At 28.7% G+C, this 57,671-nt stretch carries 56 protein-coding genes (2 of these 56 cut by a window edge); 27 read left to right on the top strand and 29 right to left on the bottom strand.

Going from position 1 to position 57,671, the window contains the following annotated elements:
• Both KGF46_RS13165 and KGF46_RS13160 read left to right on the top strand, forming a co-directional pair.
• Positions 1–1,194 carry the 3' end of an ATP-binding protein gene (locus tag KGF46_RS13165; RefSeq protein ID WP_227862031.1) on the top strand. The gene continues 1,308 nt to the left of window position 1, outside the view, so only the last 1,194 of its 2,502 coding nucleotides appear in the window; the start codon falls outside the window, past its left edge; the stop codon is at positions 1,192–1,194.
• Positions 1,195–1,208: 14 nt separating this feature from the next.
• On the top strand, positions 1,209–6,413 hold the full coding sequence (locus KGF46_RS13160) for a GTPase (RefSeq protein ID WP_227862030.1): 5,205 nt from the start codon (positions 1,209–1,211) through the stop codon (positions 6,411–6,413).
• 324 nt (positions 6,414–6,737) lie between these two features.
• Here KGF46_RS13160 and KGF46_RS13155 read toward each other — a convergent pair whose 3' ends face one another.
• Together KGF46_RS13155 and KGF46_RS13150 are read right to left on the bottom strand one after the other, a co-directional pair.
• On the bottom strand, positions 6,738–8,837 hold the full coding sequence (locus tag KGF46_RS13155) for a heavy metal translocating P-type ATPase (protein WP_227828796.1): 2,100 nt from the start codon (positions 8,835–8,837) through the stop codon (positions 6,738–6,740).
• A gap of 86 nt (positions 8,838–8,923) precedes the next feature.
• Complete coding sequence (locus KGF46_RS13150) at positions 8,924–9,322, bottom strand: DUF6110 family protein (RefSeq protein WP_227828795.1); 399 nt, start codon at positions 9,320–9,322, stop codon at positions 8,924–8,926.
• Positions 9,323–10,045: 723 nt separating this feature from the next.
• Here KGF46_RS13150 and KGF46_RS13145 point away from each other — a divergent pair.
• Positions 10,046–10,207 carry a type I toxin-antitoxin system toxin gene (locus tag KGF46_RS13145; protein WP_227433577.1) on the top strand — a complete coding sequence of 54 codons (162 nt, stop codon included), beginning with the start codon at positions 10,046–10,048 and terminating at the stop codon, positions 10,205–10,207.
• 129 nt (positions 10,208–10,336) lie between these two features.
• Here the strand turns inward: KGF46_RS13145 and KGF46_RS13140 are convergent, their stop codons facing one another.
• From KGF46_RS13140 to KGF46_RS13125, 4 genes are all read right to left on the bottom strand, one after another.
• Entirely contained in the window at positions 10,337–10,738 is a 402-nt protein-coding gene (locus KGF46_RS13140; protein WP_227828794.1) for an FMN-binding protein, read from the bottom strand.
• Positions 10,739–10,890: 152 nt separating this feature from the next.
• Positions 10,891–11,520, bottom strand: a complete 630-nt coding sequence (locus KGF46_RS13135) for a TetR/AcrR family transcriptional regulator (RefSeq protein ID WP_227828793.1) — start codon at positions 11,518–11,520, stop codon at positions 10,891–10,893.
• A 155-nt stretch (positions 11,521–11,675) separates the two neighbouring features.
• Positions 11,676–11,885, bottom strand: a complete 210-nt coding sequence (locus KGF46_RS13130) for a Type 1 glutamine amidotransferase-like domain-containing protein (RefSeq protein WP_227828817.1) — start codon at positions 11,883–11,885, stop codon at positions 11,676–11,678.
• 330 nt (positions 11,886–12,215) lie between these two features.
• Positions 12,216–12,935: a CPBP family intramembrane glutamic endopeptidase gene (locus tag KGF46_RS13125; protein WP_227828791.1), complete on the bottom strand. Its 720-nt coding sequence runs from the start codon at positions 12,933–12,935 to the stop codon at positions 12,216–12,218.
• A gap of 621 nt (positions 12,936–13,556) precedes the next feature.
• Here KGF46_RS13125 and KGF46_RS13120 point away from each other — a divergent pair.
• From KGF46_RS13120 to KGF46_RS13085, 8 genes are all read left to right on the top strand, one after another.
• On the top strand, positions 13,557–14,891 hold the full coding sequence (locus KGF46_RS13120) for a DUF3440 domain-containing protein (protein ID WP_227862029.1): 1,335 nt from the start codon (positions 13,557–13,559) through the stop codon (positions 14,889–14,891).
• Complete coding sequence (locus KGF46_RS13115) at positions 14,888–15,415, top strand: IbrB-like domain-containing protein (protein ID WP_227828789.1); 528 nt, start codon at positions 14,888–14,890, stop codon at positions 15,413–15,415. Before KGF46_RS13120 ends, KGF46_RS13115 begins: the two co-directional genes overlap by 4 nt.
• A gap of 270 nt (positions 15,416–15,685) precedes the next feature.
• Positions 15,686–16,288, top strand: coding sequence for a lantibiotic immunity ABC transporter MutE/EpiE family permease subunit (locus KGF46_RS13110; protein WP_227828816.1), 603 nt, complete (start codon positions 15,686–15,688; stop codon positions 16,286–16,288).
• Between the two features lie 127 nt (positions 16,289–16,415).
• On the top strand, positions 16,416–16,760 hold the full coding sequence (locus tag KGF46_RS13105; RefSeq protein ID WP_255640458.1) for an ATP-binding protein: 345 nt from the start codon (positions 16,416–16,418) through the stop codon (positions 16,758–16,760).
• Between the two features lie 466 nt (positions 16,761–17,226).
• On the top strand, positions 17,227–17,565 hold the full coding sequence (locus KGF46_RS13100) for a winged helix-turn-helix transcriptional regulator (RefSeq protein WP_227828788.1): 339 nt from the start codon (positions 17,227–17,229) through the stop codon (positions 17,563–17,565).
• Complete coding sequence (gene fabF / locus KGF46_RS13095; RefSeq protein ID WP_227842730.1) at positions 17,558–18,793, top strand: beta-ketoacyl-ACP synthase II; 1,236 nt, start codon at positions 17,558–17,560, stop codon at positions 18,791–18,793. Before KGF46_RS13100 ends, fabF begins: the two co-directional genes overlap by 8 nt.
• Positions 18,794–18,934: 141 nt before the next feature.
• A complete protein-coding gene (locus KGF46_RS13090; protein WP_227862028.1) occupies positions 18,935–19,663 on the top strand; it encodes a HEAT repeat domain-containing protein in 729 nt (242 codons plus the stop codon).
• Positions 19,664–19,773: 110 nt separating this feature from the next.
• Positions 19,774–20,343 (top strand): GrpB family protein, encoded by a 570-nt coding sequence (locus tag KGF46_RS13085; protein ID WP_227841029.1) that lies wholly within the window; start codon positions 19,774–19,776, stop codon positions 20,341–20,343.
• A gap of 252 nt (positions 20,344–20,595) precedes the next feature.
• On the opposite strand, the gene KGF46_RS13080 is transcribed toward KGF46_RS13085, so the two are convergent.
• The 8 genes from KGF46_RS13080 to KGF46_RS13040 form a co-directional block, all read right to left on the bottom strand.
• Positions 20,596–20,979 (bottom strand): GNAT family N-acetyltransferase, encoded by a 384-nt coding sequence (locus tag KGF46_RS13080; RefSeq protein ID WP_227841030.1) that lies wholly within the window; start codon positions 20,977–20,979, stop codon positions 20,596–20,598.
• Positions 20,980–21,274: 295 nt separating this feature from the next.
• Positions 21,275–22,609, bottom strand: a complete 1,335-nt coding sequence (locus KGF46_RS20395) for a GHKL domain-containing protein (protein ID WP_413894754.1) — start codon at positions 22,607–22,609, stop codon at positions 21,275–21,277.
• Between the two features lie 20 nt (positions 22,610–22,629).
• Entirely contained in the window at positions 22,630–23,340 is a 711-nt protein-coding gene (locus KGF46_RS13065; protein WP_227828781.1) for a LytR/AlgR family response regulator transcription factor, read from the bottom strand.
• 195 nt (positions 23,341–23,535) lie between these two features.
• On the bottom strand, positions 23,536–25,656 hold the full coding sequence (locus KGF46_RS13060; protein WP_227854774.1) for an FtsX-like permease family protein: 2,121 nt from the start codon (positions 25,654–25,656) through the stop codon (positions 23,536–23,538).
• Positions 25,646–26,398, bottom strand: a complete 753-nt coding sequence (locus KGF46_RS13055) for an ABC transporter ATP-binding protein (RefSeq protein ID WP_227828779.1) — start codon at positions 26,396–26,398, stop codon at positions 25,646–25,648. The genes KGF46_RS13060 and KGF46_RS13055 overlap by 11 nt, the downstream gene beginning before the upstream one ends.
• 352 nt (positions 26,399–26,750) lie before the next feature.
• Positions 26,751–26,927: a hypothetical protein gene (locus KGF46_RS13050; protein ID WP_227828778.1), complete on the bottom strand. Its 177-nt coding sequence runs from the start codon at positions 26,925–26,927 to the stop codon at positions 26,751–26,753.
• 224 nt (positions 26,928–27,151) lie between these two features.
• On the bottom strand, positions 27,152–27,733 hold the full coding sequence (locus KGF46_RS13045) for a TetR/AcrR family transcriptional regulator (RefSeq protein WP_227828777.1): 582 nt from the start codon (positions 27,731–27,733) through the stop codon (positions 27,152–27,154).
• Positions 27,734–27,826: 93 nt separating this feature from the next.
• Positions 27,827–28,003 (bottom strand): hypothetical protein, encoded by a 177-nt coding sequence (locus tag KGF46_RS13040; RefSeq protein WP_227828776.1) that lies wholly within the window; start codon positions 28,001–28,003, stop codon positions 27,827–27,829.
• A gap of 401 nt (positions 28,004–28,404) precedes the next feature.
• Between KGF46_RS13040 and KGF46_RS13035 the strand changes: the two genes are divergently transcribed.
• The 3 genes from KGF46_RS13035 to KGF46_RS13025 are packed head-to-tail and all read left to right on the top strand — an operon-like array spanning position 28,405 to position 31,444.
• The gene (locus KGF46_RS13035; protein WP_227842726.1) at positions 28,405–29,034 is read left to right on the top strand and encodes a TetR/AcrR family transcriptional regulator; all 630 of its coding nucleotides are present in this window, start codon (positions 28,405–28,407) and stop codon (positions 29,032–29,034) included.
• Positions 29,031–29,738 (top strand): ABC transporter ATP-binding protein, encoded by a 708-nt coding sequence (locus KGF46_RS13030; protein ID WP_227862027.1) that lies wholly within the window; start codon positions 29,031–29,033, stop codon positions 29,736–29,738. The genes KGF46_RS13035 and KGF46_RS13030 overlap by 4 nt, the downstream gene beginning before the upstream one ends.
• Positions 29,738–31,444: an FtsX-like permease family protein gene (locus KGF46_RS13025; protein ID WP_227828773.1), complete on the top strand. Its 1,707-nt coding sequence runs from the start codon at positions 29,738–29,740 to the stop codon at positions 31,442–31,444. Before KGF46_RS13030 ends, KGF46_RS13025 begins: the two co-directional genes overlap by 1 nt.
• Positions 31,445–31,559: 115 nt before the next feature.
• Here KGF46_RS13025 and KGF46_RS13020 read toward each other — a convergent pair whose 3' ends face one another.
• From KGF46_RS13020 to KGF46_RS12995, 6 genes are all read right to left on the bottom strand, one after another.
• A complete protein-coding gene (locus tag KGF46_RS13020; protein ID WP_227862026.1) occupies positions 31,560–32,387 on the bottom strand; it encodes a MerR family transcriptional regulator in 828 nt (275 codons plus the stop codon).
• A 94-nt stretch (positions 32,388–32,481) separates the two neighbouring features.
• A complete protein-coding gene (locus KGF46_RS13015; protein ID WP_227828771.1) occupies positions 32,482–33,261 on the bottom strand; it encodes a CPBP family intramembrane glutamic endopeptidase in 780 nt (259 codons plus the stop codon).
• A gap of 550 nt (positions 33,262–33,811) precedes the next feature.
• On the bottom strand, positions 33,812–34,249 hold the full coding sequence (locus KGF46_RS13010) for a LytTR family DNA-binding domain-containing protein (protein ID WP_227828770.1): 438 nt from the start codon (positions 34,247–34,249) through the stop codon (positions 33,812–33,814).
• Between the two features lie 256 nt (positions 34,250–34,505).
• Positions 34,506–34,655 carry a YvrJ family protein gene (locus KGF46_RS13005; RefSeq protein WP_227828769.1) on the bottom strand — a complete coding sequence of 50 codons (150 nt, stop codon included), beginning with the start codon at positions 34,653–34,655 and terminating at the stop codon, positions 34,506–34,508.
• A gap of 11 nt (positions 34,656–34,666) precedes the next feature.
• Entirely contained in the window at positions 34,667–34,897 is a 231-nt protein-coding gene (locus KGF46_RS13000) for a DUF2922 domain-containing protein (RefSeq protein ID WP_227828768.1), read from the bottom strand.
• A gap of 290 nt (positions 34,898–35,187) precedes the next feature.
• Positions 35,188–35,409 carry a DUF1659 domain-containing protein gene (locus KGF46_RS12995; protein ID WP_227828767.1) on the bottom strand — a complete coding sequence of 74 codons (222 nt, stop codon included), beginning with the start codon at positions 35,407–35,409 and terminating at the stop codon, positions 35,188–35,190.
• Between the two features lie 414 nt (positions 35,410–35,823).
• On the opposite strand from KGF46_RS12995, the gene KGF46_RS12990 reads away from it, so the two are divergent.
• The 8 genes from KGF46_RS12990 (at position 35,824) to KGF46_RS12955 (ending at position 42,537) form a co-directional block, all read left to right on the top strand.
• Positions 35,824–36,594: a nucleoside phosphorylase gene (locus KGF46_RS12990; RefSeq protein ID WP_227828766.1), complete on the top strand. Its 771-nt coding sequence runs from the start codon at positions 35,824–35,826 to the stop codon at positions 36,592–36,594.
• A gap of 500 nt (positions 36,595–37,094) precedes the next feature.
• Entirely contained in the window at positions 37,095–37,352 is a 258-nt protein-coding gene (locus KGF46_RS12985) for a Mor transcription activator family protein (protein WP_227828765.1), read from the top strand.
• A 452-nt stretch (positions 37,353–37,804) separates the two neighbouring features.
• Positions 37,805–39,205, top strand: coding sequence for a conserved phage C-terminal domain-containing protein (locus tag KGF46_RS12980; RefSeq protein ID WP_227862025.1), 1,401 nt, complete (start codon positions 37,805–37,807; stop codon positions 39,203–39,205).
• A 244-nt stretch (positions 39,206–39,449) separates the two neighbouring features.
• Positions 39,450–40,751, top strand: a complete 1,302-nt coding sequence (locus KGF46_RS12975) for a replicative DNA helicase (RefSeq protein WP_227828763.1) — start codon at positions 39,450–39,452, stop codon at positions 40,749–40,751.
• A gap of 66 nt (positions 40,752–40,817) precedes the next feature.
• A complete protein-coding gene (locus KGF46_RS12970) occupies positions 40,818–41,093 on the top strand; it encodes a Mor transcription activator family protein (RefSeq protein ID WP_227828762.1) in 276 nt (91 codons plus the stop codon).
• Between the two features lie 133 nt (positions 41,094–41,226).
• On the top strand, positions 41,227–41,457 hold the full coding sequence (locus tag KGF46_RS12965; protein WP_227839176.1) for a 4Fe-4S dicluster-binding protein: 231 nt from the start codon (positions 41,227–41,229) through the stop codon (positions 41,455–41,457).
• Positions 41,450–42,031 carry a 4Fe-4S binding protein gene (locus KGF46_RS12960; RefSeq protein ID WP_227828760.1) on the top strand — a complete coding sequence of 194 codons (582 nt, stop codon included), beginning with the start codon at positions 41,450–41,452 and terminating at the stop codon, positions 42,029–42,031. The genes KGF46_RS12965 and KGF46_RS12960 overlap by 8 nt, the downstream gene beginning before the upstream one ends.
• Positions 42,032–42,387: 356 nt before the next feature.
• The gene (locus KGF46_RS12955) at positions 42,388–42,537 is read left to right on the top strand and encodes a type I toxin-antitoxin system toxin (RefSeq protein ID WP_227433538.1); all 150 of its coding nucleotides are present in this window, start codon (positions 42,388–42,390) and stop codon (positions 42,535–42,537) included.
• A gap of 212 nt (positions 42,538–42,749) precedes the next feature.
• On the opposite strand, the gene KGF46_RS12950 is transcribed toward KGF46_RS12955, so the two are convergent.
• The 4 genes from KGF46_RS12950 to KGF46_RS12935 are packed head-to-tail and all read right to left on the bottom strand — an operon-like array spanning position 42,750 to position 45,797.
• A complete protein-coding gene (locus KGF46_RS12950; RefSeq protein WP_227856719.1) occupies positions 42,750–43,346 on the bottom strand; it encodes an ATP-binding cassette domain-containing protein in 597 nt (198 codons plus the stop codon).
• Positions 43,347–44,114 carry an ABC transporter permease gene (locus KGF46_RS12945; protein ID WP_227828758.1) on the bottom strand — a complete coding sequence of 256 codons (768 nt, stop codon included), beginning with the start codon at positions 44,112–44,114 and terminating at the stop codon, positions 43,347–43,349.
• The gene (locus KGF46_RS12940; protein WP_227862024.1) at positions 44,083–45,090 is read right to left on the bottom strand and encodes an ABC transporter substrate-binding protein; all 1,008 of its coding nucleotides are present in this window, start codon (positions 45,088–45,090) and stop codon (positions 44,083–44,085) included. Before KGF46_RS12940 ends, KGF46_RS12945 begins: the two co-directional genes overlap by 32 nt.
• Positions 45,091–45,146: 56 nt before the next feature.
• Entirely contained in the window at positions 45,147–45,797 is a 651-nt protein-coding gene (locus KGF46_RS12935) for a Crp/Fnr family transcriptional regulator (protein ID WP_227828756.1), read from the bottom strand.
• 190 nt (positions 45,798–45,987) lie between these two features.
• On the opposite strand from KGF46_RS12935, the gene KGF46_RS12930 reads away from it, so the two are divergent.
• The 4 genes from KGF46_RS12930 to KGF46_RS12915 all read left to right on the top strand — a co-directional run bounded on the left by KGF46_RS12930 (position 45,988) and on the right by KGF46_RS12915 (position 50,563).
• The gene (locus KGF46_RS12930; protein ID WP_227862023.1) at positions 45,988–46,680 is read left to right on the top strand and encodes a GTP-binding protein; all 693 of its coding nucleotides are present in this window, start codon (positions 45,988–45,990) and stop codon (positions 46,678–46,680) included.
• A complete protein-coding gene (locus tag KGF46_RS12925; RefSeq protein ID WP_227839180.1) occupies positions 46,680–47,435 on the top strand; it encodes an ATP-binding cassette domain-containing protein in 756 nt (251 codons plus the stop codon). Before KGF46_RS12930 ends, KGF46_RS12925 begins: the two co-directional genes overlap by 1 nt.
• Positions 47,422–48,336 (top strand): hypothetical protein, encoded by a 915-nt coding sequence (locus tag KGF46_RS12920; RefSeq protein ID WP_227828753.1) that lies wholly within the window; start codon positions 47,422–47,424, stop codon positions 48,334–48,336. The genes KGF46_RS12925 and KGF46_RS12920 overlap by 14 nt, the downstream gene beginning before the upstream one ends.
• Positions 48,337–48,673: 337 nt before the next feature.
• Positions 48,674–50,563 (top strand): sigma 54-interacting transcriptional regulator, encoded by a 1,890-nt coding sequence (locus tag KGF46_RS12915; protein WP_227828752.1) that lies wholly within the window; start codon positions 48,674–48,676, stop codon positions 50,561–50,563.
• Positions 50,564–50,801: 238 nt separating this feature from the next.
• Here the strand turns inward: KGF46_RS12915 and KGF46_RS12910 are convergent, their stop codons facing one another.
• From KGF46_RS12910 to KGF46_RS12890, 5 genes are all read right to left on the bottom strand, one after another.
• On the bottom strand, positions 50,802–51,500 hold the full coding sequence (locus KGF46_RS12910) for an RraA family protein (protein ID WP_227828751.1): 699 nt from the start codon (positions 51,498–51,500) through the stop codon (positions 50,802–50,804).
• Between the two features lie 33 nt (positions 51,501–51,533).
• Positions 51,534–52,517, bottom strand: coding sequence for a hydroxyacid dehydrogenase (locus KGF46_RS12905; RefSeq protein WP_227828750.1), 984 nt, complete (start codon positions 52,515–52,517; stop codon positions 51,534–51,536).
• Between the two features lie 14 nt (positions 52,518–52,531).
• A complete protein-coding gene (locus KGF46_RS12900) occupies positions 52,532–53,671 on the bottom strand; it encodes an amidohydrolase family protein (protein ID WP_227839185.1) in 1,140 nt (379 codons plus the stop codon).
• Between the two features lie 36 nt (positions 53,672–53,707).
• Positions 53,708–55,120, bottom strand: coding sequence for a DASS family sodium-coupled anion symporter (locus KGF46_RS12895; protein ID WP_227862022.1), 1,413 nt, complete (start codon positions 55,118–55,120; stop codon positions 53,708–53,710).
• A gap of 895 nt (positions 55,121–56,015) precedes the next feature.
• Complete coding sequence (locus tag KGF46_RS12890) at positions 56,016–56,693, bottom strand: Crp/Fnr family transcriptional regulator (protein ID WP_227862021.1); 678 nt, start codon at positions 56,691–56,693, stop codon at positions 56,016–56,018.
• 300 nt (positions 56,694–56,993) lie between these two features.
• Here KGF46_RS12890 and KGF46_RS12885 point away from each other — a divergent pair, with 300 nt between their 5' ends.
• Positions 56,994–57,671, top strand: the 5' portion of a protein-coding gene (locus tag KGF46_RS12885) for a hypothetical protein (protein ID WP_227862020.1). Its footprint extends 24 nt past the window's final position; the window shows 678 of its 702 coding nt (coding positions 1–678); its start codon is at positions 56,994–56,996; its stop codon lies beyond the right edge, outside the window.

Raw genomic sequence — 57,671 nt, 5'->3', positions numbered from 1 at the left:
GCAAATAAAACAGATTACATATATAGTAAACGTGATTTTGAGCCTATTTTAAAGAATCTTACAGATAGAAATAGTGAAGAATTAGAAGAAAATATAACAAGATTAAATACCTATGGAGAAAAAGGTAATGAAATAATTAGAAATCTTGTAAGTAAATATATTTTAACTCCATTTATAATAAAAACATTTGAACTTAAAAACAAGACAGTCATAGAAGTGAAGGCACTAATTCCAAACTTAGTAATAAGTAGTGTTCTAGAGGCTTTTAGAAATAGAAAAGTGGGAGAGGATGTCTCTACAATTATGTTTTCAGCTAAAGATACTATCTATATGGATGATAATCTTGGAATGGATTTTGCATCAGAAAAAAATATCATTATTTCTTGTAAGAATCTTGATGTAAGTAGTAATGCTAAGATTAATGTAAGTGGAAAGAGTGGAAATATTATAGATAATTCTATATATGGAAGAAATGGTGAAGATGGTAGAGATGCAGGAAATATTTATTTATATATTAAAGAAGAAATTAAAAACTATCGCCTTACACTAATAGCAAATGGAGGAAATGGTTCAAGAGGAACAGATGGTAAAGATGGTGAGACTGGAAGCACAGGTAGAAATGGAAGTGATGCAGGATATACAAGTAGTTTCCATGGAAAAATGTTTAAAGGTTATTTTGCATCAGGAACAAGTGGTGCAAAAGGAGATAATGGAGGAAAAGGAGGAAATGCTGGAAGAGGTGGAAATGGAGGAAGTAAAGGAAATATCTACTTCTTGGCAGATTCAGATGAAAAGAGAGCTAAGTTAATCAGCTGTTGTGATATAACAGTAAGAGATGGAGAAAGAGGTCCAGATGGAAGACCAGGTTTTGGTGGAAATGGAGGAAAAGGAGGTCATCATGGTTATAATACACTTTCATTTTCTCCAAGTGCTATAGATTCCACTGTATACTATACAGGATATTTTACAAGTTGGGATTATAAGCTAACTGGTATTGCTAGTTATCGTATAACTTTTGAAGGTGGAAGTTGGAAAGAAGGAAAAGAAGGTCCATCAAGAGAGTATGCTGATTATGGAGATAGAGGAGAATCTGGAGGATATAATAATCCAAATTCTAAAGTATCAACAGCAGTTTTAAAAGTAGAGGAAAGTTTTGTTAAAGAGAAATATCAAAACTATTGTGCTGAAGTATAGAAAGGGATGAACACATGGCAAATGAATTGTACAATGGAATCATAAATCTTTTAGAAGATGGAAGGCATGAACTGGAAAGATACAATTTAGGAGAAAAATCGATTTTGTTATTCCTGGGTGCTTCAGGAGTTGGAAAAAGTACTTGTATCAACTATTTAAAAGGTTGTGAGATGGAAGAAAAGACAGATGCGGAAACTGGACAAGTATACATCACAGCTAAAGATTCAGCAGTTGATATTGGAAATGGTGTATATTCTAAGACTTTATGCCCAGAAGTTGTAGATATTGAAAATAAAGCATTTTCTTTATGCGATTGTCCTGGTTTTTTTGATAATCGTGGAGCTGAATATATGATTGCAGGAGCAATGCTTGTAAGAGAAACTATCTCTGCATCTTCAAATGTAAAAGGGATAGTAGTCATTTTAGACTACCAGTCTTTACTGGACTCTAGACATACACTGTTAATTGATACAGCTAAAAACTTAAAAGATATGTTTAATGAATATACACAGTATAAGGAAAATTTTTTCTTTCTTATCAATAAAATACCTAAGTCACCTAGTAGTAGTGTAACAAAAGAAAAAGTTAGAAATATACTGAAAAAAGTAAAAGAAGACCTAGATAGCCAAGAAAAAGATTATGAAGGTTATAAAGAACTGGTATATCTGTTAAATGTGGTACTATCAGATAATGTGTCTATAGAATTATGTAATCCGATGGACACAAAGCCAGAAAATCTATTGGGAGAACTAGAAAAACTTCCAAATACTTTCCAAAAAACTGATATGGGATTAATGCTTACTGCCTCTTGTAAAATAGAGATACAAAAAGCTGTTGATATAACATATAAAGAACTAGAAAAACTTCTAGCTCCTTATATAGAAAGTGTAAAAAAGGCGTTAGAAGATTCTATTTCTATTTTATCTTCTATAGAAAATCTAAAAGAGAAAAAAACTCAGTTGGAACAAATGAGTCAGAGCTTAGGAAAAACAAATAGTATTGAAGGACTCATGAGATTTGTGCAAGAACTTTTCTATGGTGATGGTGTACAAAAAGTAAACATATTAGAAAAAATACGCCTTGTTTTAGAGCTAAATAGTTATTGTAGAGAAACTAATATTGTCGGTCTAAGTGAATTGTTAAAATCATTATTAAATACAACGCTAGAAGACACTTTAAAATGTATTAAATACTGGATAGCAGAGAAGGAATTGGAAGAGGAAGAAGCTGAGAAACTTCTAGATGAAGAATATAGAAGAGAAAAAATTCAAAACTGTACATATATAAAATCATATGAAAAAGACAAAGTACTTTCTATATATATTCCTGTACCTAAAGTGAATTTATCAGATTTGACTAAAATCATATCTGGCTATAAACTTAATGAATTATCATCTATATATATGTATGGAGAGTGTGAGCTAAAAATAGATTGTGATATGAAGAAGGATGTTTTCTCAGGTAAAAACATAGTTCTATTAGTTGAAAAATTATGTATACCAAAAGGTTCTTATTCAATTAATGTTTCTGGAAATGATGCAAAAAAATTGGATGGAGAAAGTTCTATTTATAACGGAATGAATGGCAGAGCTGGAAATAATGCAGGAACTTCAGGCGATATTTTAATATCTTTTAAACATATACAAAAAGAAGGCGAACTTAAGCTTTATGCTGATGGTGGACAAGGTGGAAACGGCCAAGATGGAAAAGTAGGAGAAACAGGAGCATCCGGAATAGCTGGAGCAAATGCAAAACTAGGTTCTAAGCCAGAGAAAAAAGAGTTTACTAAGGAGAAAGATACAAAATACTATATAGTAGAAGCAGAAAAAGGAAAACAAGGAAATACTGGAGGAACAGGTGGAGATGGTGGAAATGCTGGTCTTGGAAGTAAGGCTGGACAGATTTATCTCCTTGGACAAGCAACAGTACTAAAAAATTCTATAAACCAAAGAGACGGAAGACATGGCTTAGCAGGAAAAGGCGGTTCTGGAGGAAAAGGTGGAGCTGGAGGTCTTGGAGGAATCCGAGGAATTTTTGAAGAAACAATAAGATATATAGGAACTTCTGTTCCAATAGATGATAGTGACAGAAACTATTACTATTTTGATAGATATGTGATAGGTCGTGGTTCAGACAGTAAGGAAACAGCAGATGATGGAAAGGCACTAGATGCTCTTTATGCAAAACACAAGGACTGGACAATTAAAAAACTTGCAGACTCAGGTCTAGATGGAGCAGATGGAAAAGAAGGGCATCCTGGAAAATCATTAGTAGAAAACGCATTGCTAAAGCAGGAGTATTCTCTATCAATGGATACATTTTTCTATCAATTCTTTGAAAGATTTGGTTTTTCTGGAAGTAAAGGATATAGAAACCTTAAACTTTTGTGTGCAGTAGGAATTTTAGAAGCAGATATTTTAGAAATTTCACATATTTATGAGATTTTTAATGCAGTTGAGAAAGTGGAAATGCAGTTAAATAGAGAAATTCTTCAGAAGTATTATAAATTTGATAAGAAAAATAAAGAAGTAATTTCACTAGATGATATGCATACAAAGAAAGAGTTTTACCAAGAAGCAAAAGAGATTTATGACTATCTTATAAATAAATTGATGCAGTCTAATAGAATAGAAGCTTTTGTAAAAGAAAATCAGAATTTTAGTGAATGGAGCATGATTTTATTTGCATTAGAACAGAAAGCAGCATTTTATATGCAGATGATAGAGGAAGATGAAATTGGAGGAAATCGTGTTACAGATATTCGAACTCTGACAGATTATCTAGAGAAGACTTTAAAAGAATTGGAACAAGGAAAAAAAGATGAATTAAAAGAAGCATATTTCAATACATATAAGGAAAATGTCTTAACTCAAATTGACTCAGGAAATCAACAAATAGAAGTTTTGAAAAAAGAACTTGAAAATAAAATGCTTTCTGTTGGAGCAAAAATGAATCTTTTGATTCAAGAAATTCTAAAGATAAAAGAAGATGAAAAAGGAGACATAAAGAAATTAGAAGAAAAGAAGGAAAAACTTCAGGAACAAATGAAAACACAGCTAATTCTTTCTGGAATACAGAGTGCGTTGAGCTTACTATCATCATTAAGTGGTATTGGTCAAGCTTGTCTGGGAGCTTTTGATAGTGCAAAATCTTTAAAAGAAAATCTTTCAGCTAAGGAAGAAGAGTACCAATGGACTAACAGAATGGTTAGTTTTTCAGATTTCAAAATGGATTCTGAAGGTATGAGTTTTGTCCTTGGAGCTCAGTTAAATGAAGATAGAAAGAATGCTTTAGGAGCAATGACAAATAAATTAGTTGGTGTCGATGATGGAAAGATAGATAATTTTAATAAAATTAAAGAGATTATGACTAAGTCTTTAGATAATAATGACTACCAAGGGAAAGATAATGACATTGTAGCAGCAAAAAATGGACTGGATGAAGGCGAGTATGAAAAGATATACACAAACATTCAGAAAAAAGAAATGGGTATGTTGGAAGCAAATTATAGTAATAAACAACAAAAAGATAAGTTGGCTGCACTAGAGAAGTGTAAAGCATCTATTGAAAGACAGCAAAGAACAGCAACTATTAAAAATGTATTAAGTATTGGTAGTGCAAGTTGTTCTTTTATCAATACAGCAATTAGTAGTGTTAATAATTGTCTAAATGTAAAAGCTAGTTTTGAAGATAAAATAAAAGTAGTCAAAGATGCGATTAAGACAAAAGAAGATAATATTAAAAAACTAGATAGTTTAAATACTCAGATGGCAGAGTTCAAAGATAAAACATTGAAAGAATCTATTATACCATTTGTAGACGGATTTGATACTATAGTTAAAAATCAGGATATTTTTGAAAATGAGATAAGCAGACTAAAAATGAAAGATGTATTAACTGAATTAATTAAGAAGTTTGAAAGCTTGAAAATGGAAAATGCAGAGGATATTTCGGGAATTTTCAAAAAAGTACAGGACATGATGGATGCTCAGATTATTATTACTGACAAGATTGACAAGAAAAAAGACAATCTTGCAATGGGAGAACTGATTTATCACATGTCAGACAGTGGTAACCAAATGAATGAGTATCAGAAAAAGCTTATTCATCAAATTGAATTGAATCAGATTAGATATTTGTGCCAAGTGGAGGCAGCAGCTTTTCAATTATGGACGTTTCCATTTGGAAGCAATATAGTAAATATCTTAAATAGATGCCATGTAGGAATAACAGAAAATGAAGATGAGGTGCTAAAGCAGGCAAAGGAACAAAATAGACAAATTAAAGAGTTTTTAGCTCAAGATACTTATCAATGGCAAAAAACAGATAATCATATTTTGAAAATACCATTAGCAGGAAGTTTGGCTGGAAAATCACGTGTGGGATTTGAAAATACATTTTCTTTATATGATTGTGATGAAGAAGAAGTGAAAAAGCTTTTGACAGGAGAAGAAATTAGCTTTGAAATTCCAATAAATCAAAAATATGATGCAATGAAATATGTAACTATTTATGCAAATATACCTAATCTTAGACGAAATATTTTAGATGATAGTTTAAAAATAAATGTACATATGCATTTATATGATAAAGGATATTTTTCTCTGTATGATGATAACAAAGATATGTACTATCAATATGTATTTCCACAAAATTATATCGATATTACACATGGTTTGGATGTTAAATATAGAAAAGATGATGATTCAGATTCAGTAAACTCTATATGGTCTTCAATAGAAGATAAAGGAATAGAAAAGTTTAAAAATGCGGGATTAAACTCTGGTAGAAGCCCGTATTCTATGGCTAAACTTTCTTTGAAAGCACATTTTAATAAGAAGCTTTCTTATGACTTATTGACAAGTGAGCAAAGTAAAAAGCTAGAGTCATATTTTGATAAGAGTAGTAAAGATGCATGGAATCAGAGTATAGAGAGCTTTAAAAAACTTGGATATATTGATAAAAGAGGCGTCTTGCTAAAAAACTGGTCTGAAATCAAAAAGGATATGGATAACAGTGGAGAAATTATGAAGTATTTCTCTGTATTACAGGCTGATTTGTGGGAAAAAATTATATATGAACAGATGAGTATACTGAAAGAGAATATACCAAATCTAACAATTGAGTTTATTGGTTGTGGTATTTATGTAGAGTCTGAATTTAACTATCTAAAACAAAATGAGCTAAAATGCTATGAACAGAGATTGATTGAAATATAGCAGTTTGAAGTGAGATTTAAGGAAGGGTGTTTTTAGTAGTGAAGTAGAAATATTATGGAAATTTACCTTTAGTATTGAGTAGTATTGAAAGGTAATATTGAATAGTATTAAAGTAGTGTTGAGAGGTAATATTGAATGGTATTAAGCAGTATTGAATAGTATTGAGAAGTAATATTATTGAGAAGTAATATTGAAGTAGGTTGATTTTAGTTATAAAATTTAGTCATAAAAGCACTTTTAAATATTATTGTTTAATTGTTTAAAAGTGCTTTTTTAAATATGAATTATAAATTTTTTAGATAGAAATGTGTTATACAATGGGTTTTAATTGTAGTTATAAGTATTAGGTTTATCTAATAAATTTGTCATACTGTTTAAACTTATTCCAACAGTAGAAGCATTATGTAAAAATGCAGATGTACTTGGTCTAATAAATCCACCTACACCAAGAAAAATCAAACCTAAGTTGAAAGCAATAATAAACTTAGAACTTAAACCAATTCTTTTCATAAGTTTATTGCTAATCTGTTTTAAAATAATTAAATTATTTAAGTTATCTGCTGATATAGTAATATCTGAAATTTCTCTTGCTATCTCAGCTCCTTCACTCATTGCAATTCCAACATCTGACTCAGATATAGCAGGAGAATCATTGATTCCATCGCCAATCATAATAACTTTACGACCTTTTAGTTTCTCATCTTTAATAAAATTAGCTTTGTCCTCTGGTAGAACTTCTGAATAATATTCATCTACTCCAATTTTGCTGGCTATAGACTTAGCTGTTTTTTCACTATCACCAGTCATCATTACAATTTTTTTGAGTCCATATTGTCTTAAGTTTGAAATTACATCTTTAGCTTCTGTTCGTAAAGGGTCACTGATACAAATAACAGCTGATAATTTCCCCGATATTGCCATAAATAGGTGAGAATATTCGTCTGAAAGATTATTATATTTATACTCCTCGCCATCTGGTATAATACATTTTTCATCTTCAAATACGAAGTGTTTACTACCTATTATAACCTTTTTATTATCAACTTTTGTTGAAATACCATGTGCAATAATATACTCTACTTCTGTATGCATTTCCTTATGACTGAGACCTTGTTTTTCAGCTTCATGCACGACTGCATTAGCTATAGAATGTGGGAAATGTTCCTCTAAACAAGCAGCTAGTCTTAACATATCTTTCTTATTATAATCTTGGAAGGTAATTATATCTGAAACAGTTGGTTGAGCCTTTGTCAATGTGCCTGTTTTATCAAATACAATAGTATCTGCATATGCAACATTTTCAAGGAATTTCCCACCTTTTACAGCAATATTATAATTGTTACATTCTCTCATAGCTGATAATACAGAAATAGGAATAGAGAGTTTTAATGCACAAGAAAAATCTACCATCAAAATAGAAAGTGCCTTTATAGGATTTCTAGTAACTGCATAAGTAAATAGAGTTCCTAAAAAACTATATGGAACTAAGGTATCTGCTAAATGTTCAAATTTTCCTTCGACAGAAGACTTAAGTTTCTCAGATTCTTCAATCATAGTTACAATTTTTTGAAATCTGGTAGTACCAGCCTTTTCTTTGACACACATTACGATATTACCTTGTTCTATCACAGTTCCAGCATAGATGTAAGAGCCTTGTCTTTTATTAACTGCAAGAGATTCACCTGTAAGAGATGCCTGATTAATCATTGCTTCACCAGATTCAATAACTCCATCTAATGGAATCATATTTCCCATATTTACACTAACTAAATCGTTTTCTTTTATTTCTGAAATTGGAACTAAAATTTCAGTATCATCCTTTTTTAACCATACTTTTTCAATATTTAACGACATACTTTGTGCTAAATCATCTATAGATTTTTTTCTAGTCCATTCTTCTAGTAATTCGCCTATACCAAGAAGAAACATCACTGACCCAGCTGTATTCACGTCTTTTCTAAAAATGGAGATACCTATTGCAGTTGCATCCAAAACAGAAATTTCTATCTTTTTATTTAATAAAGAAGAGATACCTTTTTTGAAATATTTTATAGAGTGAAGTCCTATAAAAAAAAATCTTAAAGATTTTGGGAAAAATATCTTAGATACACTCTTTACCAATAGCTTATTTACTAATTTATCTCTGTAGTAATTATTTAACTCTCTACCAGTGTGTTCAGGGACTAATTTTTCTATTTCACTATTATTAAAACTGAATTTAGTGATTTCTTTTATTATAGAGTTTCTTTCACTAGTGTAATAAATAACAGCGTCACCAGTCCTATCATAAACTTTTGCTTTGGTAACACCATTTATAGAAGTCAAATAATATAGTAGAGTATCTGCCTGCTTGTTATTCAATTTACCAAGCTGTAAATCAAAACGTATACGACCTCTGATTTCATGCTTTATATAAAGATTCAATTTACTTCCTCCTGATACTATTAATCATAATACTTGATATTATTAATCATAACACCTGATAGTATTAACCATAATAATCGTTAAATTTATTCTGCTGTGCAAGTACTATTTTTTTCTTCAGTACCATTTTCCTTGATGTCTTCACATTTAATGCTATTAGAATCAGTGTTTTTTTCTACAGTTTGTACATTTTCAGCTTTAAGAGCTTCTTGTACAACTTCAGCATCTTCTTGCACTTTTTTTACTTTAGATGAAGATAATTCTTCTAGTTCATTGATTTCTTTTGCTTCAGCTAAAATATCTTCCATATTTTCTTGGATTTTAGTAGTTGTCTCAAGAACAGAATCCTTAACTTTCAATGCTCCAGCAGTTGCTTTAGTACAAGATTTTTTTACACAATCACTTGAAAGTATTTTGACACCTACAGTACCTAAAAGTACTCCTCCTAAAAATATCCCTGTTTTTTTCATTTTTAAAATATTCATTTTATCGTATCCTTTCATTAAGTTAAATTTTATTTATATATCTTATGTATAGAGTAATAAATGCTAAAAATAGAGTATGATTTTACAAAAGTAGTATTATATAGTTCTATTATATTTTTAAGTGTACTATATGTTTTTGTGTAGTTTTATGTGTTTTTATATAACCTATATAATTCTTTTATATTTAAATAATTCTCTTGTATTTTAGAGAATTCTTCTATATTTTAGAAAATTCTTGATATTCATTTCGAAATTTAAAAGTTAATAATAATTATTATTAATAGAATTGTAAAATCATATGACATTTATTACCATTTATGAAATTAAGTATAGCACGCATGAATGTAACTTTCAACAGAAAATGATAATTTATATCAATTATTTGCTTATTTTATGAAAAATATTATTTTATCACTACTCAAGGCTCAATTATTGAAAGTTTTATTTGTAACATATTCCTATAAGTATCACATTGTTTAGAGAAACAAACTTATTCTTGTTTATAGTTGATTTTATTATATTAAATCTAATTTCTAAATAATATTTGATGATAGTAGGTATATATGATGCTGAAAAGAAAAAGGAGTTATTAGAATAAAAACACAGGTAAAATATGGGAAAGTATATGTTATAATATTTATAGCAAGAAGATGTAACCTATAATTTAAGAGTGGAGTTCATACTAGGATAAAACCTACTTCCTAATGAAAGGAGGTGGGAAGTATGAATAACTTTTTACTTAATGTAATAGCTGGCGTTGTTGCTAGTTTAATATTTTACTTAATTTGTAAAGTATTTACGAAAGTAAAAAGCCACTCAACTCGTGGCAAGAGTAAAAGTGGCTGGGAATTTGATTTTAAAATCAAGTTCCATAAGTTTAAATAGCTTCATTTAATTATGAACTTCACTCTACGACGAAATAGATTGTAGTTCTTCTTGCTTTTATTATACCACAAATTGGTACAGATATTCAAAAACAATATTTTTACTCTTATAGAAATTTGTTAAGTATAGTTATCCTTTTATGAGTGCATTTTCGATTGCTTTTTTTATAACTTTACTTGAATTTGTTGCACCTGATACAGCATCTACATCTACTTTTTGCTTGTTAAGTACTTTATCAATAACTTTTTCTGCTGTTTTTCCTCGTTCATTTTTATGTTCCAAAAGGTTAATGCTTGAAATTTTACCACTCTTTACAGTGACTTCTACTTTAGCAGATATGATATTTACATTACATTCTCCAACATAGGTTCCATCAGCAATATCGGAAATATTTACTTTTTTAAAGGTCATATTTTTTACTGTTTGTTTATAATCTTTAACTTGTTTTAAATATATTCCAAGGCATGCAAGTCCTATCAGCAAAACTATAACGATAATACGATAAATGATTTTTTTCTTGCTTACTTTCATTTCTAATACCTCTCAATCCTTTTAGTTAGAGTATTTGGTAATTGTTTTGAATATCTTTTGTTTTAATGGAATTTCAGATATATTCAAATATATAAAGTAATAATGTCTATTATAAGAAATTGTATAGTTGTATATTTGTAGATTTATCTTATCTATTTAGAAATAGAACGATAAAGCATATCAAATCCGTATTTAAGAAATTCCTGTTTAGAAAGTTTTACTTCTTGTTTGATATAAGCTTCTTTATTTGCTACTGTCTGTATAATGCCAGATAACATTCCCCAAAGTGAAAATATAGTAGGCATAATTTCAATATCTTCTCTAAGCTCACCTGATAAGATACCAGCCTTTAGCAACTGTTTTATTTTCTCATTGATTTCTTCACCAACACGGAAGGTTTCTTTTTCCTCAGGTAAGTAGTCGGTATTTTCAAAGTCAATGTTGATTTCATCGAGAGCTATTTTAAAATAAAATGGAAATTCTTCTTGATATTTTAATAGTGCATTGCAGATAAAGTCGTATCTTGTTTTTGTACTTGTTTGTTTTTCTAAAGCAGAAGTGATGTATGTATGCAGTTTTTTCATGCTTTCAAGTACTAATACACCAACAATTTCTTCCTTGTTTTTAAAATATACATATAAGGTTGCTTTACTGTAACCAGCTTTTTTTGCAATATCATCCATTGATGTTGCTTCAATTCCTTTTTGCATAAATAGAATTTGAGCAGCAGAAGCAATGTTTTCACGGTGTACACTTTTTGGCTCTTTTTTTCTTCTTCCCATATCATATTCCTTTCATGAAATTAATTAAACTAGTAGTTTAATTATAATGAGGTTTAGTTTTTTTGTCAATTAGTATTCTAAAACGTATTGCATAAAAAAGCACCAAAGATATGACAAGCCAGTGTTTATCATTCTTTGGTGCTATTTATATTAAATTATTTTAAAATTCTAACACTGTCGTTTTCAATTAATATTGCTTGATTATCATTAATAGCTTTTAATTCTAAAGTTTTAGAATACGCATTTACTATTTTTTCTACAGCTTTTCCAAATTCCCAATTTTGGGAATGTGGTACTACATAAAAATCAATTAAATTCAAGCGAGAGTAGTCTTTTAAGTAGGGAGCTTTTTCTATATAGTCTATTTCAGATGAATATTTATTTTTTTATAATATTACAAATATCTGGAATATAGAGTGTTATATATAGTAGAGCAAATAAAGTTGTTAATAGAGGATTGAGACCTAAAACTAAGCTAATTCCTATATCCATAAGCAATCCTATTGTAAATTTGATACCTTTATTAAGTTTCAATGAAATCACCATCCTTTTATTTTTTATTACCCAATTTAACTAAAAATATATACTAATTAAGTTATAGGGGATAATTTGTAATTAGGTCATAAAAGTGTGTTTTATGATGCGATATAAAATAATATAACATATGTAAAAGAGAGTACAATTTGTGATGATAATTAGAAAATTGAATTTATGATAATAATAATAAAATTATATAACATATGCAAAATAATATTGTACTTAATGTCTTTAGTCTTAATGTAAATATATATAAGTGATGCTGAAATCACTACTCTTGGAAGAATAGACGCTAATAAGGATAAAAATAAATTAAAATTTGGAAAACCAAAACTAGTATAATGCATTATTAAAAACGTTATGAGATTGACTATAATTGTAATCTTAATTACAGTGTTATTTTTCATATCTAGTAAGTTAGACGCAATGTTAAAAAACATACCTCTAAATATTAATTCTTCTATAAATGGTACATATGTAAAAGAACTTATAAAAATGGCAAGACTAAGCTCTGTGTCAGAACCATATTCCTGTGTTAAGTCATATATAATTAATGCTAGTATTTTACAAAATACTATAGATATTATTAATAGTGATAATGTCAATGAGATATATTTTTTGTCATAGTTTAAAAAACTTTTTATAGAAAGTTTTTTGTATGAATCCTCTAGTATACCTTCATTATATACCTTAGCTAATACGAATACGATTATAAAAGAAATTATAAAAGTTGACATAGAATTAATCGTTTGATTTGAGAATAATTTATTGGTTGATTCAAAGGCTGAAGCAATAAGATATACGAAAACTATTAATAAAGATACTAGTATTGCTCCACAAAAATTTAAAAAATACTTTTTTATGTTTGAAAAATTCATAAATCCTCCTAAAAATAATTAATAAAACAATCAATTTAAAAATAATCAATAAAATAATTGACTTGAAAACAATCAATGAAATAATTACCTTGAAAATAATCAATGAAACAATCAATTTAAAAATTAATCAATGAAATAATTAATCTAAAAATAGTTGATTTTTATAAAAATTATTGATGTATGAAATTACGACCTTATAAGTTAATAGTATATTTAAATACTATACATGTCTATATTATTTTAAATATGATATATGTTTATATTATTTTTCTTATAAAACAATAAAAAAAGCAAAGACATTTTTAAAATTTACCTAAGAAATATATAATCTAAAAAATTATAAACTTGGAAAATAAAAATTTGATTTTAAAAATATGTAAAATACAAAATATTGGGCTAAATACTGAAGAAATAATGATAATTATGCTGTTGGAAAATTATGTAAAATAATGGTAAAATATAGTTTATAATAGAAAAATTGATTTATATTATAATTATATTTATTTTTTTGGATTTATGCACTTAGAGGATGCATAATTTATGCTGATTACTACTAAAAGTGCATATATAATATTATGTTATAAGTTTTCATGAACTTCTATTTGAAAGGGGAGATTACAAATGGATAAAAGATATTTGGAATCCAGTGTATTTGAAGCTTTTCAAGACAGACTTTCTTATGTTTTCAGTGAATTTGATTATATCTATGTATCTTTCAGTGGAGGAAAAGATAGTGGTCTATTATTGAATTTAGTTTTGGATTATAAAAGAAAATATAATATAAAATCCAAAATAGGAGTATTTCATCAAGATTTTGAGGCTCAATATAGTATGACAACAGAATATGTTGAAAAAATGTTTGAAGACAATCTTGAAGATATTGAACCGTATTGGGTATGTCTGCCAATGGCTACGAGAACAGCTGTAGGTAATCATGAAATGTTTTGGTATCCATGGGATGATGAGAAAGAAGAATTATGGGTAAGAAGAATGCCAGACAAAGAATACGTAATAAATCAAGAAAGTAATCCTTTTACCTACTATAAATATAAGATGAAGCAGGAAAGTTTGGCAAAGCAATTTGGTAGGTGGATGAGAGACAAGCATAAGGGTGCAAAAGTTATTTGTTTACTTGGAACAAGAGCCTCGGAATCCTTACAACGTTATTGTGCTATTGTGAATAAACAGCATGGATATAAAGGCAAGTGTTGGATAACAAAGGAGTTTAAAAATGTATGGACAGCATCTCCTTTATATGACTGGGGACTAGAAGATGTTTGGGTAGCCAATTATAAATTCGACTATGAATACAATAAAATCTATGATTTGTTCTATAAAGCTGGATTGCCTCCAAGAAAAATGAGAGTAGCATCTCCTTTCAATGATTCAGCAAAAGAGAGTTTAAATTTATATAAGATATTGGACCCAGAAGTATGGGTGAAATTGGTTGCTAGAGTACAAGGGGCTAATTTTACTTCTATTTATGGAAAAACAAAAGCTATGGGGTATCGTAGTGTAAAGTTGCCAGAAGGACATACATGGAAAAGTTTCACTTATTTTCTGCTTGATACTCTACCTGAAAATATAAGAAATAATTATATTAAAAAATTTTCAACATCTATTGACTTCTGGAATAATAAAGGCGGAGGTTTGCCAGAAATCGCTATATGTGAGTTGATAAGAAAAGGGTATAATATAGAAAGAAATGGAATTTCTAATCATACAAAAGATAAAAAAAGTAGAGTTATATTCTTAGGGGATATACCTGATGACACAGATGATATTAAATTTACTAAAGATATACCAAGTTGGAAAAGAATGTGTTATTGTATTTTGAAAAATGACCATATGTGTAAGTTTATGGGATTTAGTCCTACAAAAGAGCAAAGAATGAAAACAGAGTACATTAAGAAAAAGTATGAAAAATTTTTTAAGATAGGAGTTAAGATGCTATGAAGTATAAAAGTCCTGTATATGAAATTATCGCAGTCCCGATTGAAAAGATAGAATCTAACGACTATAATCCAAATGCAGTGGCTCCACCAGAAATGCAGTTACTGTATAAAAGTATAAAAGAAGATGGATATACAATGCCGATTGTTTGTTATTATAATCCAGAAAATGACAAATATGTTATTGTAGATGGTTTTCATAGATATCGAATAATGCTTGAAAATAAGGATATATATGATAGAGAAGGTGGAGTACTTCCTGTTTCAGTAATTGATAAATCACTTGATGAGAGAATGGCAAGTACTATTCGTCACAATCGTGCAAGAGGTTCACATAATGTGGATTTAATGAGCAATATTATAAAGGAACTTTGTGATATTGGAAAATCTGATAAATGGATATCAAAGCACTTAGGGATGGATATTGAGGAGATTCTTAGATTAAAGCAAATAACTGGATTATCCTATTTATTTAAAGATAAAGAGTTTGGACGTGCATGGATTCCTTTTGATTCTGATACTAAATAAGATAATTAAAAAGATATGTTTTTAGTCTAAATACTATAGAAATACTATTAACCTTTTTGGAGCAGTGTTTTAAAGAACTATGAAGAAGTGTTTTAAAGAAATATGAAGCAGTATATTAAAGAAAATATACTTGAGTTTAAAGCTTTTGAATAAATACAAGTATTGAGAATAGAGTAGAGTAAGATATAAATACATAATATTAACAAAGAAAAAGAGTAGGATGATATCCTGCTCTTTTTCTTTGTTAGTACTGCTTAACTTTTTTCATTTATAAATAAATATTCGTGGCAACTTGTATTTTTACCTCTTGGTATGGGATTATTTGCAACTTTGGTAGCTGGTCAGGAAAGAAAAGCTGGGAATTATCGCACTTTGTGTGCATATAATGTTTCACCTATGACTATTTGGATTAATAAGATTATGGCTATGGCAGTTTACACTCTGCTTTCAACACTAGTTTTGATAGTTGCAACAATCATTAGTGGTTTGTTTTTATCAGAAGGAGCAATCCCATTTGGAAAGATTATTGCTGGAGGCTTTGTTTGTTGGTTTGTTTCTCTTACACTTATTCCTATTCAGTTGTGGGCAGCTACATGGAAAGGAACATTCTTAAGTATGGGAATTGCACTTGTAGGTATGATGGTAAGTGTTCTTACAGCAATAAAATCTTTATGGTTTGCAGTACCATGGAGTTGGGCTATGAGGCTGATGTGTCCTATTGTTGGTGTGCATCCAAATGGAGCTATTTTGGAGACTGGAAATCCCCTTTTAGATTCATCTGTGATTCCTGTTGGAATTATCGTATCCATGGTTGTATTTGTTGTAATTACAGTAATTACAAGCATTTGGTTTAATAGGAGGGAAGTAAAATGATAGGAGTATTATCATCAGAGTGGCTAGAAACAAAACGTACAGCAATTCGTTGGCTTACATTTTTTATGCCTGTAGTCATTATATTCAAAGTGATGTAGAAGAACCTATCTTGATTGATATAGAGAAATTGGAAAGAATCTTTGATAATATCGTATCCAATAGTCTGCAATATACTCCGGAAGGTGGAAAAATCAAAATATCAGCAAAGGCAGAAAAAGAATATATATCATATGAGATTTGTGATTCTGGTACTGGATTCAGTGCTAAAGATATGCATAAAGTTTTTGAAAAATTTTATAGAGGTGATGAGGCTAGACAAACTAAAGATGGGCATTCTGGTTTGGGGTTGTACATTGTCAAGCAATTAGTTGAGATGCTTGGTGGTTCAATCAGAATAGAAAATGCGGAATATGGTGGTGCATGTGTGATATTTCAGCATAAAATATTTGATGAAAGGGAAGTGGAAGAGTAATCTTCCCACACTTACTTAGATTTGACAATAATGTCATACTTTCCATGATGGTTAAATTCTTAATCTCTAATCATTCATCTTTAATTTTTTATTGGGTAAATATTATAAATATATTAATACGTGATTATGTTAAGTATATAAAAGAGGTATCAGCAATATGTTGATACCTCTTGTTGTATTGAAGTATGGAAAGAAAATATCTTATAAGTTCTTAAATGAATATATAAAGTTTGTGGAATAAATACAAAGTGCTTCTTAAATGAATATAAATAGATTTTACAATGAATATATAAAGTTTCTACAAATAAATACAAAGAGTTTTTTAAATGAATATATAAAGCTTCTATAATAAATACAGAAGCTTTTTACAAATAAAATCTGTTACCTTGACGTAGTAAATATAGTATCATATAATTATACTAACTAAAAGTGAGTATATAACTTTAAGTTAGTTAAGGAGGATAATATGAAAAAATATTTACCTGCTTGTCCAGTAGAAATCACACTGCAAATGATAGGTGATAAATGGAAGTTTTTAATATTAAGAGAATTAATAAGTGGAAAAAAGCGTTTTGGTGAATTAAGTAAATCAATTGAAAATATAAGTCAAAAAATGTTATCGCAGAATCTAAAGAGTATGGAGGATGAAGGCTTGGTGCATCGTGAAGTCTATGCACAAGTTCCACCTAAAGTTGAATATTCTTTAACTGAATTAGGTATGACTTTGCGTCCTATATTAGTTTCTTTAGTTGAATGGGGTAATATGTATAAAGAGTATAATAAAAAGGAGAGTAAATATGAATAGAGTTGTAATAACTGGCGTTGGGGTAGTATCCCCTATTGGAAATAATATTGAAGAGTTTTGGGGTAATGTAAAACAAGGAAATCATGGTATACAGATGATTGATAGATTTGATACTACGGATTTATCTGTAAAAGTAGCAGGGCAAGTAAAAGATTTTAATCCTTTGTTATCATTTTCTAAGAAAGAGATTAGACACAATGACTTGTATTGTCAATATGCAGTTGAAGCAACAAGACAAGCAATTTCTGACTGTGGAACTGATTTTAAAGAACTTGACCCTTATCGTATAGGTGTAATAGTTGGTAGTGGTATAGGTGGAATACATACTTTTGAAAGTGAATATAGAAAGTTTGTAGAAAAGGGTGGGAGACGTGTCTCTCCATACACAATACCAATGTTAATATCAAATATGGCTGCTGGAACTATTGCCATTAAATATGGATTTAAAGGAATTAATTATGCTTTGGTCTCTGCTTGTGCAACATCTACTCATACAATAGGTGAAGCATTTACAGCTATTAAACATGGACGATTGGATGTCTGTGTGGCTGGTGGTTCTGAAGCATGTATAACTGAATTTACATTGGCTGGATTTAATAATATGAAAGCTTTGAGTAATAGCGATAATCCTGATAGAGCGTCAATTCCTTTTGATAAAGACAGAGATGGATTTGTCATGGGTGAAGGAGGAGCTGTTTTGATATTAGAAAGCTTGGAGAATGCTAAAAAAAGAAATGCTAAGATTTATGCTGAAGTAGTGGGTTATGGTGTAACAGAAGATGCATATCATATTACTAGTCCAGACCCTACAGGAGAAGCAGCTTGCCAAGCAATTTTAATGGCGTGTAATGAAGGTGGAATCAACCCAAGTGAAATTGACTATATAAATGCACATGGTACATCTACTCCAATTAATGATAAATACGAAACCATTGCGATAAAGTTAGCATTAAAAGAGGCTTCTGAAGATGTACTTATTAGTTCAACAAAATCAATGACAGGACATTTATTAGGTGCAGCTGGAGCTTTGGAGGCAATAGTTTGTGTAAAATCTATAGATGAGGGATTTGTTCCTATGACTGTAGGGTATAAAAATTTTGACCCAGATTGTGATTTAAATTATGTTGTAGAGGGTGGTATTGAGAAAGATGTGAGATATACACTTTCTAATTCTTTAGGTTTTGGTGGACATAATGCAACTATTTGTTTGAAGAAGTTTGAGGAGTAGGAGTTTTTTGGAGCATGTGAGAAGCCTACCGAGAGATGCAAAGGAAGTATATTAGCTTGTTGTAAGTAACATTAAATTGTTAAATTAAAACTTGTTAGCTATAAGATGGAATTTAATTTATTAATAATATGAGGTTAATTTATGAAAAGTAATAATGAAGATTGGATAAAGCGAGGTTTTATTACAGCAGAATATATCAATAAATTTCAATCTTATTCAGATGAAGAGTTATTAGAACTAGCAAATTCATCAAAAGCAGTTGAAAGGTCAGTTTCTATAAACTTAATGTCAAAAAGATATGGAGTCGAAAATAAAGAATTTGTAGAATTTTTGTTAGGAAAGCTTTGTGGTGAAAAATCGCTATATACGAAGATTGAGATTTGTAATGCCCTTGAAAAGGGTAATACTTATACTGCAAAACAGATGATTAAATACCTTGGAATAATAGGAAACAATCAACATAAATATTTGCCAGACAGGGTTTCTAAAAAGAAGAGTTACCCATTGGCAAGGGATATAATTGCGAGAAGTTTAGCAAGGATGAATGTAGAGGTTTTACCTGCATTGTTTGATGTTTTAGAGAGTGATGATAGGATTAAGATTTCTGAAGTAATTGATGCTATAGGATTTATGATATTTTATAATCAAGAAATAGCTAGTGAGTATTATTTTAAAAAGATTGTAAGTGTAATGGAAAAGTATTCGGAAGATGATTTAATTATTTGGAAATGCGTAATGAGCCTTTCTTCTTTTAAGACTCAAGAAAGTATAGATATTCTTGAGCAAGTTTCATATAGTGATAAAAATGATTTAATAAAAAATGAAGCTGAGTGTTCTCTAAGTAAGATTAAAAAAGAGATAAAGTTGTAGAAAGAAATAAAATCAAAATTAATAAAATCGTAGAAAGTAATAAAATCAAAAGCAATAAAATTGTATAAAGAACAATTAAATTTACTAATCTAAAAGGGGAGAACTGGTTTATGAGAAAACAACTGTCAGATATGACATTAGAAGAATTATGGGAGCTATTTCCTATATTTTTAACTAATCATAGGGAATGTTGGAAAGATTGGTTTGAAGAAGAAGAATCTAGACTAACTGAACTACTTCCTATGCAAAAAATTGTGAGAATAAGTCATATTGGAAGTACTTCTGTAAATACAATTTATGCAAAACCGATTGTTGATATATTGATTGAGATAAAGCCTGACTGCAACATGCAAAAGATTAAAGAATTAACTGAGTCAAATGGCTATATTTGCATGTCTGAAAGTGGTGAGAGGGTTTCACTTAATAAAGGATATACAGTAGATGGGTTTGCAGAACGAGTTTTTCATTTACATATAAGGTGTGCAGGGGATAATGATGAATTATTTTTTAGAGATTATTTGATTGATAATCCAAGTGTTGCGAAGGAATATGAAAGTCTTAAGTTGAAATTATGGAAGGAACATGAGCATAATCGTGATGCTTATACAGATAATAAATCAGATTTTGTTAAAGAGGTTACTGAAAAGGCTAGGGAATTGTATTCTAATAGATATAGTTAGGATATTATTTGCCATATTTAAGTTTAATATATTTAAATTTAAGTTTAGATAAGTTTACAAGGAAGTACATGTAGACAGTGAAGCAGGTTGTTGGTAACAAATATCGTATGCTCCTAGAGAGGGGAGTAGTCAACCAATCAAGGCTTAAATGAATGGGCTTAACCGTTGGCTGGCTCGACTGGCTTTACTATACTCCTAACAAATTAGGATTTGTCAATTCAATTTCATGTATAGACGTGGAGGGGGCTTTCTTTAGAGACTCTCCTTTTTAATCATATATGATTGCATATCTTTTTGACAACCGTTCTTTTCATAAAATTCTTCTACTCCTGGCTGTGCACCGAAGTATAGTGATGTCGGTGTGTGGACTTTGGCCAGGTTTAACAATTTGCTTCCAATACCTTTCTTTTGAAACTCTGGTAAAACCAGCAGTTCTGTGATTGTACCAAAATAATATCCATCAGATAATATTCTGATGCACCCAATAAGTTGGTTTTCTTCATACGCTGTAATATTGATTGTTTTTTTCAATGCCTTCTGTGTTTTTTCAACATCATATTTGCCAGGCCAAACACTGTTGGCCAAAGATAGGAAGACCTTAGCATCCAATTCATAATCATCAACAATATATTCCATGATTATTCTCCTTAAAAAATTTTTATTTTCAATATTATATCATTCAAGCTATGAAATAACAATCACATTCAAAACTCTATTTTCACACCTTATCCATAATCTTTTTCGATATCTGCTGAAACTTCTCAGAAGTTTTCTCGTTCATCGACATGACCTGTCCAATTTGTCTGGCAATCAGTGACCTGCAAGTGGAACTTGAGAATGTGTGCAGTGAGATTGAAAAGCTGGTGTATAGTTTAATGGGTGCAAACAATGTCCTGCCCTCTTATTATATAATATGATTTTCAGCTTAATACTAACATAACCTAATATAAAGAAATAAAGAAAAATCTGTATCAGTATAAGAAATATTCAACTCTCCACTATACTTATCAACAATTTCCTTGATATTTTCAACCCCATATCCATGAGATTTACTATTATCTTTATCTGAAATAAATAAGCCATGTTTTTTAGTGATAGTATTTACCTTGTTATTTGTCAATAAATAACTAAAATATTCATTTTCACAACGTGCTTTTAATATCACTTTTCTATTGGATAAGTCGGGAATCTTTAAGGATGCTTCGATAGCATTATCCAAAGAGTTTGAAAAAATAGTACATAAATCCATTGGCTCTATACCAAAGTGATTGTCTATATCTATATTAAAATGAACATCAACACCATTTTCTTCCAACTTTGCATGACGAAGATTTAAAATTGAATTAAGGGCTGGATTTTTACAAAACTGCTTACCACTTAAAGTCCCAAAACCAAGTTTTAATTGTGTAAAATAATCTTTAGCTCCATCAATATCTTCAACCTCTAAATAAGATTCAATCATTTGGAAGTGGTTATTTATGTCATGTCGTATTTTGCGTATCTGAACCTGTTGATTCTCTAGTAAGTCGTAATATTCTTCTTTTATATGATTCGATTGATTTTCTAACTTCATCTTTACATTTTCAATTAGTGGATTTAAAAGAAGTATTACACCAATATTAGCTATAATTGCAGATAAAATAATTAGATAAGTACCATAAGGCAAGTTACCTAAAATAATAGTATCCTTACCCATAGGAATTAAATTAGTAGGTGGTAAAATAATGGCGATTAATATTGATAAAAACGAAGACATACATACAACATCAATAAAAATCCATATGCGATTTGTAAGGTACTGTTTTATATTAACTAATCTATTTTTTAAGAAAAAATGTATCAAAAACCATAAAAATGCTTTAATTATGGCAGAAACTATCTTAACAATTGAAAGTATTGCAGTATACTCAATTGAGCTTACAAGTTCTCTATATAGAGGATTGTTTATAAAAAGAAAATTAATACCAACTATAATAGGATAGAGTATCATTATAACTGATATTATAGGAATCAACCTACTTTTACTACAGACTATAAGGAGTATAAAATATCCAAGTAGTGTAAAGAGGATATTTACAGGGTCAGAAAGCCATATTATCATTTGAGTGATAATAGAATAACCCAAAATCAATATTATTTTAAAAATCCAGTGTTTCCTAAAGTCTATAAAATAAGATGTTAGCTTATAAAGAAAAAAAGCTATAAAAATGCTAATTAAAACTGTAATATAAATTGTAGCGTTTGATGTTATTGAATAAGTATCCATTTGAAAAACCTTTCTAAAAATTAAGATTCTAGCATATGTCTTGCAAATTTTCCTACAACTTCTTGATATTTTTGACGACTTATAGGAATTTTTTCATTTTGTACTTTAGCATACGTCTGATTTACACTGTCTACATAGTTTAAGTTGACAATATATCTCTGATGTGTACGTATAAAATTAGATGGAAGGATGTCTTCCATGTCATTTAGTTTTCCATAATATTCTAAAGATTTGTCAGGGGTTACTACAGTCAACTTTCTTAATTCACTTTTGAAGTAGAGAATGTCTTTTGTATTGATTTTACAAAGGTTAGTTCCAATCTGAACTGTAATAAAGTGTTCTTTCCATTGTTCTAATTTTTTTAGTGCTTCTTTTAAGACTTCACATATTTTTTCACTTTTATAAGGTTTTAAGATATAGTTTAAAGCTCCTACATCATATCCATGAAACACATAGTCAGAAAAACCTGTGACAAAGATAATTATAGTATCTTTTGAGTATTTTCGGATGACTTTTGCTATATCAACTCCATTAATTTCTCCAAGTTCAATATCCAAAAAAATGATGTCCATATAATAATTTTCGTGTTCTAGGTTGTATATTAGACTTTCGCCATTTGAGTGTTCTTTTATCTGGCAGGGATAGCCCCACAAATCCATTTCTCTTGTGATGATTTTGTTTAGCATACTTCTTTGTTGTTTTTCGTCATCACAAATACAAATTGAAATCAATGAGTATTCTCCTTTCAAGTTTTATATTTATATAATTAAGTATATAATAAATTGAGATACCTAGATATATAAAAGAGAAAATATATCTAGGTAGCAAAGTAGAATCTTATTTAAATAAGTTTTAACTAGAATCGTACAGATAAAAATTATATAGATGTACTTAGAGAAGCCTTATCTAGAATCATTTAAGCAAACTTATTTTGAAATCCCAATAATTTCTTTGAATTTTTTATAAGTCAACCGATATATAAGGTACATATAAACCCCACAAATCGCTAGCAAACCTAGATTTATCAGAAGAGCATTGACTTCACTATGAACAATTCTACCATCATTGTTTACCATAATCATAAAGTTAAAAAGATATATTACAAAACTTCCAGTAATAAGAGGGTACGAAAAGACTTTCTTTAATTGGTTGCGAATACAGAATTTTATATAGTCGTTGTTAGCACCTAATCGATTTAAGTCTATAAAAATTTGTTTGTGATTTACTGCTATTGTAACACCTCTTGTATATGCAATGATTCCCACAGCCGTAAAGCAGATGATACCTACATAGATAAATAACATTAAGAATACTGCCGTATTTTTTATCATATCTTGACTCTGTAAAATTTTAAAATTAGGATAGTACTTCCATTGGAGATATAATTGATTATTATCTGGAGTTAATTTTAAAGAACCTTCTCCACTTGGATACTCTTCATCCATAAAATATTTTTGACCAGCTGATTCATAGCGTTTTTTCACATATTCATCATAACTAGTGTATTTTCCCATTTCCTTAGGTGTTCTTTTTATAGTCTCTGCCTTTAAATCACTAGCAAAAGCATAGGTATCTGTAGCTTTATCTACATCAAATAGGACAGAATTATTGTAATTGTTTATAGATAAACCTTTAGTAAATGTGTTGTAATCATCTTCACTAAGGACATAAGCATTCATACCAGCATTTTGAAAGAAAGAACCATTAAATATTAGGCTTCCAGCGTATTTAAAAGGAGTTTCTTTTTCTGTGGCTGGGCTTGATATAAATTTTGGAAAATCATAATCTCTATTTTCATTCCCTTTACTTACAACAGCAAGATATTCGCCATTTTTTATAGTGATAGGCTTACCAATTAATTTAGAGAAATCCTTAGAATTAAAGAACATAGCTAAAGAATGTTTTTTCATATATACATCATCAATAGTTCTATCTTTATTAAATATTGATTCTGTACCATCTACAATTAATTCAATAGAAGGAAGTTCCATGTAGTTTTGGATTTTTACGTTATGCTTATCTGCCAACTGTTCAATTTCTTTTTTTGATATTTGATTTACACTTTGATTATAAGTGAACGTGTAATCTATAGGATTCTTTTTAATATTTTCGTTAATTCCTGTAACCATATTAGGTACATAGAATACAGCAAATAAGGCTCCTGCAATTAAAAATGCAATAACACACATATTTTTTACTGTTTGTTTGCCCATAAATCGCATCATACTAGTAGATATAATGTTCTTATAGTATTTTTCTGGATGTTTTCCTCTTTTTGCATGTACCACTACATATGTCATAATCATGTAAATTCCAACAGCAGAGAATATGTAAGTGATGCTCCATATAGATGGCAACCTGTAATTAAGTTTATTTATGACTATTGAAGGTACGACATAACCTAGAAGAAGTCCTAATACCATAAAAAATGCTCCCAATATACCATACCAACTTTTCACTTCATGAACTGGTTCAGAGATTCTTTGGTCATTTAGTATATCAATTATATTTGTACGATTAATGAATTTTACTGAAAGTAAGAAAATACATAGAGTTACAAATATACAAAATATGAAACCATATATAAATCCTTGAGTTCCAAATTGGTACGCCATTTCTCTTGTATCAATAATTACTAATTGGAATATCTTCCATATACCAAAAGATACAGGTATACTTAATATAAGACCTAAAAGACAACAGACTATTGAAATAAGTAGTATTTCTGAAAATAGAATCTTTTTCAAATTTTTCTTATCTGTTCCTAGAGCCATAAAAATACCAATTTCTCTACTTTTAAATTTTAAAAATAGGGAAGAGGCATAAGTAGTAAAAACAGCACATCCTAATATAGCAACTGCAAATATCATTATGGCTTGTTTTCTACTATCTCCACCAGTTGGAAGGATTGTTTGTACTGTAGGGCTAAAATAAATTAAAGCATATGAAGTTACTAAGACTACAGACAGTATTATACAAAAGAATAATATTGTATAGTTTTTCCAATTGTAGGCTCGAAGTTTTCCATATAATTTATTAATTGTCATCTTGACCGCCTCCCATTTCTTTTAAAAGTTCCAACAATTCGTCTAGGAATTCACGTCTTGAATTTGATTTTACGACTTCTTTGTAAACCATTCCATCTTTAAGGACAATAACACGGTCACAAAAACTTGCAGCAAAGCTATCATGTGTAACCATGAATATAGTAGCATCTAGTTCTTGTTTGGCTTTTAGGAATGAGTCAATTACTGTACGACAAGATTTGCTATCAAGATTACCAGTTGGTTCATCTGCTAATATCAAATCTGGATTGTTCATAAGAGCTCTTGCTACGGCTGTACGTTGTTTTTCACCACCGGATATTTCGGCAGGGTATTTTTTGCGTATATGTTCAATACCAAATAACTTGCATAGACTAGTAGCACGGTTTTCCATTTGTATAACTTGACCACCTTTGATAATTTGTGGAACACAGATATTTTCAAAGACACTAAGACCATCAAACAGCATAAAATCTTGGAATACAAATCCCAACTGCTGATTTCTAACTTCGGAAAGTTCTTTTTCTTGTAGGTTTCTTATATTATTGTTTCCAAGAGTTATTTCACCTTCATCAATTGGTATAAAGCATGAAATGCAGTTTAAGAGAGTTGTCTTTCCACTTCCAGATGCACCCATGATTGCAACGAATTCACCTTTATTGATTTCAAAAGAAATATTTTTTAATACAGGGTACGTTTTATTACCTGTCTTGTATGATTTACATAAATTGTTTACTTTAAGCATATATATCATCCTCGCTTTCATTTATCTTGTAAGTCAATGATAGCATTTGAAAGGGGTCTGGGAATATAAGTCTCGTTGTAAGAATTGGGTGTTTTTTTGTAATGTTTGAATTAGAAAAATTGTTGAGAGGGTATTGCTACGATTATTTAGATAAAAGGTATGCTGATATGTAAAGGGTAGACTATTATAATTGTTTAGATAAAATTTATGTTAATGCGGTTGTACTTATTTTAATCAATAGAAAAGAGTATTATTGTGATAGTATAAAAACTAGTTGCCTAAAAAGCTTCTATATGATAACTTGAAGACAACATAAAATAATTATATGTTTTTATCTTATGATATAAAAACACTATTTTTTTACTAAAAAAGCTACCACAATCAATAACGAAAATACAATTGAAAGTATTGAAAAAGTAAAGTGAGAATTTGAGTCATTGTTGCGATTATTAAGTTTTATCCAGAGTCCGCATATAATTGTACATACTAATAAAACTGCTGATATTATCCCTATAAATGTAAAAAACATTAAAATTCCCCCTTTATTTAATGTAAGTATTTGAGTCTATGAGAATATCTTTAAGTTATGTCAGAGTTATGTATCAAAACTAAATAGACATATAGTTAAACAAACATATAATTAAATATACATATAACTAAGTAGACATATAATTAAACTGAAATAGTACCAAACAGACATAATACTAAACACATATAAATACTAAATAGAGATAATACTAAACTGAAATAGTACTACTTTATAGTGTCTACTAAAAATAAATCTAATTGAGAGTCAATTAAAGCACTTCTTTTCTCTGAATCCATAATATCAATACCGCTATACCTTAAAAAAGCGTTAGAGCGAAGAAGAACTAACTGTATAAATGAAGTTATTTGATATGCAATAACCTTGTAATCTTCCTCAGTTTTGTTATTGTCGTGATTTTTATAATGAGCCCTAATCAAAGGCAATATTTCAAATGGATAAATAATGTCTTCCTGCACTAATATGTAAGGTACAGAAATCTCTATAAATTGACTATATAAAATTATAACATCACAAAATGTCATTAGCATTTCTTTTAATTCCTGCCTAGGTGCTAAATTTTTTTTATCATGTGTAGCTTTATATTCATCCATATGGCATTTTAAAATTCTTTTAATAGCAGTATTAATTAGTGCTTCTTTAGATTTAAAATAATAATTAATCATAGCCAAATTGACATTTGCTTTAGCGATGATTTCTCTAGCTGTGATACTTGAAATATCTCTATTTGAAGTTAATAGCTGGACTGTTGTGTTAATTAGTTGCTCTTTTTTTGAATCTATTTTCATATTTTTCCCCTTAAGAATTCCTCATAAAAAAATTAAACGTGTTTAATACACGTTTAGATACTATCACGAAAGCTTTTATATGTCAATGTAGTGCTAGTTTTTAAGTAGGGTAGAAGGTGGCAGTTTTTTTATAATTGTCTTGTTGAATTCATGATTTACAGGAGTTCGTTTAACTTGATATTCTTCTGTAGATAATAAATCTTCTATAAAATGTATAGAAGGAGCATAAATCCATTCTCCGTCATATTTTAATGAACTTAAAATCTTCATATATACCTTTGCAAAAACTATATCAATACCATCTTTTTGTACAAAATGATATAAAAAGTGGCTACTAAATGAAAGGTTAGAAATAATTTTTTAATTGTAATATAATCTTTATTTTTAAAATACTAATATTGGTAAACTGTATATAGAGAGTTTAGAAATTCTTCCACATTGATAAAAGTAGACAATATATAAATAATATTATTGGATGAGAACAACTAAATAAGAATAATTAAATAAGAGTAACAGTAGGATGATGATTAAATAACTCCATTATCTCTAAGGTTTTTATGAGCTTATAATATTTAGGTAAAATTTTATAAGCTATATTTCATTGACAGTGTGAAGTAGGTTTGATAATATATAAATAAACCGATAGTCGGTTTATTTATAAGGAGGTAAATATGGCACGAACTAAAGTTAATTTTGATAGTAAAAAACAAGAACTTCTTGCTTCTATATGGCAGATATTATTAAAATACGGATATGAGCAAATGTCGATTTCTATAATTATTAAAGAGTTATCTATTTCAAGAGGTGCTTTTTATCACTATTTTGAATCTAAAGAAGAATGTGTCGATTCAGCAATCATTGAGTATGTGAACCAGTCAGTAATTGCTTTGCGAAATATGGATAACTATTCAGAATGTGCTGTCGTTCGATTACAAAAGGCAATCAAGAATGGAATTTCCCTATTCCATGACAACATTGAACAGTCAAAAGTAATAAATAAACCTGAGAATGCTATTTTTCATCAAAAACTAATGATTGCATTTACAAAGTATATGTCGCCTTTCTATGCTTCTATTATAAAGGATGGAGTAATAGGCAAAGAGTTTGAGACATCTTTCCCTTTGGAAGTTGCTGAAATGTTATTGACACTATCTAATTTCTACCTTGATAATATACTCTTTCAATGGGAAGCAAAGAGCATGAAAAATAAAATTAAAGCTTTGGAAGAATTAGTAAATAAATCATTGGGAACACAAAAGTACATTGCGTTTTTTGATTTTATTACTATGGAGGTTATATGATGCAAGAAATTTTAAGGGTAGTCGACATTACTAAACAATTTAATTCTTTTGAGAGCGCAATAAAAGAAGTAACTTTGGATTTTATTTCTGAAACATTTACTGTTATTTTAGGTCAGAGTGGCTCTGGAAAATCAACATTAATAAATATTATGTCCAGTTTGCTACATCCGACTAATGGAAAAGTATATTATCGTAATAAAGCAATTACAAATATATCAAAGAAAGAGCAACTTAATTTACGTCACGAGAAATTCAGTAATATCTTTCAAGAGTATTTTCTCTTGCCAGAATTGACTGTAAAAGAGAATATCGAATTAGGAAAATCGTCTAGAAGCAATAATATTCCGTATAAAGAAATTATGCAACAATTAGATATAGAAGATTTAGAGGATAGATTTCCTTTTGAGCTATCGGGAGGTCAACGACAAAGAACGGCTATTGCAAGAGCAATTATAAAAAATCCAGATATTCTTTTTTGTGATGAAGCAACTGGAGCATTAGATGAAGAAAACAGCAAAAAAGTAGTTTCATATTTGAAAGAACTTAACTACAAATATGGTACAACGGTTATATTTTCTACCCATAATGTTAAAATATCAAAAATGGCAGACCGTATTATTACAATGAAAGATGGTGTAGTCATAAATGATATACAAAATCATACACCACTAGCTGTTGAAGATATAGATTGGGGGATTGAATAATGAAATTTTTTGCAAAATACTTTTGTAAGAGTGCATTATCCATGAAATCTAATATTATAATTCTTTTTTTGTTGAGCTTATTATCGTCATTTATGTATTTTTTTGTTCAGATTTCTATTGATGGTAATTTAGAATATTTGAATAGTAAACCAGTATTAACAAATATAGAAAAAGAATTTCTTATATCTCTACAATCAAATCAAACTTTAGCTATTACATTTTTAGTAATGCTTACATTGATTACTGTTTTTGTATATTTTATGTTTTACAAGAAGTATTGTTCTTTGCACCAAAAAGAATTAGGGTGTTATATTGCATTAGGATATTCTACAAAAAAGATGGCTTTAATAATTCTTTTGATTAGCATAATTTTAAATTTTATTGCTAATATTTGCGGATTATGCTTAGGGTGGATAGGCTCAGATGTGATGTTAGGTTTATATAATGATGTATATTCTTTGGAGCATTTGGTTAAAGGGATATATATACAAAATTATAGTACAGCCTTACTAAGTTCTTTTTTACCTGCAATTTCAGTTATGATAATTTTTGAAAAAATGAATAAAAAGGATACTATTGACTTTTTAAATGCAAATAACAATATGAATACATTTCATGTGGGAATGTTTAGTCAGATTTTAAGTAAATTTTCAAGTTTTTCAATGAGACTTGCACTAAGAAAACCATTTCAGATATTTATTTCTATTCTTTCTGTGTGGATATTTGCTATACTTTTTATTATGAGCTTTTCTTTAAATTTAAGTAGTCAATATATTTTTGATACACAATCTCATGGAAGAAACTATCAATATGATGTATCTTATCCTGTTTATCAGACTGTACATCAGGATTACGAAAAATTTGAGTATTACATAAAGGAAAATATAAAAGTAGAAAGTAATGGCAAAAAAATCAATGGTTCTATTATGGGAATAGAAAACAGTAAGGGCTTATTTTTTCTAACTGATGAGAGGGGAAGTCAAATAGAGAATATACCAACTAATAATGTTGTTGTAAGTGAGGCATTGGCAGATTTGTATGACATTCAAAAGGGAACTGATATAACTGTAAGATTAAATAATATAGAAAAATCACTTCATGTTTACAATATTGCACAAAATGCAGATAATTATTCCGTATACACATCAAAAAGTAATTTGGAAAAATTATTAAATATATCGCAAGACTCTTACAACGGTATTTATACAAATAGTATAACAGATATACCAGAGATAGGAACAGCCCATATACAAAATACATCAGAACGAATAGCTAAACTTGAAGAGAATAATGTTTCAAACCGCACCAGTGCTGTAATATGCCAAATATTAGGTTGTGTTATTGGGTGTTTGCTTTTATATTTAACTATTCTTTTAAAATTTCAAGAAGATACCAAAAACATTTTTATTTTAGATATGATGGGATATACTGCCAAGAAAATCAACAAGATGTTCATAAGTGTGTACCGTCCAATATTAAACATTGCTTTTATCATTTTACTTATACCAAGTATTGAAATTTGTAAGCTCATTCATAAAAGTTTATCTTTATCAACAAATGACTATATTCCTTTTCAATGTAATATATTTGTAATTTTGTTTATTTTCATTTTACTAAATTTACTATATACCATAATCAAGTTCTTATTTAACTCAAGAATTAGTCGCATTCAAAAAAAAGATATTACTTTGAGATATCTAAGTTAAAAAAGATTGGAGAAAAATATTTTTGATTTTATACAAAAAAGAGTGCCTCATGAACTAAAAAGTTCATTTTGAGACACCACCTTTAACATTAATATGTAAATATTTATATTGAAATCTATTTAATTTTTATAACTGGTATTTGAATTTCTGTAAGATAGTTTTCAGGATTTTCCTCGTTGTGAACCCCTTTATGACCAATTTGCCTATTTATACCAGCCATTTTATAATCACTATTTGTATCTAGCCAGTAAGCAAATGACTCATACCCACCAGCTATATTTTCATATGGACCATATACCATACTACATGCCATCATATCAACTGCTTCTGTCTCACGATATATAAATCCAGATTTGTTTTTGCCTAATTTTTTTACAACCATTCCAACCTCTATATCTACACCACAATCTTTAAGTTCTTCATCATGATAAAGTGCCATATTGTTGTTTGCTTGATGGGATATTTCTATATGTTCTTCTTTAATAAATTCATATAATTTTTCCCACAGTATACCTTCATAGTGATAGTCTGGAATTATTTCTCTAAGCGAGATAATCTTATAACTGGGAATTTCCTTAAAGATAACATTGTAATGAATCTCATCTTTATTGTCATCTATAGCATCAATCAATTTATCAATATTATTTATTCTTTGTTGCTCTTTTTTGACTTCATCTTGTATTTCAATTTTTTTTCGATTCAATTCTTTAATCACAAGCTCGTCATTCCAGTTATGAATAATATTTGATATCTCTGAAACAGTAAATTTTGAATCTCTTAGTAAAATAATTCTTTGTAAAGTTGAAATTTGGTCAGCAGAGTATAGGCGATAACCTGTGTATTTATCTATCTTTGCTGGTTTTAGAATGCCAAGTTCATCATAATAACGTAACATTCGAATAGAGACTTGTGTTAGTTTTGAAAATTCTCCAATTTTAAACATGAAAATATGACCTCCTTCTCACTTATAATCAGTATATATATTGTTTTTGTATACTTCAAGTGTTTAGGAAAATGCATTTAATTACCAGTTTAATCTATAATCCCCAGTCTAACTCGAATTCAAATTCGTCTGATTTTATCTGCTCAATTTCAGAGTTAATTTTCTGTTTAAATTTAGTAGAAGAAATTATGTAAATAATTAATATGAGGCAAAATATTATTTTTACATATTGAGTTATTACATATACTTCAATATGATAGTAAGAACATAGTTGAATGGTAAAGAAGTTACACATCATATGTACAAATCCGCCTGCTAAAATACTTCTATGTGTATTAATATATACAAATGTAATAACAAAGCTTAAAAGTATAGTAGATGGTATAAATAAAAGTGCATCAAATAAAGAATATTGCAGTAGATTATATGGAATTTGACCAGGTGTAAGATACCATCCCAGATACCAAACTCCACAAATAGTTCCTAAAATAATTGAAGCACCTGTAAATCCAAACCTGACTAATAATTTATCAAGAGAATACCCCCTCCATCCAAATTCTTGGCTAAGTACACTTAGTATAAAGCTTATAAATAGCATAATTGGTATTTTATAAGGTGTATAAATAGCTATGTGCATCCAATCTACATCATTAATTTCTAGATGAAAATACTTTCCTATTAGTAAAGAACAAATGACAATTAAAGCAAAAAAGAGTACTGTTAGTAATGGCCATTTTATTTCTATTTCTTTGAAGCTAAAGCTCCTGTAAAGAAAATCTTTTCTTGCACTATTTGGATATATTGTGAAAACAAAAAGTAGCCCTATGATGGAAGGGGCTGTATATGCAGAGTAAAAAAGAAGTTTTCCAAGCATGGTATTTGTAACTCCTAGTAATACAGGTGTAAAGCTGAATACCCAAGTCCATAATAGCGTGATTGTAAAGAAAAAAATTAAATTTTTATCTGAATTAAAATGGGGGTTATATAATTGCATCTTATGTTCACTATCCTTTCGTTTTGTTAATAGTGGTTTAATTTATATTTATTTTTTAGGGCTGAAAGTATTATTTAGTATTAGTAATTGTTGATAGCTTATTAGTGTTTATCAATAGTCCGTTAGTAATATTAATAGCTTATTGGTGTTTATTGATAGTCTATTAGTAATTATTAATAGTTTATTAGTGTTTGTTGATAGTCTATTAGTAATTATAGTTTACTAGTTTTCGTTGATGCGTACTTATATTAGCTTTTGTATTAACTAATTATTTTTAAACTATTTATACTATACATAATTAGCTATTTACACTATGTATAATTAGTTTAGATTTAATACCAGATAGATTATTTTACTTTGACTATAAAGTGAGTTAATAAGTAGATAATTAGTGATATTAATAAAATATTTTGGACTTTTGTAATTTTTATTAAATATTTAGCTTATCTCTAATATTTTTTATGTAACGGCGATTTATAATAACTTTTTCATTATTTGATAAAGTAGCCTGCATGCGATTGTGTGATATTACTTTTATACTTTCTAGGTAATCCATATTTAAAATCATGGATTTAGATATTCTTAAAAAAGATGTATTATGTAGTAGGTTTGATAATTCATATATTTTTAGGTCAATTTCAAATACATCATCTTTATAGTAAGCAAATGTTTTATTGCCAACCGTCTCAAAGTATAAAACATCGCAAATATTAAGCTTATAAATTTCTCCTGCTTTTTTACCATTTATATCTAGTAATGGTGTATTTAGTAATGAAATTATTTTTTCAATATTATTGTCAATGGCAGAGCATTTTATAATTATTTCAATATCATCAAAATTAGTGGATTGTTCGACATGTATTTTCATTAATTATCACCTCATTTTATTACTGTCATTAGAATAGCATTATATTTTATTGAGTCCAACTAGATGAGTGCTAAATTTCAAATTAAGTACAGTTAAATTCAAATTTAAAATAGTGAAATTCAAATTTAAAGTGGTAAAATTCGAAAAAATACTACGACCATTTGGGAATATTATCCAAATATCGTAGTACTTTTCATAGAATATCTCTAATTATTTTACAAATAGACCTATCTTATGACTTGCATATATTGTCAAATTACTTCTCAAATGTCAAAATATTTTTAGATAGTGCATCAATGCTGTTGGATAGTGTGTTCAATTTGCCCTCAATTCTAACCAATAAATACATGGATAGAGCTATAGGAAAACCAACATTAGTTATTAACAATTGTAAACTATCATCCACAAAATTACCTCCTATCTTATAACTAGGTCATAAGGAGTAGTATTAGTTTCTACAATTTTAGCTTCAACAGCAGAAGCAAGGTCAAATCCTCCAACTGAAAAAACATTTTTAGATACTATCAAATCCATAACAGATTTTATATTTTCTTCAGTTAAGTCCTCCTTTGGATTTTCTATAGAAAAAGAAACTTGTTTATCCTTTACATTCTTGAAACTCATGACTAATTTTTTCTTAATCTCCATACAGTTACCTCCACGATAATAATTTATTTTTTTAATTGCTTTAAGTATTTTAATTATTGTTAGTTTAGAAAATACTTTGATATTGTTATACTTAAAGCACAACAGTATTTAAAATAACTAACATGTTTAATTTACGAACATGTTTAAATTACTTAAGATATTAACCTGTTTAAAGTATCAATATATTAAGTGTATAATTTGTTAAATCTATATAATATCAAGTGTATTATATATTGAACATGATATATAAATAGTTGATGAATTTTAATGTAGACTATATTTGAAAGTTACTATTTAGATAGTGATGTGCTATCTAGTTTTAAAATATCTACAATAGGATTTTCTTGAAGACTTGCGATTGCCTCTGCAACAGCATAAACATCATCGTTTGATGCCTCTGCCTTTACATTTGCGAAAGATTTACTTTTAATAACTGCCTTACCCTTATCATCAAAACCAGCATCCAATTTTAGTTTTATACTAGATAAATTTTTTGTTGAAACAACTGCCATAAAACTACCTCCTAAAAATTTAATTTCAAAGATTTGTCGACTTTCTTTGTTAAATCTATAGTATCATATAAGATAATATCGGAGTTAAACAGTAATTTCTTAAGATTTTTTGTTAAAATTTTATAAAAAACTTTATAAGTATATATGGTTTTAATGATTTAATGAATGATTTAATGTTTATATGTGATATGTGCAATAGTTTTTTATTGATTTTGTTTAGAATATTTTATATGGGGGATAAAATATCCAATATGTTCTTTTAGAATGAACTATCTAGATGTATCCAGTATCTGTGTCCAGTAGCTAGATTGTAAATATACATATTTAATTGTTTTAGCTAGTTCATCGTGATATAATATACTCTATATATTTAACAGGAACACGCTATACTAAATTTTGAGAGGAGATTATATTATGAGTGAAATTCTGTTGGAACAGTTTGACTCTGATTTTTGGGGGATTTTGAGGCCAGATTATGTAATAGAAAAACCTGACTGTCATTTTCCTGAAACTATCGTATGTGAATTTTCAAAATCTATGATACAAACAATTGTTGAAAAGTATAATGGCAAAAAAATAGGTCGTTTAATTAGTGTTGCTGGAGATATACCAATTTATGAAGTATTTTTCAAGAATATAAGAATTGGGATTTGTCAGGTTATGGTAGGTGCACCAGCATGTGTAACCAACTTTGAAGAATTAGTCGCGTTAGGAGCAAAGAAGATATTTATCTGTGGAGAATGTGGTGTGTTAGACCATTCTATTGATGATGCATTTTTAATCATTCCAACATCAGCTATCCGTGATGAGGGCACAAGTTATCATTATCAACCAGCCTCTGATGAAATTATACTTAACCCACATGGAGTTAAAGTGATTGAATCTGTATTTAAAAGTAAAGGATTATCATACATAAAAGGTAAAATATGGACTACTGATGCTCCATATCGTGAAACACGTAATAAAATGCTTACACGAAAGAAACAGGGATGTATTGCAGTTGATATGGAATGTGCTGCTGTAGCTGCCGCAGCACAATTTAGAAATGTTATATTTTCACAGTTTGTTTATGCTTGTGATAATCTAAACTCAGATGTATGGGAACAACGAGGATTAACTATACGTCCGATTTCACAAAAAGTACATACCTTTGAGCTTGCAATGGAGTGTGCTATTAAGTTGTAAATTTAAAGTGATTTAACTTGTATTTTTTAATTTAAAATTACCAAAGCAGTAAATCGATTAAGGTTTACTGCTTTTTTTGTTGTTAGATTTGAAAGGATTATGATTTGTTAATAAAGTTTTGCAATGACAGTCAGTCATTCACTAAATACAATGAATGAAATTTTCAATTATGAATTCACATGATAAGAATCAGTTTTTGAATATAGGGAGAGAGTATTAGGTACTTTTATCAAAGTTATTATATTTTTAAATATGAATATAGAAATAACATGGAATATATAGCTCTATGTTACTTATAGAAAAATATTATTATAGTCAAAGTTCTTTAGAAGTGTTCGTTTTAGTCTAAGGTTTATGTTAAAAAAATTATTAAATTTAATCTGTAAATAAAAAAGTTAAAAGTCCAATATTAACATTTTACTCTTAAACCATTAAAATCTTTATTAAAGCTATTAAAGCTATTAAAGCTATTAAAAATATTTTAAAGGAGAGTGTAGTTTATGAAAGTAAAATTAGAAGATATACCAGTTCAGTTTCATGCAATGGTGGAAATAGTGGGAATTGATAAGTTTGTAGAGATTGCTAAATTGTATGGAGGTACAAACACTTATATACCTACATGTAAGGGGATTTTTAGATATGCAAGAAATAGGGAGATAGTGAGACAATTTAATGGAGTTAATTATGGGGAACTAGCTATTAAACACAACATGTGTGTGAGCAATATTAAGCGAATAATAAATGAAAACAATATATAAAATGCTATACAAAATATTTTGTAAAGATTAAGTATGGAGTAGGTAAAAGACATTTTATAAAGTTTTTTTTAGACAAATTTACTAAATTTATTGCCTATTAATTTAAATAGACTGTATATTCTATAAAATATTCTGTTAAATAATGGAGATATATTGAGAATCCAAAAAAAATAGTCGAAAATATTTGTTGGATAAAAAATAAACAAAATGGTACAATTGCTTGTATAAAGGGGAAAAAACAATAAATAAGCTATATAAATAAAAAAATATAAATAAATATGACATAATACATTTGCATATTTAAGAATATAAATAGGGATTTTAAGGGATTAATAAGTATATTTAAAATATATTAAAATAAATGTATATTTAAATTTAAACTTTATGTTATTTATATAAAGTAATAATTATTGAGAAGCGATTACTTATTAGTAGAAAAGGGGTTAGTAGAGATGAATAATGGATTTTATAAATTGAATTCGGTAGTATTAGGCTTTGATATAACAAGTGATATTAATAAAATAAGATTTAATCATTATATAATGAGAAAAGAAAATATACAGAGATTGCAATGTACTTTACCAAGAGGTCAATTTTATATGACAGTAAGAAGAGCTGCTACAGATTTACAACTTTCTATTTCTACTATAAGTAGGCTTGTAAGAGAGTTTTCAGATTTAGGAGTAATAAGGCTTGTATCTAAGGGAGCAAAGGGGAAGATGCATTCTATATATAGTTATATTAGTTCAGAAATTAGTGAAGATTTATTTGATAGTATTAGTGAGAATTTATTTGATAGTGATGAAATTATAGATTTTAACTATGACAGTGTAGAGAATTATGAGTTCAATAATTTAGAGTATGCTTATGGAAATATAGAAAATAAGGATTGTATTGATAAAGATTGTATTTATGGTTGTGGAATGTCAAAATATGATAGTAGTATTGAAGAAAATACAGAATGTAGTAACTGTGATGACTGTAGTATATTAAGTAGTAAGAATAATTCAAGTAGTGAGAATAATTCTGCTAATAAAAAAAGCAATGACTTAGATTATAGTGGAATAAAAAATCATGGTAAAAATACTCGTTCTAATAATGAAAATATCAACTCTGAAAAACCTACTATTAATTTTACTAATGTAACTAATAAAATTAAAGATTATACTAACAAACCATTTATTGGAGAAGAATTGAAAATAGAAAACTCTAATTTAAAATCGAGGTCTTCAAATGTCAGATTTAATGAAACATATAATGACATAGATAAAATAACTAAAAATGACATAGAAGATAATCAAAGTAAAAATGTTATAAAATCAAGCAATAGCAAAGTGTTTAGTAGCATGAGTAGATATAGTAAAAAGAGTGATTTTGATAATACTCATGATGCACAAAAAGAAGCTAAGTTTGTAACAAATAAAAAAGAATCTTTAAATAAATTTAATAAAAAAAATATACAGCAAAGCATTATAAATATGCTAAATAAAAAAACAGGAAAAAACTTTAAAATCAATTCTCCAACGAGCATCAAACTTATCAATGAAAGACTAAAGGAGGGTTATGTCTTAGAAGATTTCTACAAAGTTATTGAGGTAAAAGTAGCTAAGTGGAAAGATACCATAATGGAAATGTATATAAGACCAGAGACCTTATTTAGCCATAAATTTGAATCCTATGTTAATGAAAACATATCTGTAAAAAATCAAAGTAATGTTTACCAGTGTAAAAAGAACGACAATCATAACAATAATAATTATATATATTCTGACTATACCACATATGATGACAGCAAGCGTGAAAGAAAAAAACATGAAAATGTAAGGTATTGGAATCCAGTCTGTGAATTTTAACTAGTCGGAGAATGCATTTATAAGTGAAATTAATTTATATATTTTATAGCTGACAATGCGTTTATAACTAACATGAATTTATATATTTTATAGCTGATAATGCATTTTTAACTGGAAATATATTTATATCTTTTACAATTAAAAGTATATTTCTAACTGACAATATCATTGTAATCTAATATAAAAATAAAAGACTTAATAATATTAAAATATAAAACTTAAGAGGAAAGTGAGATTAATTTATATGGTTAAATCAAAAGCTGTTGAAATAGAGCAGGCTATTTTAGGCACAATTATTTTAGACAATAAATTAAACTACAAATTAGATGACTTAAATGAAAATATGTTTATGAATTCTACATGCCTTGAAATATTTAAAATCATGAAAGAACTTAGAAAAGAAAAGATAATAATTGATGTAGCAACTGTAAAATCAAAGATAGATGAGAAGTCTTTAGCAATTAAAATGAGCAGTTTAACTAGTGTAATCACTTGGGGTCAAACTTTTGGTATTGATGGTTATATAAAAATTTTAAAAGAAAACTTAGCAAGAAGAAGCATAAATCAAAATTGTCAAAGACTATTGGAAGGTATAAATTTTGGAGAAAATATCGATACTTGCATCTATAAATTTGAAAATAATATAAGAAAAATCTTGGACAAAGATACTTATGAAAATGATGATGTACATAGCATAGCAGAAAAAGTCCTTGATTTTTTAGAAAGTAAAAAGGATGTTGGATTTAAGTTTGGGATAAGTTTACTTGATTCGACTATAGGAGGTCTTTTTAAAGGGGAGCTAACAACAATAGCAGCTAAATCAGGGGTTGGAAAGACTGCTTTAGCTCTTCAAATAATGTTAAATTCGGCCAAGCAAGGGAAAAAGACTCTATTTATAAGTAGAGAAATGACAAGTGAGCAAGTGTTTATGAGAAATATATGCAAGATAACAGGGGTAAGTACAAGAAATATGAAATCTAAAGAGATAAATGAAAGTGATTGGAAACTAATTGTAAATGCAATAGGAGATTTACGCGAGAATAACTTAATTTATATAAATGACAAGATAGACACAATCAGTGCAATTAGAAAGAGGATAAGGCAAATAAAGCCCGACTTATTAATTGTGGATTATGTGCAACTTCTTACATCTCAAAAAAGTATGGAAAAAAGAGAAAGAGAAGTGGCCACTTTTTCTAGAGAATTAAAAAGTATGACTCTGGATTTTGATATACCAATAATTCAGTTAAGTCAATTAAATGATGAAATGAAAGATTTTAGACCTTATGGAGATAGACCTATGAGGGATAGTAAAGCCATCTACCACGATAGCAACAATGTGGTTTATATACATCAATTAAAAGGGAGTGATTATGAAGAAGCAGTAAAAGATATAGGAGAAAGTGAGGAATTAGTTAGGGAATCAGAGTACAGGGGAATTAAGATTGTTGATTTAATAGTTGCGAAGTGTAGGGATGGACAGACTAGGCATAAGCATTTTTGTTACTATGGGGATAGGTTACATTTTCAAGAACTAAATTATTAGAGTAATAAGATAGCCATAACAAGCTTATTGAAAGTCTAAAAATAATATAAAATATGAGGTGAAAAGATGTTAGAATTGGAAAAAATTATAGAATTGCTTGAAGAACACAATATAGAAGTGAGTATTCCAAAGGAGTTACATAAGTATAATTTATTGGAGTATCTGAAATTGTGTCAACAAAGTGGGGGAACATATTTTTATATTAAGACAGTGGAGGGTGCTTTAAAAGAGGCTAGAAATGAGCTTATGATTAAATTATTTAATGGAAAAAATTATATGGAATTAGCGAGAATGTTTGACATGAGTGTTATTAATGTCAGGTACATTGTTAGAAAGAAATAGATATGTTGTGGATAAGGTAAGTGTGACTATTAGAGTGGAATTTTTAATCTTGATATCTTATGTGATTAAGTCACAGATAAAAAGTAAATATATTGATATAATTCCTATAGATTAATAATATAGGGAGGTTATTATGTCTGCTAAAAAAAAGAAGTATGCAAATATTTTAGAAAACGAGTGTGTAGCTTGTGGTAGCTGTATAAAAGTCTGCCCAAGAGGGGCTATCTCAGTACCACATGGTATTAGTGCAAAGATTGATAGAGACTTATGTGTTGGATGTGGTATTTGTGAGAAGGTATGTCCAGCATCTGTGATTGAGATTATAACAATATTAAAAGAGGAAGAAGGTAAGTGTCATGAATAATAAAAAACATTGGTATGACTATTTATGGATTTTCTCTTCGATATATTTGATATTGGGATTTGTAAATATTATTTTCGCTTGGATTGGGTTAATTTGTTTCTTTATCCCATTACTTATTTCTATTATTAAAGGAAATAAAGCGTACTGCAATAAATATTGTGGAAGAGGACAGCTGTTTAATTTGCTTGGAAATAAATTAAAGTTGTCAAGAAATAAAGATATTCCTAAATTTATTAGAAGTAAGTGGTTTAGATATGGTTTTTTGACATTTTTTATGGTGATGTTTGCTAATATGCTTTTTTCAACTTATCTAGTGTTTGAGGGTAGTAGAAACTTTAAAGAGGTAGTGACTTTGCTTTGGACTATAAAAATGCCATGGCAATGGGCATATCATGGGACTTTAGTTTCACCTTGGGTGGTACAGTTTGCGTTTGGTTTTTATAGTGTTATGCTTACATCAACTGTTCTTGGATTGATTACGATGATACTATTTAAGCCTCGTTCATGGTGTGTTTATTGCCCTATGGGTACTATGACTCAGATGATATGTAAGGCAAAGAGTAAGTCTGTGTAGAGAGAATTTATGTGAATTTGTGAGGAGTATAGATAGAGTTTGTATAAAATAAACTTGTTTATGCTTCTTTTTTATGTGTAAGAGTTTTAATTAAGTAGGAAAATTAAAAAGAGTAGACATGATAAATTTAGATAGCAATAATAATTAAATAATAAGATAGAATATAAAGCAATGAAAGAGGCTGAAAGAGAAAGAAAAAGAGGGCGAAGGAGATAGGAAAATAACTATAGAATAGGTAAAATATGTAGGAATTATATGTTATAATAGTTTTAGCAAGAAGATGTAATCTACAATTTATAGAGTGGAGTTCATACAAAAGGTTATCCTCCCAACGTATAGAAGGGAGGTGAGTATGTGTGGATAATTTTTTACAAGGTGTACTAGCAAGTTTAGTTGCCAGTTTAATAGTTTACTTAACGGATAAATTGTTTAAAAAAGTAAAAAGCCACTCTGGCAGGAGTGACTTTAGTTTTGAACTAAAGATTAAGTTCAAAAAGAAACACTAATTTACGAACTCCACTCTACTGCAAATAGATTGTAGTTCTTCTTGCTTTTATTATATCACAAATTAGAAAAAATATGTAAAGTACTTGTTTTAATCGCAGGTACTTTTTTATGTAAAAACAAATTTGCCTACAGCCTTTTTGGTATATAGAATTAGTAAGTTTGAAATAATATTCATATAAAAACTTTAGTTGATTTTAAAACCAATATGAAATCAATATATCGAAGACATTTTAAAGTCAATTATTAATTTTTCATGATTTCTAAAGTATTTTATATCATCCATATCATGAGTAATTATTATAGCACTCTTATTTTCCATCTTTCTTATTACAAAATCCATAACCTTATACTTAGTTTCAATATCAAGACCCTTAAATGGCTCATCCATTATAAGCAAGTCAAAATCATATAATAAAGCTCTTAATATTGCAACCCTTCTTTTCATACCACCACTTAATTCCCTTACTCTTTTATTCATGCAACCCTTTAAGTCCAATAGTTCTAAAGCATCTTCAATTTCTGAATTACCCAGACTTTCACATACCAACTTTATATTCAATAACACACTTAGATTTTCACACAAACTATCATCTTGGAATACTGCACTAATCTTTTTATTACTAATACCTATAATTTTTCCACTATCTGCTTTCTCCAAGCCCATTAATATTCTTATCAATGTTGTTTTACCAATACCAGATGTTCCTGTTATAAATGAGATAGCATCATCTTTAAATACATTATTAAAATTGTCTAAAACAACCTTATCATTATATTTTTTATTTAGATTCTCAATTACTATATCCATTTAGTTTATCTCCAATCTTTTTAATAAATAGTCTATCAATGATAAAAAGCCCTTTTGAAAGCAAATACTTATTATAATAATAACTATAGTCCATGCAAATAAATCTGGTGTATTTAAGTATACTTTAGCTTTGTATAAGTTTTCTCCTATAGAATTAGCTGGCATTCCTATTATTTCTGCTGCTATTCCAGACTTCCAACATAGCCCTAAAGAAACACTACATGCTGCTCTTAGATATGGTGCTACCTCAGATAAATATATGTACCTTATTTTTTTTATCTTACTGACTTTAAATACTTTTGCCATATCATTTAACTCCCTAGATATACTATTTATTCCATCTAGAATATTTCTATATACCACTGGCAATACCATCAAGAAAGATATAAAAATAGACAGGTTCTTTGAAGATATCCATATTAAAGATAATATTATGAAAGAAGCTACTGGTATAGATTGTATTGTCAGTATTAAGGGTTCAATAAGTATCCTAAAATTTTTTTTATTAGATGCTATTATGGCAGATATTATTCCAATGATAAAAGCTAATATAAATCCTGTTGTTATTTTCATAAAAGAAAAGAGTATTGATTGCCAAAACTCAAACTTCATAGATAATTCGAATAACCTTTTTAAAGAGGAAAAAGGAGATACTAGAAGTATCTCCTGACCAATTATCATACTACTTATTTGCCAAACTATAAGCCAAAAGATTATTGCTAGTATATGAGCTTTACTAATTTTCTTGAGTGTAGTAGAAATCTTCACCTGGCATCTTTCCTCCTATTGACTTTGGATTAGCATCATAAAGTACTTGTAAGTATCCACTTAATTTATCTTTCATTGTATTACCTTCTATAAATGTTATATTACATTTTGGTATTGCTTGCTTTGCTATTTGAGATGGTACTATTTCATTTTCCTCAATAAGTTTTGAAGCTTCTTCTATATTATTGTTTGTAAAATCAACTGATTTCTTATATTCTTCTAAGAAACTTTTAACCTTTTCTGGATATTTATCAATAAACTCTTTTCGTGCAACAACAACTCCTGTTACTAAAGCACTTTCAGTATTTTTATCTTTATTCAAAGTATCCCATTCTTTTGTCAAATCCAAAGCTACTCTTAAGTTGTCACTCTTAGTCAATGCTGTTGTTACAAATGGTTGGGGAAGTAGTGCTATTCCATTTTTATCATTTAATAATGCCGCCAAACATTCTGTATGTTCTGATTTGTACTCTATGTTGACATCTTCAGTCGGGTCAATTCCATTTTCTTTCAATATGTAATTCAAAGCATATTCAGGAGTAGAGCCTTTACCACTAGAATAAATCGTTTTTCCTTTTAAATCATCGACACTGTTTATAGAATTTCCATTCTCAATTATGTATAAGACTCCTAAAGTATTAATGGCTAGTGTTTCTATTTCACCATTGCTATTATTATATAAAACAGATGACAGATTTGCGGGAATAGCAGCAATATCTAGCTCTTTGTTAACAAGCTTGGGTGTAATTTCATCAACAGAATTTGCTATTGAAAATTCATAATCCTTTTCTTTTTTATCGTTTTCATCACCAATCATTTTGACCATTCCCATTCCTGTAGGACCCTTTAGTGCTGTCACCTTTGCAACTACTTTAGCTTCTTCTTTTGTTTGTTTTTCTGGTGGGTTTGATGTACACCCTACCAATGAAATTATTATTAATGATGCTAGTAATAATATTGATAATTTCTTTTTCATAAAAACTTCCTCCTAGTATTTAATTTTATATTTTATATAGAATCTGTTATTTAAGTTTATATTTCATATAGAATCTGTGTTAACTTTTCTTTATTCAATATTTTTATACACTTTTTACCAAGTTCTAAACAATTTTCATTTTGTAATGACTGCAATTCCCTATATAAAGATGCTCGACTTACACTAATTCTTTTACTTAACTCCTCCTTAGAACACTCTAATAGCACAGTGTCATTTTTACTAGCTTTTTCTAGTAAGTATTCAATAACTTTCTTTTTACTAGATTGTATATTTAAAAACTCTACCTTTCTAAGTAAAAATTGTATTTTTCTATTACAATATCTTGAATACTCTAAAGCAACAGCAATATCCAACTTCATCATATCTATAAAGCATTTTTTTGGATAAAAAACTACGTAAACATCACTTTTGCATTTTAGTACAGTATCTAAGGATTCTTCATCAAATATATTAGAAATTCCAAAAACATCTCCTTCCTTTAGAATAGACATGTTAACTTCAGTTCCATCACTTGATATACAATAGATGGATACTTGTCCTGTTTTGACTACACCTACATAATATTCTTTATCAAAAAAATCGCTTATAAATTGACCCTTTTTATAACTCTTTGCTTTTATCTTATCTTCTACAATGTATCTTTCAGAAAATAACTTACTATTTATTAGTACTTCCTTCTCATTCAAAGTCATCACCTTTTCTGATAAATATTCACTTTGATTGAAATAATATCATAGTATTTACCAAAATTCAATAATATTGATAATTATTTTCAATCAAGTTTATTTATTAATTGTCTCATTTGATACAGTTTTTAGTAGTTTTTAATGCTATCATATCTCTTAACAAAATATGAAAGGAGATTTTACATAAGCCATGAAAACTATATTAATTTCTGGTTCATCTTCTGTAGGGAAGACTGCTTTAATAAAACATTTAATTCCTTATCTGAAGTCTAATGGGCTTAACCCTTCAATATGTAAGATAGATTGTCTAGCTACTGATGATGATTTAATATATAAAAAATTGAATATACCTTATATTGTTGGACTTAGTAAAGATATATGTCCAGACCATTTTCTTATCTCAAACATAAACGAACTTATACTTTGGGCTAAAAATAAAAGTAGCGATATTTTACTAATAGAAACTGCTGGGCTTTGCAATAGGTGTTCACCTGCAACAAATAAAACACTCCACATATGTGTATGTGATTGTACATCTAGCTTTAAGACCCCTCAAAAACTAGGTCCAATGTTAAGTGAAAGTGATGCCATAGTTCTAAGTAAAATAGACATGGTATCGCAAGCAGAAAGAGAGATAATATCATTTAATATAAAAAAAATAAATCCTAATTCTAATATATTCTTTATAGATGGATTAGTTGGTTTTGGTGTAGAGCTAATTTCAAACTATATAAAAAGTGCTAATATTCCAAACAATGACGAACATTTATTAAGACATACAATGCCAAGTGGAGTATGTTCTTATTGTATTGGGGAATGTAGAATTGGTGATGAATTCCAACAAGGCATAGTTTCTAAAATGAATTTTAGAGGTGAATTTTAATGAAAAGTATAACCATATATCCTGGAAAAAACAAACTTGGGAATACAGAGAACTTTGAATCTCTAACTTTTTATAGAGGTCATATTTATTCTATTGTAGGTAATACTGGCTCTGGTAAAAGCAGGTTAATCAAAGATATAGAGCAGTTTGTCAATAAAGATTCTTTGACTAATCGAAAAGTAGTCATTGATAATATGGAAGTTGCTATTGAGGAAAGAAATAAATTTGCTACAAATCTAATTTCTCATCTTAGCCAAAACATGAGGTTTGTTCTTGATTCTACAGTTGAGGAATTTTTAGTTATACATAAAGAATGTAAAAACAATACTTCTGTCTCAATAAAAGAAGTATTAGATGTAGCAAACTCCATAACAGCAGAACCTATTTCCCTATCTCAAGACCTTACATCATTGAGTGGGGGACAGACACGTGCCTTGATGATTGCAGATGTTGCTCTCATTTCAAATAATCCTATTGTTTTGATAGATGAAATAGAGAATGCTGGAATAAATAAAAATGTTGCATTAGACATCTTATTAAAAAGTGATAAGCTGATTTTTATAGTTACTCATGACCCTCATACAGCACTTATAGCAGAGAAGCGTATAATAATGAAAAATGGTTCAATCTTCAAAGTAATCAATAAGACTAAAGAAGAAAAAGAAATCTTAGGGAAACTTAAAGATATATATGAATTTCAATTAGAATGTCAATATAAATTAAGAAAAGGAGAGACTCTTTATGAAAAATGTTAGGCTGTATTGGAGCAATATTTGTATACTTCATAAATATGAGAAAAACTATTTAGATAATTTAATTATGTCTTTAAAAGAGAAGGATATTAATTTAGAGGTAACTTATTTTGGTATAGGTTATCCTTACAAACTCAATGAGTATTTAAAAAAACCAGATGCTTTAATTCCTGATATTATAGTTTCTACAGATTTAGAAGTGTATGAAGACAAGAATATCTATTCAAAGTTTTCAAGTAAATTGTACTCGTTATCGAGCTATTTCAATATTAAAAGTGAGATTAAATCATCATCTATATATTTCGATGAAAGATTACTTCCATTTTTGGTTATACCATTAGTATTTTCTTATAACCAGAATTACAAGGGTTTAACAGATTCTATAAAAAACGTAATTGACGCTGATACAAAAACTGTCATTGGTGGTATAAATAACTCTGGTGCGAAATCTGTTGTTAAAGCTATATGGAGTAGATATGGAAAAGAGTACGTGGAGAGATTTTTATCTAATTCAATTATATTAGATATGCCAATACAATCATTTAATGATGTAAAAAATGGTTCGGATAGATTAGCAATAACTCCTAGTATATATGCAAAGCGTGCTAATAATAACGATTTATTTATGTCATACCCTGATGATGGAGCTATAGCATTACCATCTTATATTGCTGCAAGTAAATCATTAGATGAAAAAACTATGCTGGAGGTATTGGAATCTCTTGTATCTAAGGAGTTTTGTAATTCTTTTGTGAAGTCTGCATCATTGCTATCTTGTATTTATGATACTATAGATGATAGTCTTATTAAAAACAATCAATATAAGTTTTTATATCCTTCTAAAGAATGGTTAGATACAGTTACGACTGAAGAATTTTTTGAGGTTTATAATATGTATATATAATATATTTATTTTTATTTATTGTTTGTATATTATTGTTTGTGGATAATATTATTTTATGTTTATGGATAGATATTTGAATATTACAAGTAAGACGACAAATAAGATTATAAATAATTATAATGTGTTTTTTGTTTTTTTTACATAGCAATTATCATATAGATTAGGGGTTCTTAGGAACTCCTTTTCTGTTTTTTGTATAAAAAAGGAGATGATTCAACTTTTTATTTTGAGACATCCCCTTTTATCATGGTAAAATGAGAGTACAAGGTATTAATACAATACATATATAAAATAAAAAATAGATTAAAAATAGATTAATAAAAGGAGATTTGATGATATGAAAAACGAGATAGTAGTTATTGCTCCTTCTAAGTTATTTTCAGATACTGTATATGAAGTGCTTGAAGAACTACATATAAAAATTCCATCATACATTGCTACAGGTAAAGAAACTATAGAACTAGCAGATAACCTAATTAACTTAGGCACTAAAGTAATAATTACTCGTGGTCAAAATGTTGATTTATTGCGTAAGCATGTTTCAATTCCTATAGTAGATATTGGATATAAATATGAAGACATATTTTATTCGTACAAAAAAGCACTTAAATATTCCTCAAAAATAGGATTTATAGGTTTAGAATTATCATATAAAACGGCTAAGCGATTCAAAGAAATCTCCAATTTTGACTTAGAAATACCCAAGTTAAATTCTCTTTATGAGTTTGAAGATACAATAAAAGAATTAATTGATAATGGTACTGAAATTTTCATAGGTGGAAAAACAACAAAAGAAATCACCTCTAAATACAATAAGCCCTGTATAGAGACTGAAGTTGAAAAGTCTTCTATTCATGCATCTATTAATGAAGCAATTCATCTATATAACATAGGAATTGAAAAGAGAATAAATAACTCTATTACAGAAGAAATTCTAGAATGTACCCATAGTGGTATAATTGCAATTGATAAAAATCACTCACCACTTTTTATAAATAATCAAGCAAAAAGGCTACTATTTAACCAAGTTGATAAATTTATAAAAGATTATTTAACTTCTGGTGATATTTCGGATTCATTGAAAAATGGGCATTCTTTATGTAACAATATAATTAATTTTAAAGGGTCTTCTCTCACATTTGATTGTTTTCCAATTATAATTGATAGTTTGCATTTTGGATGTGTTGCAACTATACAAGATATCGAAAATATTCAATCAACAGAAAAAGAAATAAGAGAGAGTTTAATTTCAAAGTCTCATTGTGCAAAAAGCAATTTTAACGATATATTAGGTTCAAGTGATGCATTAATGCACTCAGTAAATATGGCTAAGAAATTTGCTAAATCTGATTCTACAATAATAATAACTGGCGAATCTGGTACTGGAAAAGAAATATTTGCTCAAAGTATACATAATTATAGCAATAGATTTAATGGACCTTTTGTGGCTATAAACTGTGCAGCTATACCTGAAAATATACTTGAAAGTGAACTATTCGGATATGTAAAGGGAGCTTTTACAGGTGCTAGAAATGAAGGGAAAGCAGGTGTCTTTGAATTGGCACATAATGGGACTATATTTTTAGACGAAATTGGAGAAATTTCTAAAGATGTCCAAGTCAAACTGCTTCGAGTATTGCAGGAGAGGGAAGTTACTAGAATAGGTGATACTAAAGTTGTACCTATTAATGTAAGAGTTATAACAGCTACCAATAAAAACTTAGTGGAGCAGATTGATAATAATAATTTTAGAGAAGATTTATTTTACAGACTTTGTGTGTTGAAGCTAGATTTACCTCCTCTTAGAGAGCGAAAAGAAGATATCGAACAACTGACATATGCTATTATATCTCATTATAACAAACCAGTGTCAATATCTGATTCTGCACTTAAAATTTTAAGTAGATATGACTTTCCTGGTAATATAAGACAATTAAAAAATATAGTAGAAAGACTAGTAGTTATGTGTGATGATAATTTTATAGATGAGTACTTAGTTTCTGAAATTTTAACTTCTGAGCCACATTTTCGAAAGGATATGAATTCAACATCCACAATAGATTATTCTCCTACTTTGGCAGATAATAAAATTGTAGATTATGAAAAAAAATTAATTCTTGAAACATTAGAGAAAAATAATGGAGTAAAATCTGTTACTGCAAGTCAGTTAGGTATCAGTACTACTACTCTTTGGCGTAAACTTAAAAAGTATCAACTTTCAAATTAAATATATGATAAATAAAATATTTATTAAATAAAATATTCATTGAATAAAATAAAAAATGGGGCTGTCTCAAAATAGAGATAAGCTTCTTTTTCATTGTTGAAATGATGAAAATATAGTTGATTTCATACAAAAAAGAGTGCCTCATGAACTAAAAAGTTCATTTTGAGACACATCCATTTTTATTTTAATATTTATATGTATAAATATTTTATAGACATAGAGTAGAAGTCATCTATTACTAAACTCTGTAAACATCATCTATAATTTGTACACCTTTTTTTTCTAATGTTTCTTTTACCCATTCTCTATTTGCAGTTCCTTCAGACGCTTTTACTACTTTAGCATGGTCTTGTTGAGCATTTGCTTCTGCTTTATCAATAAGGTCTGCTGCATCATTTTTAGGAATTACGATTACACCATCTTGGTCTCCTAATATTATATCTCCTGGATTAACAGCAATTCCTCCTATAGATATAGGTACATTTACTTCTCCAGGACCTTCTTTATATGGACCACCTGGAGTAGTTCCTGTAGCATATATTGGACAACTAGACTTTGATATAACATCAATATCTCTTATTGGACCATCTATTACAATTCCTGCTACCTTTTTGAAATCTGCAAGATATTTGTACATGATTTCTCCCATGATAGCTTGTGTTCTATCTCCATTATTAGATAGTATTATTATATCTCCTTCTTGAGCTATATTAAGAGCTTGATGAAGCATTAAATTATCTCCTGGTCTTGATTTTACTGTTAATGCAACTCCACACATTCTGTTTTTTGGTGAAGACATTAACTTTATTTCTGAACTTAATGCACTTGACCTACACATACAGTCTCCTACATTAGCTGCTGGTAATACACTAAATCTTTTTACAAGTTCTTTATCTGGTAAATCTCTTTTTAAATATACTCTATTTCCTATTGTCATTTTAAGTTCCTCCTAATAAGTGTTTGTTGTTTACTAATCATTGTATATAGTTGCATTGTCCCAATCTATTGATTTTACTGGCCAAGTAGGATTTTTACCTTCAAACACCTCATTAATTCCAATTGCAGAGTGTAAAGAGGCTCTATTAGTAGCTTCTTTAGTTGCTGCTCCTATATGAGGCGATACCACAACATTATCTAAATATAATATAGGGTTTTTAGAATCTACTGGTTCTTGTTGTAATACATCCAAGCCAGCACCTGCTATAATATTATCTCTACATGCTTCATATAAAGCTTGTTCATCTACAACACTTCCTCTTGCTGCATTTATAAAAAATGCTGTTTCCTTCATCATACTAAACTGTTCTTTTCCTATAAAATGTTTAGTGACAGAAGTTGTTGGACAGTGAACAGAAACAAAATCACTTTCTTTATATATTTTGCTTATATCTCTAGTTACTTCTACACCTTGTGGGAAGTCTTTAGATGATTTATATGGGTCATATGCAACCACTTTCATATTGAATCCATCCATACACATCTTAGCAACTCTTGAACCTATGTTTCCACATCCAATAATTCCTACAGTTTTTCCATCAAGCTCACATTTAGGAGTTCTTAATTTAGCTTTATAATAGTCATCTATAAAACTTTTTCTTACTCTTGTATAATTTCTAGAGCAATATAACATATACATTAGTGTTACCTCTGCAACAGAAGTACTATTTGCTACTGGACAATACAATACTTGAACACCAAATTCTTTTGCAGCCTCCAAATCTACAGTATCAAATCCTGCACCATGACGTACTATTACTTTTAAGTTATCAGCAGCTTCAAATACCTCTCTCGTTATTTTAGATAACCTAACTATAATTGCATCAATACCTTTTATATCATTTATTATATCTTTAGTCTCCATGCCTGAACCAGTTATTAGTTCATGTCCTCTACTTTCTAAGTAATCTCTTCCTTCTTGCATTATTTCTTGTGGTAATAATATTTTCCAACCCATTTTTTTCCTCCTAATTAATTTTCATATATGTAATCTGGGGCACAATATACTATAAATCCATTTTTAATTGTCATTTCTGTTTTTAATAATTTATCTGCCTCGAATTTACTACCTTTCCAATCTGTATAAGTTTGTTTAACATCCATAATGTCAAATATTGCTACATCTGCATTTGAACCCTCTGATAAACATCCTATTTGATTTTCCATTTTCATAAGTTTAGCTGGATTTTGTGTTGTCATTTTTACAACATCATATAGACTTATTCCCATACACATGTATCTAGACATAAGATTTGGTAGAGAGAATATAGGTCTTCTAAACATGCTTTCTAACACCAAATCTGTACTACAAATATCAGCTATAAATCCTTGTTCTTTTGCTTTTAGCATGACTTCAAAATCACCATGTTTTCTACCTTCTCCTGTGTCAAATATGATTCCTCTTTCTCTTGCTTTCTTTACACATTCATATAAATTGCCATTTGAGTCGAGGATAGTGTTTTGAACACCTTGATATACATGTTCAAATATGTCTCCTGGTCTTAATATATTTAATACTTCCTCTGTAGGAACTGGTAAATTTGTACAATGTACCTCAACAGGGCATCCTATTTTTTCAGCTATTTTAATAGTTTCTTTTAATGGCTCTATTCCTAGACCTTCTACTAAATTTTCACTTAATCTTATTTTTAGACCTAATATATTGTCTTTATTTTCATTGTATATTCGTTCTATTTTTTCATGATTAAAATACCTTGGGTCAATGCATTCATGATAGCTAGTAGTTACTAATCCTGCTGAACAAACTTGCAAGAAACTTTTTATATTTACTTTACTTCTAGCCACAATTGAAGACTTAAAGAGTTGGTAGTTTGCTACCCCTGCTGAACAATCAATTGCACTAGTAACACCAGTTGGAAGATAGGTGCTATCTGGATATATACCAATTTCAGTTCCATCTGCAAACATATGAGCATGTGCATCAATCAACCCTGGAAAAACAAATTTACCTCTTGCATCTATTGTGTGTTTTGCATTATCGCCATGTTTATATTCAGTTATTTTTCCATTGTATATAGCAATTGTTTTATTCCCATTTACATTATTTTTAGGGTCTACTACATGTCCATTTACAATAAGTAAATCTAGCATAATTATTCATCTCCAGTATATAAATTTAATGTGTACTTACCATAATCCAATTACTTTCCAGTAAGGTAAGCCTATTACTAAGAATATTGCTAATGCAACCATTACCATGATAGTACCTACTTTCCAGAAATCTTTTTGAGATACATATCCTGATGCAAAGGCTATAAGACCAGCTCCATTTCCATAATGAGTCAATAAAGCTCCATAACTTGCAAAGAATGCTAGTAATAATGTAACTACCATCGGATTTGCTTTAGTAGATAAAACTATTGCAAATAGTACAGGATAAAAAGATGCTACAAATGCACTATTTGATACAAAGAAGTATCTAACTGCCAAACTCACTAACAATAGTACTATTGTAACTAATAATCCATTTACATCTGATAGATTAAGTACTGTACCTAATTTATCAGCCAGCCAATTGTAAAAACCTGCATCAGCTAACGAACCAGCAATACCATAAAAGGCACCATACCATATAAATACATTCCATGCTCCTTTAGCTCCAATAACATCGTCCCAATCTAAAATACCTGCTATAAGAACTAATGCTAAGAACACAAATCCTACTACTTGCATATTTAAGTTTACAAAAGGTATTTTTTCACCAAACATCCATCCAAGAATTGCAAGAATAAAGAATACAACTAGTATCTTTTCATGTTTTGTAATAGCACCTAATGAATCTAAATCTTTTCTTATCTGTGGCTTAATATCTGTTAAGTGAGTTAAACCTGGCTTATATATTTTATAGACTATAAGTGGTGCTACTAGTAAGAATAAACCTGCTGGTACAACTGATGCCATAAACCAAGTTCCCCAAGTTAAGTTAACACCTAACATACTTGCTGCCAAAGAAACTGTTATCGCATTAGTTGCCATACCTGTCAAAAATAATGCTGCTGTACCTTGAGAGACTACATATGTTAATACTGTTAAATATGCACCCAATTTTTTAGGCTCATCATCAGGCCTAGAACCTGCACCTTCTGCGATATTTCTAAATATAGGATATATAATAGTTGTTCTAGAGGCATTTGACCCTGTAGCAGGACTAAGTATTAAATCACTTATCATCATTAAGTATCCAAGTCCTAGAGTAGAATCTCCTGCTCTTAGTAAAAGGTTGTATGCCATACGTTTTCCTAGTCCTGTCTTTACAAATGCTGTACAGACAATAGTTACAACAACTAAAAACCAAGTCATTTTATCCGAATATCCATGAAGTAGTATTGACTCATCCATAAACATAAGGGCTACACCTACAATGATTAATGTAATTATTGGCTCTTTAAATGGTTTAATAACAAGACCTGCCAGTAAACCTAGATATAAAGCAACGATATCCCAAGTTTCTTTCTTTAATCCTTGTGGTGTAGGTAAGCTCCATACAATTATCGGTATAGCAGCAACAAGTAAGAATTTCATCAACTGTTTTTTATTCATTTTCTTCTCCTTATTTAATTTTAGATTTATACTAAATTATAAAAGCACGAAATATGCCAACTTTTTAGATTAATAATATTTTATTTGTTTTTTTATGTTATTTATTGTAATTTGACTGTTAATCAAATTACTTTAATACAATTTTATGAAAATATTTTGTTGTTATTTAATAAAGTGATATTATATTTCTTTATTTTACATTTCAAATAGAAAAATAATATTCTAATTTGAAATATAGTGTTTCATATTGAAATGCAATGTTTGAATTGCTAATGCAAGAATGAAAAATATATCTTGAATTAAATATTCAGAATGATGTCTTATGATTATTGACTAAAATAAGAAATTTATCATAGATTTAGTTACATGGATAATTGCATATATATGATGAATTTAATGTTTGTTGATGAATTTAATGTCTGTTGATTATTTTGGGGAATATATTATTGATTATCTCTAGGAATATATAAATAGAGATAAGATGTGTATTTATAGGTGACTCTAAAATACATATAAATCAGAAATAGAGATGTTAAATGATAGAGGTGTTAAATGATAGAGGTGTTAAATGATAGGGATGTTAAACAATAGTATTATGAATAAACATATATTCTCATGTTTTTATGAAATGGATAGAGAAGCTTCAGATAAAGTCGCAAGTAAACTATATAAGGATTAATCATAAGATGAATGTTTTTAAAACACTGTAAACGAAAGTAAAGCATCGTTTTTTATAGATATTTAAATATAATCTAAATGTCTTTTCATAAGATAGTAAGATTAGATGTATTTAAATAAAAAAATGAATCTAATAAAATATTAAGCTATAATATATGATATTCAATTTTTTGTATAAAAAGGGAGATGATTTAAATTTTTATTTTGAGTCATCCCCTTATAATGTTAAAGAACGAAGTCTATCTTTATCCAACACTTTTATACCACCACGAGATAGAGATACAAGACCTTCACTAGCAAAATATTTCAACATTCTCGACACAACTTCTCTCGCACTTCCCATATACTTAGCAATTTGTTCATGAGTCATATTTACAGTACTATTATTGTTCTTAGTTATTTCATCAACTAAAAAAGATGCCAAACGCTTATCAAAACTCATAAAAAGGATTTGTTGCATTGCCCACATAACATCAGAAAAACGTTCAGTGGCTAGTTTATACGAGAACAATTCTGCATGAATATTTTCTGTAGATAATTTTGAGAAAACAGAAGAACTAATTTGTATAATGTCACAATCTGTCTCAGCATCTACATAGACATCAAAAGTTATTGTATTTAGAATACATGATGCTGATAATATACATACATCACCACTATCAAGACGGAAAAGTGTTACCTCACGCCCTTCATCTGAAAGTATGTATGTGCGTATTGTTCCAGACTTTATAATCAAAACACCAACACAATCACTATCACCACTATGAATTGAGTTTCCTTTTTCAAAGTGGGATATATTGGCTGAAGAGATTAATAAACTTTTTTGTGAATCAGTGAGTTTATCCCAAAAAGATAAACTTTGTGTAAGTATATCAATATCGTTTTGTAAAATCATAGGATATCTCCTTTCCTAAAATAATTATAATCCCATAATACAAGTGAATAGATAAAATAACAAGTAGTTTGAGAAAAAGGATTGTATAACTGTATATTAATAGTATGATTTATGTAAAAAAGATATGTTAATATATATTATTAGCTGTTAGCAAGTAGATTAAGCAATATAAATAGGTAAGTTAATCACCTTCAGCAAGAATATGATAAAATAATGAATAGCAGAAAGATTATTTTAATAATCTTGAAGTAAAAGAAATAGTAAAATACCAAGAATTTTATATACTGGGAGGTTGAAATTATGGAACGACTTATAACGGAATGTTATGATTTTATAAAGGATTGCAATTTGACTTATGCTTTCTGTGGTGGTTATGCACTCGAATTATTTACAAATATAAAGAAACGCAATCATTCAGATGTTGATATAACTCTATTTGATGAAGATAGAAAAGCCATAATTGACTATATTTTAAGCAAAGGATGGGATGTCTATGAGCATCTGCATTCGGAAAATTCTTTAAGGAAAATTACTGATTCAAGTGATAAAAATGCGCTAAATTGTTTATATATATGGGCGATAAAACCCAAATGTTCATTTTTCAAAATTGAGCCAAAACCTTCTGAAGAGAATATATTTAATTTTGAAATTTTAGACAAAGAACAAAAAAACTTTGATTTTATTGATATTATCTTTAATACAAGAAAAGATGAAAAATTTATTTGTAATGGTGAAAAAAACATACTTAGAGAGCTTGATAAAGCAATACTATATCATAATAATATACCATTCTTAGCACCAGAAGTGATCCTATTTATTATTGCTAATCCGGCATATCTTGAATCTGATTATCATAGAGAAAAAAACAACATTGATTTTGAAACTACTGCACATTTGTTATCAAAAGAAAGCATGGATTGGCTTATAAATTCGATTGAAAAAACATATCCTGAAGGGAATAAGCGTCTTGATGAATTA

The sequence above is a fragment of the Clostridioides sp. ZZV14-6153 genome (genome assembly GCF_020657855.1).
Classification (GTDB): Bacteria; Bacillota; Clostridia; order Peptostreptococcales; family Peptostreptococcaceae; genus Clostridioides.
Note: the sequence above shows the minus strand (reverse complement) of the source record. Positions and strands in the feature narration are given on the sequence as shown.

What these genes read in the sequence shown, in the direction of transcription:
- KGF46_RS13160 (WP_227862030.1), top strand. Translation starts at nt 1,209, where the DNA reads ATGGCAAATGAATTGTACAATGGAATCATAAATCTTTTAGAAGATGGA.
- KGF46_RS13150 (WP_227828795.1), bottom strand. Translation starts at nt 9,322, where the DNA reads ATGAATATTTTAAAAATGAAAAAAACAGGGATATTTTTAGGAGGAGTA.
- KGF46_RS13145 (WP_227433577.1), top strand. Translation starts at nt 10,046, where the DNA reads ATGAATAACTTTTTACTTAATGTAATAGCTGGCGTTGTTGCTAGTTTA.
- KGF46_RS13140 (WP_227828794.1), bottom strand. Translation starts at nt 10,738, where the DNA reads ATGAAAGTAAGCAAGAAAAAAATCATTTATCGTATTATCGTTATAGTT.
- KGF46_RS13135 (WP_227828793.1), bottom strand. Translation starts at nt 11,520, where the DNA reads ATGGGAAGAAGAAAAAAAGAGCCAAAAAGTGTACACCGTGAAAACATT.
- KGF46_RS13125 (WP_227828791.1), bottom strand. Translation starts at nt 12,935, where the DNA reads ATGAATTTTTCAAACATAAAAAAGTATTTTTTAAATTTTTGTGGAGCA.
- KGF46_RS13120 (WP_227862029.1), top strand. Translation starts at nt 13,557, where the DNA reads ATGGATAAAAGATATTTGGAATCCAGTGTATTTGAAGCTTTTCAAGAC.
- KGF46_RS13115 (WP_227828789.1), top strand. Translation starts at nt 14,888, where the DNA reads ATGAAGTATAAAAGTCCTGTATATGAAATTATCGCAGTCCCGATTGAA.
- KGF46_RS13100 (WP_227828788.1), top strand. Translation starts at nt 17,227, where the DNA reads ATGAAAAAATATTTACCTGCTTGTCCAGTAGAAATCACACTGCAAATG.
- fabF (WP_227842730.1), top strand. Translation starts at nt 17,558, where the DNA reads ATGAATAGAGTTGTAATAACTGGCGTTGGGGTAGTATCCCCTATTGGA.
- KGF46_RS13090 (WP_227862028.1), top strand. Translation starts at nt 18,935, where the DNA reads ATGAAAAGTAATAATGAAGATTGGATAAAGCGAGGTTTTATTACAGCA.
- KGF46_RS13085 (WP_227841029.1), top strand. Translation starts at nt 19,774, where the DNA reads ATGAGAAAACAACTGTCAGATATGACATTAGAAGAATTATGGGAGCTA.
- KGF46_RS13080 (WP_227841030.1), bottom strand. Translation starts at nt 20,979, where the DNA reads ATGGAATATATTGTTGATGATTATGAATTGGATGCTAAGGTCTTCCTA.
- KGF46_RS20395 (WP_413894754.1), bottom strand. Translation starts at nt 22,609, where the DNA reads ATGGATACTTATTCAATAACATCAAACGCTACAATTTATATTACAGTT.
- KGF46_RS13060 (WP_227854774.1), bottom strand. Translation starts at nt 25,656, where the DNA reads ATGACAATTAATAAATTATATGGAAAACTTCGAGCCTACAATTGGAAA.
- KGF46_RS13055 (WP_227828779.1), bottom strand. Translation starts at nt 26,398, where the DNA reads ATGCTTAAAGTAAACAATTTATGTAAATCATACAAGACAGGTAATAAA.
- KGF46_RS13050 (WP_227828778.1), bottom strand. Translation starts at nt 26,927, where the DNA reads ATGTTTTTTACATTTATAGGGATAATATCAGCAGTTTTATTAGTATGT.
- KGF46_RS13045 (WP_227828777.1), bottom strand. Translation starts at nt 27,733, where the DNA reads ATGAAAATAGATTCAAAAAAAGAGCAACTAATTAACACAACAGTCCAG.
- KGF46_RS13040 (WP_227828776.1), bottom strand. Translation starts at nt 28,003, where the DNA reads ATGAAGATTTTAAGTTCATTAAAATATGACGGAGAATGGATTTATGCT.
- KGF46_RS13035 (WP_227842726.1), top strand. Translation starts at nt 28,405, where the DNA reads ATGGCACGAACTAAAGTTAATTTTGATAGTAAAAAACAAGAACTTCTT.
- KGF46_RS13030 (WP_227862027.1), top strand. Translation starts at nt 29,031, where the DNA reads ATGATGCAAGAAATTTTAAGGGTAGTCGACATTACTAAACAATTTAAT.
- KGF46_RS13025 (WP_227828773.1), top strand. Translation starts at nt 29,738, where the DNA reads ATGAAATTTTTTGCAAAATACTTTTGTAAGAGTGCATTATCCATGAAA.
- KGF46_RS13020 (WP_227862026.1), bottom strand. Translation starts at nt 32,387, where the DNA reads ATGTTTAAAATTGGAGAATTTTCAAAACTAACACAAGTCTCTATTCGA.
- KGF46_RS13015 (WP_227828771.1), bottom strand. Translation starts at nt 33,261, where the DNA reads ATGCTTGGAAAACTTCTTTTTTACTCTGCATATACAGCCCCTTCCATC.
- KGF46_RS13010 (WP_227828770.1), bottom strand. Translation starts at nt 34,249, where the DNA reads ATGAAAATACATGTCGAACAATCCACTAATTTTGATGATATTGAAATA.
- KGF46_RS13000 (WP_227828768.1), bottom strand. Translation starts at nt 34,897, where the DNA reads ATGGAGATTAAGAAAAAATTAGTCATGAGTTTCAAGAATGTAAAGGAT.
- KGF46_RS12995 (WP_227828767.1), bottom strand. Translation starts at nt 35,409, where the DNA reads ATGGCAGTTGTTTCAACAAAAAATTTATCTAGTATAAAACTAAAATTG.
- KGF46_RS12990 (WP_227828766.1), top strand. Translation starts at nt 35,824, where the DNA reads ATGAGTGAAATTCTGTTGGAACAGTTTGACTCTGATTTTTGGGGGATT.
- KGF46_RS12985 (WP_227828765.1), top strand. Translation starts at nt 37,095, where the DNA reads ATGAAAGTAAAATTAGAAGATATACCAGTTCAGTTTCATGCAATGGTG.
- KGF46_RS12980 (WP_227862025.1), top strand. Translation starts at nt 37,805, where the DNA reads ATGAATAATGGATTTTATAAATTGAATTCGGTAGTATTAGGCTTTGAT.
- KGF46_RS12975 (WP_227828763.1), top strand. Translation starts at nt 39,450, where the DNA reads ATGGTTAAATCAAAAGCTGTTGAAATAGAGCAGGCTATTTTAGGCACA.
- KGF46_RS12970 (WP_227828762.1), top strand. Translation starts at nt 40,818, where the DNA reads ATGTTAGAATTGGAAAAAATTATAGAATTGCTTGAAGAACACAATATA.
- KGF46_RS12965 (WP_227839176.1), top strand. Translation starts at nt 41,227, where the DNA reads ATGTCTGCTAAAAAAAAGAAGTATGCAAATATTTTAGAAAACGAGTGT.
- KGF46_RS12960 (WP_227828760.1), top strand. Translation starts at nt 41,450, where the DNA reads ATGAATAATAAAAAACATTGGTATGACTATTTATGGATTTTCTCTTCG.
- KGF46_RS12950 (WP_227856719.1), bottom strand. Translation starts at nt 43,346, where the DNA reads ATGGATATAGTAATTGAGAATCTAAATAAAAAATATAATGATAAGGTT.
- KGF46_RS12940 (WP_227862024.1), bottom strand. Translation starts at nt 45,090, where the DNA reads ATGAAAAAGAAATTATCAATATTATTACTAGCATCATTAATAATAATT.
- KGF46_RS12930 (WP_227862023.1), top strand. Translation starts at nt 45,988, where the DNA reads ATGAAAACTATATTAATTTCTGGTTCATCTTCTGTAGGGAAGACTGCT.
- KGF46_RS12925 (WP_227839180.1), top strand. Translation starts at nt 46,680, where the DNA reads ATGAAAAGTATAACCATATATCCTGGAAAAAACAAACTTGGGAATACA.
- KGF46_RS12920 (WP_227828753.1), top strand. Translation starts at nt 47,422, where the DNA reads ATGAAAAATGTTAGGCTGTATTGGAGCAATATTTGTATACTTCATAAA.
- KGF46_RS12915 (WP_227828752.1), top strand. Translation starts at nt 48,674, where the DNA reads ATGAAAAACGAGATAGTAGTTATTGCTCCTTCTAAGTTATTTTCAGAT.
- KGF46_RS12910 (WP_227828751.1), bottom strand. Translation starts at nt 51,500, where the DNA reads ATGACAATAGGAAATAGAGTATATTTAAAAAGAGATTTACCAGATAAA.
- KGF46_RS12905 (WP_227828750.1), bottom strand. Translation starts at nt 52,517, where the DNA reads ATGGGTTGGAAAATATTATTACCACAAGAAATAATGCAAGAAGGAAGA.
- KGF46_RS12900 (WP_227839185.1), bottom strand. Translation starts at nt 53,671, where the DNA reads ATGCTAGATTTACTTATTGTAAATGGACATGTAGTAGACCCTAAAAAT.
- KGF46_RS12895 (WP_227862022.1), bottom strand. Translation starts at nt 55,120, where the DNA reads ATGAATAAAAAACAGTTGATGAAATTCTTACTTGTTGCTGCTATACCG.
- KGF46_RS12890 (WP_227862021.1), bottom strand. Translation starts at nt 56,693, where the DNA reads ATGATTTTACAAAACGATATTGATATACTTACACAAAGTTTATCTTTT.